This is a genomic window from Pseudanabaena cinerea FACHB-1277 (genome assembly GCF_014696345.1).
GTDB classification, from domain to species: domain Bacteria; phylum Cyanobacteriota; class Cyanobacteriia; order Pseudanabaenales; family Pseudanabaenaceae; genus Pseudanabaena; species Pseudanabaena cinerea.
Genome location: NZ_JACJPY010000013.1, coordinates 1 through 57671 on the forward strand (window position 1 = coordinate 1; position 57671 = coordinate 57671).

Annotated in this window: 50 protein-coding genes and 2 pseudogenes (1 of these 52 running past the window's edge); 25 read left to right on the forward strand and 27 right to left on the reverse strand. The window is 43.6% G+C overall.

Annotated features, from left to right (window positions below):
- Positions 1-232 precede the first annotated feature (232 nt).
- Positions 233-964 carry a PFE-CTERM domain-containing protein gene (locus H6F44_RS06355; RefSeq protein WP_190350122.1) on the reverse strand — a complete coding sequence of 244 codons (732 nt, stop codon included), beginning with the start codon at positions 962-964 and terminating at the stop codon, positions 233-235.
- A gap of 302 nt (positions 965-1266) precedes the next feature.
- Positions 1267-1653, reverse strand: coding sequence for a winged helix-turn-helix transcriptional regulator (locus tag H6F44_RS06360; RefSeq protein WP_190350123.1), 387 nt, complete (start codon positions 1651-1653; stop codon positions 1267-1269).
- 109 nt (positions 1654-1762) lie between these two features.
- Here H6F44_RS06360 and H6F44_RS06365 point away from each other — a divergent pair, with 109 nt between their 5' ends.
- On the forward strand, positions 1763-2035 hold the full coding sequence (locus tag H6F44_RS06365; RefSeq protein ID WP_190350124.1) for a CDGSH iron-sulfur domain-containing protein: 273 nt from the start codon (positions 1763-1765) through the stop codon (positions 2033-2035).
- 25 nt (positions 2036-2060) lie between these two features.
- Complete coding sequence (locus H6F44_RS06370) at positions 2061-2759, forward strand: pirin family protein (protein ID WP_190350125.1); 699 nt, start codon at positions 2061-2063, stop codon at positions 2757-2759.
- A 13-nt stretch (positions 2760-2772) separates the two neighbouring features.
- On the opposite strand, the gene H6F44_RS06375 is transcribed toward H6F44_RS06370, so the two are convergent.
- From H6F44_RS06375 to H6F44_RS06430, 13 genes and pseudogenes are all read right to left on the reverse strand, one after another.
- A complete protein-coding gene (locus H6F44_RS06375; RefSeq protein WP_190350126.1) occupies positions 2773-4479 on the reverse strand; it encodes a B12-binding domain-containing radical SAM protein in 1707 nt (568 codons plus the stop codon).
- Between the two features lie 26 nt (positions 4480-4505).
- Entirely contained in the window at positions 4506-6167 is a 1662-nt protein-coding gene (locus H6F44_RS06380) for a sensor histidine kinase (protein ID WP_190350127.1), read from the reverse strand.
- On the reverse strand, positions 6154-7542 hold the full coding sequence (locus H6F44_RS06385; RefSeq protein ID WP_190350128.1) for a TldD/PmbA family protein: 1389 nt from the start codon (positions 7540-7542) through the stop codon (positions 6154-6156). The genes H6F44_RS06380 and H6F44_RS06385 overlap by 14 nt, the downstream gene beginning before the upstream one ends.
- A gap of 167 nt (positions 7543-7709) precedes the next feature.
- Positions 7710-8210 carry a nucleotide exchange factor GrpE gene (locus H6F44_RS06390; protein WP_190350129.1) on the reverse strand — a complete coding sequence of 167 codons (501 nt, stop codon included), beginning with the start codon at positions 8208-8210 and terminating at the stop codon, positions 7710-7712.
- A gap of 3 nt (positions 8211-8213) precedes the next feature.
- Positions 8214-8582 (reverse strand): molecular chaperone DnaJ, encoded by a 369-nt coding sequence (locus H6F44_RS06395; RefSeq protein WP_190350130.1) that lies wholly within the window; start codon positions 8580-8582, stop codon positions 8214-8216.
- A 21-nt stretch (positions 8583-8603) separates the two neighbouring features.
- Entirely contained in the window at positions 8604-8939 is a 336-nt protein-coding gene (locus tag H6F44_RS06400) for a DUF5615 family PIN-like protein (protein ID WP_190350131.1), read from the reverse strand.
- Positions 8932-9243, reverse strand: coding sequence for a DUF433 domain-containing protein (locus H6F44_RS06405; protein ID WP_190350132.1), 312 nt, complete (start codon positions 9241-9243; stop codon positions 8932-8934). Before H6F44_RS06405 ends, H6F44_RS06400 begins: the two co-directional genes overlap by 8 nt.
- Positions 9244-9295: 52 nt before the next feature.
- A complete protein-coding gene (locus tag H6F44_RS06410) occupies positions 9296-12274 on the reverse strand; it encodes a hypothetical protein (protein WP_190350133.1) in 2979 nt (992 codons plus the stop codon).
- Between the two features lie 6 nt (positions 12275-12280).
- Entirely contained in the window at positions 12281-12826 is a 546-nt protein-coding gene (locus tag H6F44_RS06415; RefSeq protein ID WP_190350134.1) for a LysM peptidoglycan-binding domain-containing protein, read from the reverse strand.
- Positions 12827-12858: 32 nt separating this feature from the next.
- Positions 12859-15078: an Hsp70 family protein gene (locus tag H6F44_RS06420; protein ID WP_190350135.1), complete on the reverse strand. Its 2220-nt coding sequence runs from the start codon at positions 15076-15078 to the stop codon at positions 12859-12861.
- Positions 15079-15158: 80 nt separating this feature from the next.
- A pseudogene (locus H6F44_RS06425) lies at positions 15159-15365 on the reverse strand (PmbA/TldA family metallopeptidase); the annotation flags it as partial.
- A 153-nt stretch (positions 15366-15518) separates the two neighbouring features.
- A pseudogene (locus H6F44_RS23950) lies at positions 15519-15743 on the reverse strand (ParE family toxin-like protein).
- Positions 15744-15745: 2 nt separating this feature from the next.
- Positions 15746-15928 (reverse strand): hypothetical protein, encoded by a 183-nt coding sequence (locus tag H6F44_RS06430; RefSeq protein WP_190350137.1) that lies wholly within the window; start codon positions 15926-15928, stop codon positions 15746-15748.
- 168 nt (positions 15929-16096) lie between these two features.
- Between H6F44_RS06430 and H6F44_RS06435 the strand changes: the two genes are divergently transcribed.
- Positions 16097-16330: a hypothetical protein gene (locus H6F44_RS06435; protein WP_190350138.1), complete on the forward strand. Its 234-nt coding sequence runs from the start codon at positions 16097-16099 to the stop codon at positions 16328-16330.
- Positions 16331-16379: 49 nt separating this feature from the next.
- The gene (locus tag H6F44_RS06440; RefSeq protein WP_199302022.1) at positions 16380-16739 is read left to right on the forward strand and encodes a PIN domain-containing protein; all 360 of its coding nucleotides are present in this window, start codon (positions 16380-16382) and stop codon (positions 16737-16739) included.
- A gap of 26 nt (positions 16740-16765) precedes the next feature.
- Here the strand turns inward: H6F44_RS06440 and H6F44_RS06445 are convergent, their stop codons facing one another.
- Both H6F44_RS06445 and H6F44_RS06450 read right to left on the reverse strand, forming a co-directional pair.
- Positions 16766-17452, reverse strand: a complete 687-nt coding sequence (locus H6F44_RS06445; protein ID WP_190350139.1) for a hypothetical protein — start codon at positions 17450-17452, stop codon at positions 16766-16768.
- Positions 17453-17500: 48 nt separating this feature from the next.
- Positions 17501-19579, reverse strand: coding sequence for an interferon alpha-inducible IFI6/IFI27 family protein (locus H6F44_RS06450; protein ID WP_190350178.1), 2079 nt, complete (start codon positions 19577-19579; stop codon positions 17501-17503).
- Between the two features lie 244 nt (positions 19580-19823).
- Here H6F44_RS06450 and H6F44_RS06455 point away from each other — a divergent pair, with 244 nt between their 5' ends.
- The 3 genes from H6F44_RS06455 to H6F44_RS06465 are packed head-to-tail and all read left to right on the forward strand — an operon-like array spanning position 19824 to position 20484.
- Entirely contained in the window at positions 19824-20009 is a 186-nt protein-coding gene (locus H6F44_RS06455) for a hypothetical protein (RefSeq protein ID WP_190350140.1), read from the forward strand.
- 38 nt (positions 20010-20047) lie between these two features.
- Positions 20048-20242 (forward strand): hypothetical protein, encoded by a 195-nt coding sequence (locus H6F44_RS06460; protein WP_190350141.1) that lies wholly within the window; start codon positions 20048-20050, stop codon positions 20240-20242.
- A complete protein-coding gene (locus tag H6F44_RS06465; protein ID WP_190350142.1) occupies positions 20239-20484 on the forward strand; it encodes a hypothetical protein in 246 nt (81 codons plus the stop codon). The genes H6F44_RS06460 and H6F44_RS06465 overlap by 4 nt, the downstream gene beginning before the upstream one ends.
- A gap of 30 nt (positions 20485-20514) precedes the next feature.
- Here the strand turns inward: H6F44_RS06465 and H6F44_RS06470 are convergent, their stop codons facing one another.
- Positions 20515-20685 carry a hypothetical protein gene (locus H6F44_RS06470; RefSeq protein WP_190350143.1) on the reverse strand — a complete coding sequence of 57 codons (171 nt, stop codon included), beginning with the start codon at positions 20683-20685 and terminating at the stop codon, positions 20515-20517.
- Between the two features lie 167 nt (positions 20686-20852).
- On the opposite strand from H6F44_RS06470, the gene H6F44_RS06475 reads away from it, so the two are divergent.
- The 3 genes from H6F44_RS06475 to H6F44_RS06485 all read left to right on the forward strand — a co-directional run bounded on the left by H6F44_RS06475 (position 20853) and on the right by H6F44_RS06485 (position 21989).
- The gene (locus H6F44_RS06475) at positions 20853-21068 is read left to right on the forward strand and encodes a hypothetical protein (RefSeq protein ID WP_242016466.1); all 216 of its coding nucleotides are present in this window, start codon (positions 20853-20855) and stop codon (positions 21066-21068) included.
- Entirely contained in the window at positions 21058-21402 is a 345-nt protein-coding gene (locus H6F44_RS06480) for a type II toxin-antitoxin system RelE/ParE family toxin (RefSeq protein WP_190350145.1), read from the forward strand. The genes H6F44_RS06475 and H6F44_RS06480 overlap by 11 nt, the downstream gene beginning before the upstream one ends.
- 314 nt (positions 21403-21716) lie before the next feature.
- The gene (locus H6F44_RS06485; protein ID WP_190350146.1) at positions 21717-21989 is read left to right on the forward strand and encodes a DUF2442 domain-containing protein; all 273 of its coding nucleotides are present in this window, start codon (positions 21717-21719) and stop codon (positions 21987-21989) included.
- A gap of 97 nt (positions 21990-22086) precedes the next feature.
- Here the strand turns inward: H6F44_RS06485 and H6F44_RS06490 are convergent, their stop codons facing one another.
- The 4 genes from H6F44_RS06490 to H6F44_RS06505 form a co-directional block, all read right to left on the reverse strand.
- A complete protein-coding gene (locus H6F44_RS06490) occupies positions 22087-22308 on the reverse strand; it encodes a hypothetical protein (protein ID WP_190350147.1) in 222 nt (73 codons plus the stop codon).
- 72 nt (positions 22309-22380) lie between these two features.
- A complete protein-coding gene (gene nrdJ, locus H6F44_RS23100; RefSeq protein WP_190350148.1) occupies positions 22381-25836 on the reverse strand; it encodes a ribonucleoside-triphosphate reductase, adenosylcobalamin-dependent in 3456 nt (1151 codons plus the stop codon).
- Positions 25837-25958: 122 nt separating this feature from the next.
- Complete coding sequence (locus tag H6F44_RS06500) at positions 25959-26498, reverse strand: pyridoxamine 5'-phosphate oxidase family protein (protein WP_190350149.1); 540 nt, start codon at positions 26496-26498, stop codon at positions 25959-25961.
- Between the two features lie 22 nt (positions 26499-26520).
- On the reverse strand, positions 26521-27708 hold the full coding sequence (locus H6F44_RS06505; RefSeq protein WP_190350150.1) for a glycosyltransferase family 4 protein: 1188 nt from the start codon (positions 27706-27708) through the stop codon (positions 26521-26523).
- Between the two features lie 164 nt (positions 27709-27872).
- On the opposite strand from H6F44_RS06505, the gene H6F44_RS06510 reads away from it, so the two are divergent.
- The 4 genes from H6F44_RS06510 to H6F44_RS06525 all read left to right on the forward strand — a co-directional run bounded on the left by H6F44_RS06510 (position 27873) and on the right by H6F44_RS06525 (position 34899).
- Positions 27873-29135: a hypothetical protein gene (locus H6F44_RS06510; protein ID WP_190350151.1), complete on the forward strand. Its 1263-nt coding sequence runs from the start codon at positions 27873-27875 to the stop codon at positions 29133-29135.
- 102 nt (positions 29136-29237) lie between these two features.
- On the forward strand, positions 29238-29552 hold the full coding sequence (locus H6F44_RS06515) for a DUF3288 family protein (RefSeq protein ID WP_190350152.1): 315 nt from the start codon (positions 29238-29240) through the stop codon (positions 29550-29552).
- Positions 29553-30081: 529 nt separating this feature from the next.
- Entirely contained in the window at positions 30082-33915 is a 3834-nt protein-coding gene (locus tag H6F44_RS06520; protein WP_190350153.1) for a response regulator, read from the forward strand.
- Between the two features lie 195 nt (positions 33916-34110).
- Complete coding sequence (locus tag H6F44_RS06525) at positions 34111-34899, forward strand: hypothetical protein (protein ID WP_190350154.1); 789 nt, start codon at positions 34111-34113, stop codon at positions 34897-34899.
- An 81-nt stretch (positions 34900-34980) separates the two neighbouring features.
- On the opposite strand, the gene H6F44_RS06530 is transcribed toward H6F44_RS06525, so the two are convergent.
- Complete coding sequence (locus tag H6F44_RS06530; RefSeq protein ID WP_242016467.1) at positions 34981-36141, reverse strand: NAD(P)/FAD-dependent oxidoreductase; 1161 nt, start codon at positions 36139-36141, stop codon at positions 34981-34983.
- A gap of 92 nt (positions 36142-36233) precedes the next feature.
- Between H6F44_RS06530 and H6F44_RS06535 the strand changes: the two genes are divergently transcribed.
- Together H6F44_RS06535 and H6F44_RS06540 are read left to right on the forward strand one after the other, a co-directional pair.
- A complete protein-coding gene (locus H6F44_RS06535) occupies positions 36234-40130 on the forward strand; it encodes a clostripain-related cysteine peptidase (protein WP_190350155.1) in 3897 nt (1298 codons plus the stop codon).
- 118 nt (positions 40131-40248) lie between these two features.
- Positions 40249-41589, forward strand: coding sequence for an ArsB/NhaD family transporter (locus tag H6F44_RS06540; protein ID WP_190350156.1), 1341 nt, complete (start codon positions 40249-40251; stop codon positions 41587-41589).
- Positions 41590-41629: 40 nt separating this feature from the next.
- Here the strand turns inward: H6F44_RS06540 and H6F44_RS06545 are convergent, their stop codons facing one another.
- A complete protein-coding gene (locus H6F44_RS06545; RefSeq protein WP_190350157.1) occupies positions 41630-42037 on the reverse strand; it encodes a DUF3119 family protein in 408 nt (135 codons plus the stop codon).
- A 182-nt stretch (positions 42038-42219) separates the two neighbouring features.
- Here H6F44_RS06545 and H6F44_RS06550 point away from each other — a divergent pair, with 182 nt between their 5' ends.
- The 3 genes from H6F44_RS06550 to H6F44_RS06560 are packed head-to-tail and all read left to right on the forward strand — an operon-like array spanning position 42220 to position 44062.
- Positions 42220-42474, forward strand: a complete 255-nt coding sequence (locus H6F44_RS06550; protein ID WP_190350158.1) for a hypothetical protein — start codon at positions 42220-42222, stop codon at positions 42472-42474.
- 16 nt (positions 42475-42490) lie between these two features.
- Positions 42491-43150 carry a HEAT repeat domain-containing protein gene (locus H6F44_RS06555; RefSeq protein WP_190350159.1) on the forward strand — a complete coding sequence of 220 codons (660 nt, stop codon included), beginning with the start codon at positions 42491-42493 and terminating at the stop codon, positions 43148-43150.
- Positions 43151-43165: 15 nt separating this feature from the next.
- Positions 43166-44062 carry an Rpn family recombination-promoting nuclease/putative transposase gene (locus H6F44_RS06560; protein WP_190350160.1) on the forward strand — a complete coding sequence of 299 codons (897 nt, stop codon included), beginning with the start codon at positions 43166-43168 and terminating at the stop codon, positions 44060-44062.
- Positions 44063-44084: 22 nt separating this feature from the next.
- Here the strand turns inward: H6F44_RS06560 and H6F44_RS06565 are convergent, their stop codons facing one another.
- The gene (locus H6F44_RS06565; RefSeq protein ID WP_190350161.1) at positions 44085-44510 is read right to left on the reverse strand and encodes a DUF29 domain-containing protein; all 426 of its coding nucleotides are present in this window, start codon (positions 44508-44510) and stop codon (positions 44085-44087) included.
- A gap of 174 nt (positions 44511-44684) precedes the next feature.
- Complete coding sequence (locus H6F44_RS06570; protein ID WP_190350162.1) at positions 44685-46328, reverse strand: iron uptake porin; 1644 nt, start codon at positions 46326-46328, stop codon at positions 44685-44687.
- A 732-nt stretch (positions 46329-47060) separates the two neighbouring features.
- Here H6F44_RS06570 and H6F44_RS06575 point away from each other — a divergent pair.
- The 5 genes from H6F44_RS06575 (at position 47061) to H6F44_RS06595 (ending at position 55507) form a co-directional block, all read left to right on the forward strand.
- The gene (locus H6F44_RS06575) at positions 47061-49433 is read left to right on the forward strand and encodes a ribonuclease R family protein (protein ID WP_190350163.1); all 2373 of its coding nucleotides are present in this window, start codon (positions 47061-47063) and stop codon (positions 49431-49433) included.
- A gap of 42 nt (positions 49434-49475) precedes the next feature.
- Positions 49476-51419, forward strand: coding sequence for a chloride channel protein (locus H6F44_RS06580; protein WP_190350164.1), 1944 nt, complete (start codon positions 49476-49478; stop codon positions 51417-51419).
- A 149-nt stretch (positions 51420-51568) separates the two neighbouring features.
- On the forward strand, positions 51569-52159 hold the full coding sequence (locus H6F44_RS06585) for a GUN4 domain-containing protein (RefSeq protein ID WP_190350165.1): 591 nt from the start codon (positions 51569-51571) through the stop codon (positions 52157-52159).
- 91 nt (positions 52160-52250) lie between these two features.
- Entirely contained in the window at positions 52251-53372 is a 1122-nt protein-coding gene (locus H6F44_RS06590) for an Hpt domain-containing protein (protein WP_190350166.1), read from the forward strand.
- Positions 53373-53485: 113 nt separating this feature from the next.
- Positions 53486-55507, forward strand: coding sequence for a DUF3352 domain-containing protein (locus H6F44_RS06595; RefSeq protein ID WP_190350167.1), 2022 nt, complete (start codon positions 53486-53488; stop codon positions 55505-55507).
- 153 nt (positions 55508-55660) lie between these two features.
- Here H6F44_RS06595 and H6F44_RS06600 read toward each other — a convergent pair whose 3' ends face one another.
- Positions 55661-57505 (reverse strand): M24 family metallopeptidase, encoded by a 1845-nt coding sequence (locus H6F44_RS06600; RefSeq protein ID WP_190350168.1) that lies wholly within the window; start codon positions 57503-57505, stop codon positions 55661-55663.
- Positions 57506-57645: 140 nt separating this feature from the next.
- Between H6F44_RS06600 and H6F44_RS06605 the strand changes: the two genes are divergently transcribed.
- Positions 57646-57671: the beginning of a protein kinase domain-containing protein gene (locus H6F44_RS06605; RefSeq protein ID WP_190350169.1), read on the forward strand. Its footprint extends 1918 nt past the window's final position; 26 of the gene's 1944 nt are visible here — the first part of the coding sequence; the start codon lies at positions 57646-57648; the stop codon falls past the right edge of the window.

A 57671-nucleotide genomic window follows, 5' to 3' on the forward strand; every position in this document is an offset into this window, starting at 1 on the left:
CAGGATTGACAGAAATTTCTGTTGTGCCTTGGTTGCTACTTTCGGTAATATGTCATTAATGCTATTCATTTGGTGCTTTGATTCATTACTTGCACCTTATCCGATGAATAGCTTTTTTGTTCCCCTTTTTTTATGTCCGAAGTATTGTTATTACAGGGCTGTTTGTGTAAGTCCTAGTCAGCAAAAAAAAGAGCCGCGCATTGCGCGGCTCTTTTTGTAATCAAGCGATGCACTAGGCAACGTTGTTGTCTTTTTTGCGAGCTTTCAGCCGCCTAGCTAAAAATAAACCGCCCAAGATCACCAATCCACCCGATGCTTCAAACTCAAATGGTACCTGTGTTACATCAACGTCAAAAGAACCGAAACTTGGTACAGCAGCAGTGAAACCGTCGCCGCCAGCATCGACAGTGTATTTGTAGCCTCCAGCTCCCAGAGATGCGAGACCACCTGTTGGGGCAGTATTCGCGGCATTAGATATCCAATTGAATGTAGTACCTGAATCAAACGCAGCTACAGATAGCCAGTAAGTAGTGTTACGCTCAAAGAAGAATGTACTGCTAGGCGTAAAGGTGATCGTCCGTGGAGTGTTGACAGTAGATGTAGGTGAACTAAAGGTTGTAAATAGATCATCGCCAAAAAAGCTATTTCCGTTGGCATTGTCTGTGATTGACAGCAACACCTTATCAGCGCTAGGTGCGGTAGAGTTTGTTCTGAAATTTGAGACCCTCAATCTAATATTGTTGAGTTGGAACTTGTCGTTAGCGGTAGGTAAGTTTGGCGTTGTAAACTGAACAGTTAAAGTTCTATCTGTATCGATAAGGCTAGCAGTACCATTTGTACCATCAAGATTGCCGATGAGAGATATTGCATTAGCAGAATCAGTTAGGACGCTGATTGAGACAGCAGAGGTACAGAGAGCAGCAATGCATACTTTTGCTGGGATGCTATTTAAGGCTGTTAGCATAATTTTAATTGGAATGTTTAGATGGGCTTAGTTTAGTCGATGTTAGAGAACTGTTGCCTGAGTTTTGAAATTTAGAAGTATTTGAAAGCTTTGTTACAAAGCTTGGACGCACTAACTTACTAACTTTGCCTATGAGGCTACCACAAGACCATCGAAATATCAATGGTCTGTAGATAATATGATAATTTTTGGAAAGTAATGACTGTTTTGGTATACAGAATTACGATCTGAACTAGCGAAAGTCAGAATGCTTACGCCGCAAGGGGCTATAAAGTCGAGGTCGCACCTAATGAAGTTGTATTTCACCCTTGAATTGACGCTTTTTCAGGGAGTCCTAAATAACTCTTGCCCCATAGGTGCATCGCGTCTAGGACTGGTTGCAACGTCTTTCCTAGATGCGTAAGCGAATATTCCACCTTGGGCGGAACCTGTGTATAGACCTCGCGATGGATTAATCCATCCTGTTCCATTTCTCGCAGTTGTTGGGTCAGCATCTTTTGGGTAATGCCATGCAGATTGCGGTGTAGCTCACCAAAGCGCTTAGTACCACCAAATAACTGATGGAGAATTAGCACTTTCCATCTACCCCCGATCGCCTCAAGGGTGGCTTCAACAGGACAGCTAGATTGATGAGTGTTGCGATCTAGCTTTAGGTCGCAAAGGCTAGCATTAACAAAGCTTTCTACCATAGTATCTTTTTAGTATGTACCTTACAAAAAAGTGCATACTTTACTCAATGAATGTGTACAACTATACTATGCTCCATAACTATGCTGCATAACGCATTTGGACAAGCCCATGAGTGAATCAACCAATAATCCTGCCCCTAATTCTCCCAACAATGCCAAAATTGTTGACAAAAAGCCCATAGTTCTGGAACTAGAACCCAAAACCTATTACTGGTGTACCTGTGGCGAGTCTACTAATCAGCCCTACTGCAATGGCGCACATAAGGGGACAGGGTTTGTGCCTCTATCATTTGCAGTCACCGAAACCAAAAAAGTGGCGCTCTGTCTCTGCAAACAGACAGGCAATGCTCCATTTTGTGACGGCGCACATACTAAACTGTAAAAAGCTGTAAAACGGAGTCAAATTTATGCTGACAATTCGGAAGTCGGAAGAAAGAGGTCATGCCAATCACGGCTGGCTCGATAGTTATCATACTTTTTCCTTTGCTAGTTACCATGACCCGCAGCATATGTCTTTTCGGGCTTTGCGGGTGATCAATCAAGATCAGATCGCAGGAGGCAAGGGCTTCGGCACACACCCTCACCGCGACATGGAAATTATTACCTATATGCTTGATGGAGCGCTAGAACATTGCGATAGTATGGGTAATGGCTCGATCATTAAAGTGGGCGATGTGCAGAGAATGAGTGCAGGTACTGGGATTACCCATAGTGAATTTAATCCTTTGGCAACAGAAACCGCGCATTTATTGCAAATTTGGATTCTTCCTAATCAGCAGAATGTCACACCTAGCTATGAGCAGATTTTCTATAGCAGGGAAGAAAAGCTCAATCAATTACGATTGATCGCTTCTCCCGATGGGCGCGATCGCTCTGTCAAAATCCATCAAGATGCCCTTATCTATGCTTCCATTTTGGAAGATGCTCGGAGTGTTGTCTATGTGCCACAGCCCGATCGCTATACTTGGATACAGGTGGCTAAAGGTGAAATGAGTATTGGCTCTCTGAGGTTGCAGGCAGGAGATGCGGTTTCTAGCGATCGCGCTGATAGTTTGGAGATTATCGCTCAGGGCAATGCCGAATTTCTTTTGTTTGACTTGGCATAGTCGGAACTCATGGCTAATTACTGCGGTTTGCGCTTAAATCCAGAAGGTCGTGGTTTTGAATCTCGCTAAATGACATGGCGCGATGTTTGATTAGGGTTGCGAGAGGTAAGGCAATTTGCAAATGCTGCCAAGGTAGAATTTGATCAACTGCCCAATCTTGATGGACATACCATTCTAAGGGTGGTAATTCGCCGCGCAATTCTTTAAAGGCTCTTTTGTAAGAACCATCACTGGGAGATTCGCGATCGCCGTAGGTACAGGCTAGGCGCAGTAATTTGGTGAGGCGGCGATCGCCCCGTGAGATGAGGGCTTGAATGAGGGAATCTTTGTAGCTTTCAGGGCGAAAATCGATACCCTTGGACTGTAGCTGCTTGCGGAAATATTGCAATTTTTTCTCGGCGGTTTTGCTCACCCCTTGCCATTGCCAAGGCGTATGGGATTTCGGCACAAAGGTGCTACAGCCAAAGGTGATTTTTAATTTGGGTGCAGCTTTTTTGAGGGAAATTAACATCTCAATGGTTTGCTCAATATCCCGATCATTTTCCATTGGTACGCCCGCCATGCCATATAGTTTCAGTGCTTTTAATCCGCCCGCTTGAGCATTGATCGCCGCCTGTGTGATTTCATCATTGTGCAGTTTCTTATTAATAATTTGCCGCAACCGTTCCGAACCACTCTCGATCGCTACGGTGACAGAACGGCTATCGCGTTGGGAGAGAATTCGTGCTAGTTTTTCGGTGAGGGTATTGGTACGCACTGAGGCAAGACTGAGGCGCACTTGATCGAATTGGGGTTGGGCAAGATAATCTAATAGACTATCAAATTCGGGATGTTGGGTAATGGATGCACCTAATAGTCCAAGGCGATTGGTGACGGTTAATCCTTCAGCGATCGCAGGGATGAGACTGGACTCAATGCTGGCGCTGCGAAAGGGCAGGGTTAAATAACTGGCTAAGCAGAAGCGACACATTTCGGGACAACTGCGAACCACTTCCACCATAAAAATGCTTTCCCAAGCGGCGCGTTCTGTCACCACCGTTGAAGCTGATAATATATTCCCTTTGTAGGTCTGTTTCTGCACGATCGCAGGAATATCGCTATCAATGGGAGTGATTGCGGCGATCGCACCATCGGGAGCATCATAGGTGACATGGTAAAGTTGCGGGACATAGATGCCTTGAATTTTAGCGAGATGGCGCAATTTTTCCATGCGACCAGCATCACGCACAGTCTGATATGCTTCCAGAAAGTTGCCAATTAGTTCTTCTCCATCCCCCAATAGCACCAGATCGAACCATTCGGCAAAGGGTTCAGGATTGGCAGTGAGAACTGGTCCGCCGCCAAATACTAAGGGATGATGATCTTGGCGATCGCGGCTATCAATGGGAATCTCAAACTGGTTTAGCGCCGCCAAAATATTCACATAATCTAGTTCCCACGAAAAGGAGAAGCCGAGAATTTCGATGTCCCTTGGCAGATTTTCGTGAGCATCGGTAAACCAACGACTGACATTAATATTTGCGCGTCTAGCCAAATTTGCCCAAACTACCTGATAGCCCAAACTGGTGATGCCCACTGTATAGCTATTGGGGAAGGCAAAGACCAAGGCGATCGCGTCATGGTTGGGAGTTGTTGGTTCAAACAACAAATGCTCTGATTGAAAATATGCTTGATTCAAGGTTTTTGTTAATCGCCTAATGTAAATAACGCTTTGCGCCATTTATATTATAAATATTATAAATCCCATTATAAATCCACGGTCAGGTGAAAACTTGTGCCGATCGCCGATGACATTTTCAGATTTGCCCTTAGCTGCTGTGCCAAAATCCTTACCAATCTCAGTCCAAGGGAATTAGTATCCTGCAAGTTAATTTGTGCGGGCATTCCGACCCCATCATCGCAAATGATCAAGTTTAGGCGGCGATCGCCATCGGATTTATAGAGTTTTACCGCGATTAAGCCCTGTTCTTGATGGGGAAAGGCGTGTTTAAAAGCATTGGTTAATAGCTCATTCACAATTAAGCCCATAGAAACTGCCATATCAATATCCAAAACAACGGGGTTCAGTTCGGTTTTTAAATCCACATGATTAATATTGTCACTATTAGAACTGTAGAGATTATTGACTAAACGCTGAAGATATTCGCAGAAGTCAATTTTGCCAAAATCCTGTGATTGATGCAGTTGTTCGTGGATTAATGCCATTGTGTGAATGCGTCTTTGGCTATCGGAAATTGATTTTAGGGCTTCTGCATCCTTGACATATTTTGTTTGCATTGACAGCAAGCTATCAACCACACTTAAATTGTTTTTAACGCGATGGTGTACTTCGCGCAAAAGTACTTCTTTTTCGGCTAAGGATGATTGCAATTTATTCTCAATTTCCTTTAATTTAGTAATATCAGAAGCAGCACCAATCACCTGTTTGACATAGCCATTTTGATCGTATAAAAATATATTTTCTTGACTATAAAACCAGCGCCATTTGCCTTGAATGTCGCGCATTCGATATTCAATTAAAAATAGACCATCGGCATTTTTATCTAATGCTATTGCAGGATTGATATCTTGATTAATTTGAATTTTCCTAATCCGATTGTAATGCTGACTGATTTTATCGAGATCCTCTGGATGCAAAAGCGTTCCTAATAACTGCTCACCCATTACCTGAACTTCTAATTTGGTATAACCAAGGATATGGGTGATCGCTTGATTGCAATAAACATTGCGCCCCTCTTCGATGTCGTAAATATAGAGAATGCTGGGGGTGGTGTCGGCAATGCGTTGAATGAATTGTTGGCTTTCTTTGAGTGCCTGTTCTGCCTGTTTGCGGGTGAGGGCGATCGCAATGTAAGTAACGATAGTTTGTGTAAGCTGCACCTCTTCTTCGGTGAACTGGCGCGGCTCATCGAAACAAGCCACGATGTCACCTAGATGCCTAAGTTCATAATCAAGGGGGAAAATCGCCCAAGCCCCAATTTTTTCTTGATGGAATAGTTCTTGCAATTGGCGATCGCTGGGTAAGGTGGCACTATGGGGGAAGGTTTTAGGCAAATCTGCTGATTGATTTGACTGATTAGGGCGATCGCTGTAGAAATCATCAAAAAATATCTCAATAGATTGACTGTAAGTATTACTCACTCCCATTGATGCCTCATACTTTAGTCCCTGCGCTGATTCCACCATGACGATCGCTTTATTAATTCGTAGGGCGGCACATAGTCCATCAAGGGCAATCTGATAAATTTCATTGAGGGTTTGCGCGGCATTTAACGCTGACACAAAGTCATACATCAGTTTTAAGCGGGTTAGTTGTAGATTTAAGCGATCCTCCGTCAATTGATGTTCGGCGATCGTCTGCACTAACTCCAAATTCATCTCCTTAAGTCTGGGGCTATATTTCGCCATCACAATCTCCTCCCACAATCGCGTTTTTAATTCGCAAGCTCGGCGCACCACAGCCCACCGCTAAGCCACTCTGTCCGCCCTTGCCACAGCCGCCCGACTCATCCCAAGCAAAATCATCGGCGATCGCCTCAATATCTGCCAAGGTTGCAAATACATTCCCTGAAATGGTCACATCCTTCACAGGTTCGGCAATCTTGCCATCACGGATCATCCATGCCTCACCCGCCGTAAAGGTAAACATCTCGCCATTGGTCATGCCGCTTTGCCAGTTTTTAGCATAGATACCCACATCGATATCATCAAAGAGGCTCGATACTGGGGTTTTACCTCTACCAATCCAAGTATTCGTCATCCTGACTAGGGGCGGATAGTGATAGTCCAAACAACGGGCATTGCCTGTGACTGCCTCTCCCAATTTGCCTGCGGTTTCACGGGAATGCAATCTGCCCACCAATACGCCATCATGGATTAATTGCGTGGTGGAGGCGGGTACGCCCTCATCGTCATAGAGATAGCTGCCACGATGCCCTGCGGGAGCCGCGCCATCAAATATTTGCAAATCCTCTGAGCCGAACCGCCGCCCCAAACTCATGGTTTCCAGCATATCAGGGTTTTCATAGAGCATATCCGCTTCCGACAGATGCCCAAAAGCCTCATGGACAAACAATCCTGCCAATATCGGATCGATGACAATCGTATAACTGCCACCCTCAACGGTTGCCAAGTCCAATGCCCTCACCGCCCTCTGGGCTGCCCCCATCACTTGATTTTCTTGATTTAATAAATCAGCATAGCCACGACGGGAGCCGAAGGTTTCACGACCAGTTTGCACATTGTCTCCCTGCCTAGCCGTGGCAGAAGAGCGCATTTCCCAATCCGACCATTCCTGCTCAATGAGCGTCCCTTCAGAATTGGCAAAGAGAATTTGCTGGGTGCAGTCGCCATAACGCACAGCAGTACTAATGATGCGATCGCCGACCGATCGCAAAATATCGGTGTAATGACTGCATAGAGCCTTTTTATCGCTCAAACTGACCTCTGGCTGTGGTGTCACCAATGAGATCTGTGCTTGCACTGGTGCAACTTCAGCAAGTATCGTTTGCTCATCACCCACCCATTTCGCCGCCGCGATCGCCTCAGCAATCCGCATTTCTAAACTCGCCAAATCGTTAAAACTGGCAAATCCCCAGCCGCCGCGATGACATACCCGCACCTGTCCTCCGATGGATATGCCTGTGCTAAGGGTTTCCACCTTGCCACTCCGCAAAAATATATCCGTGCCATGCGATCGCTCTAATCTGATCGCCAAAAAATCCACTTGAGACTTGTAGCGATCGATTAAGCCAACCACCCGATCTTTCAACTGACGCACCATAAACCAAGTCTCTGTAATGTATTTCCTGTCGAATTATATCAAACTAGAACCCCTAGAGGATTTCAGTATAGTGCGAAGCACTATGCTGAAATTCATAATTTATGCTGTGTAGAGTGATCGCGAATCGCGAATGACTGTAATGGAATAAAACTATCGTGGAAAAATTTTCAGTCCGCATCTTTTGGACTTGTAGATTTAGCCACGATAACTTCTGCCGATCGCAGAACTTTGTCACCGTTCATATAACCAGTTTTGAGGATTTTTACAAGCGATCGCTCTGGCAGATCATCACGATTTTCGGACTCAAGGATACGACATAGGTTTACATCGACAGCTTCTTTTTCAGGAATGACAATTGGATAAACATCTTGTTTTTGTAATGTCATCAAAAGTTTTCGTTGAATGGAGCCAATTGCACGAGGTAAACGTTGATGGCTTTCTGGGAGAGCTTCAAGGCTGTTTTCTAAAGATGTTGTCAAATTATCAAGAGTATCAATAACTTCTAGCAATTCCAGAAACAAAGCATCTTTTTCAGCTTCAGTATCATTACTATTATTACGAATATTTTGTTTTAATTCTGCCTTTTCTTTTAGTAAACTACTCATACTTTGGAAAAGGCGATCGCGAAGTTCTGTCTTAATAACCAAGTTCATATTTTGATTACTCATTATCTATTCCTCAAAATCTAAAGTAAGTGAGTCTGCTAAGGTTTGCCCAAACTGAAGGTCAAGTTCAGAAACATCTTTAATAGTGCGAATTGTATCGCCTAGTCCTTCAAATTCGGGCAAAATTTCTAGGGTGGGTAATTCTTCTTGTAAAGCTGATAAATCTGAGCGCTCAAAACGTTGCAGCGTTGGTAAGATCGGACATAAAAAATCGGCAACTAATCGCTCTTCTGGTTTCATCAGAGCTTTTTGAGCTTTAGCGATCGCATCAATGGGATAAGCTTTTTGCTTCATGGCTGTTGCCATAGCTTTCGTGATTTCAGCTTTAGATGATGCTGATGTTAAACCTAAAATATCGTAAGGATTTCGTTCCATGATTACTTTCAACTATTGAGTCTATAAATATTCGATATGGTTAATCATTTCTTCAGGTGTCAGCAGTTCCCAAATTAAGACAATTCCCTGAATAATTTGTCCTATGGATTTTGTTTGCTGTGGGCAGTAGACAATTCCTAAATGATTGACTCCTTGACGATGAATTCTTAAAAAGTCAATGTCTTGAGTGAAAATCGCCCTTTCTTGAGAAACCGCAAATTTAAGCTGTATGTCATCAGGAGCAGCAATGAGTTTCTGCTCTGGAGTCGTTGTTACATCAATTCCACGCATACGCAACCCATTAGCGATCGCGTTGCTTACATTTTCATCTAAATGAAGTTTGATTTCCCTAGCCATAATTGAGTTTTAGCTTTCGTTGAACTAGGGAAGGATGTTGTAACTGTATTTCTTTGGCAAATGCTTCATCATTGGCAATATCTTGTCTAATTTCGGCAACGTGATCATAGTAGTAAGCTAAAGCAGCGTGAACATCGGCTAAGTTAATACTGGGATAGTGATAAACGATTTCATCGGGAGACATCCCCATCCTTTCATAGCAGATGACAATATTTTGCACTGTAATCCGATGTCCAGCGATGCGCGGCTTACCGCTACAAGTTCCTGTGGTGATTTCGATGTGATTGGTGATTGTTGCTGTCATGACAATGCCTACTTAATAAACATAAATTTTACATTATCGAGCTTAGAGATTACTAATTTACCAGATCAGGGACTAACTGAGTAATCCAGCCAACTACTTGTATTCTTTCGCCATAGCTAATTCTGCCTTGTCTATCAGCTTCTTGCAAGATGTTGAATAGAACTTCAGCCAATGCTTGTTTGACTTCACGATTCCCAGAACGCATGGCACGATTAAAAGCATTTTCTGTTTCGCCTCTTTTAAGAAATTTAACAACATCTTCATTTGCAATTACAACTTCAATGCGATTAATGAGATCTCGATAAACAGGATTGTTAGAATCAATGCTATTAGCTTCATTTACAGTAAGATCTCGCAATTTTGATAATCCTTGTGCAGGCGTAATTCTTTCTTTGCCAATTTGCATCCGAATTTCTTCGGTTTTATATTCTGTATAATAGTTTCTAGATGCTTTACTAGAAGTCGTTTCCAGCCATAACTTAGCAAATGTTATTTGATCTTTTTCGTCCAGTTCGCGTACTATTAACTTGCATAGGCGATCTATTTCACTGAGCCATTCAGAATTTTTTTGAATTGACTGTTTGAATTGCTTCGCTAGTTGTAGAGCATTTTGCCATTGATTTTTCTTCAGCAGATGACAACACTCAAAGTAAGAGAGCATTGCGTGGGCATTGTTGAGATGCTCCTTGTGATTCAAATATCCTGAATTATAGTATTTTAGTTGTAAGCCTCGTTCAACATCACCATCAAGACAGGCAGCGATCGCTATTCCTAAAGGAGAATAAAAAAGTGATAGTTGAGAAGATGTCGGCAAGAGTTTATGTTGATATTGATATTGTAGATCCAGCATAAATTTTGTCAAATTATTATTTGACTTCTCAAGTTGTTCTAAAAAATCTATGGCGCTAGGTAAGATGAAAACTAAGCCTAACTTAATGCTTGCTTCAGCCGAACTTGTGAGAATATTCAACGTATATCGATCAAGACGTTGCCAGTCGCGTAATTGCATATAGGAATTGAGATCATGTCCTTTAAAACGATCCAATACGCGATCCCAAAGTTCTTCTAGTTTTTGCTTGAGTTGAGATCGATTTGGGGTTGAATTACCCAACCAAGGTAAGTTACTTAATGACGGATCGTCTGGCAGATTAGCGATCGCAGTTCCCCAACTGGCATTAAATTCCATAATCAAGTCGAGCTTTGGATACTCTGCATTCATCGCGCAATAATAAGCAGCAACAGCCCAATTATGCAAACTTTGTATGTTGGGACGTTCTAACCAAATAGAGCGCGTTTTTTCTAGCAAAGCATTCCAGTTGATTTCAGTCTGTTTCCATGCTTCCGAATCTAGTCGAGGGAGAATATGTGTATCTAAATTTTTGCGAATGACTTCAGCTTGAGGATGGCGTTCTAGGGCTTTGTGGCTGATATTAGCTGCTTTCTCAATCTCACCTTGATCGACAAATTTCTCGATCGCTTGCAAGTCCAAAAGATAAGCTTTTTGCTTGATAATCTTCAACTTTGAGCGTTGAGTATCCAATTCAGACGAGCGAATATTTTGCCATTCTCTTGCATTTTCATCATAATTTTGGTTCTTAGCAAATATAAAACCACGCAAATAACTGGCGCGATCGCCATTCAAACCAACAAGAAAATTTAATGCTTGTTCCCAATTTTCCTGTTTACAAGCAACAATAACCTGTCGAAAGCGACATTCTAAATAGTCTGGCATTAGCTTATAAGCTTTGGTGTAGCAATCTAAAGCTAGATCTAGTTCTCTAGACTGTTCATGGTGCAACCCTTTCTGAAAAATTGTCTTAGATTCGAGAATGCGCTCAAGACTGCGTAAAAACTTTTGTCCATCTTCACGGGGGAAAGAGGCGATCGCCATTCTTGCAGCTTTAAAAGCCTTTGGAAAATCAGCTTGCTGACAGAAAGATTTAGCATTTTTTAATTCTCGGTAATATTGTTTTTCAGCAATTGCGCTTGCCTTGCAAACTGCAATCAGTTCATTTAGTTCATCTGTATTGTAAAATTTTTGTGCTTCTTCATAAATTGGCAATGCTCTTAGAAAATATTTAGCTAAAGCATTTGCCTGTGCATCTTCAAAAAGTTCTAACCAATGTTTACGTTGTTGTAGTTCAGAACTGTAGGATTTTACCTGCTCATTAACTTTGGGATCGAATAGTAGATTTTTAGCTCTTTGTAAGCAATGAAGCGCTTTTTCTAAATTTTCATATTCTTTAGGATCATTAGAAACTAAGGTAAGCAGATTATTTCCTTCTTGAATTAGGCGTTGAGCATTTTGCATCTGCCCACTCCATTTCTTTGAAGATTCTTCTAGCTTAATCAGGAGATCGCTAAGAAACCACTTCCGAAACAATTTCTCCCAAAAATTAGGATTTTGGCTCCATAGGCGTGTTCCACTTTTAGCAAGCTGAATTGCTTCTTTGAGTCGCTTTGCTTTAGCCCGTTCTTCAGATTTGACTAGAAGATTTTTCGTTTGACTAACGCGATCGCGAATATCAAATATTCCCACCCCACAACAAATAATAGTCAGGGAATTAATTGGTTTAGTGAACATAGAGTTGTCAGACCAGAGTCCTGTAGCAAATAGAAATAGAAATAGAGAGAGAAAGATGATAATAATCACTAAAAATACTAATAGAGAGTAGTTCAAAATCTGATTGCCGCTCTTGGCAGAAGTGGCTCTCTCTAAACATACTTGGGGAAAGACTAATGTTTCACCGATTTCTAAATTGTTTTCTCTGCCAATCAGCTTAGGGTTTGCAGTCACAAAATCTTTCCATATTTCACGACTGCCACAGGATTTTTCTGCCAAATAAACCAGAGAATCACCACTTTGCACAGTATAGATAAGTTCTATAGGCTTAGATGTATTTTGGAGATTCTCCTTAGATGGTTGCGTGATCGAGTAAGCCAGCCACCAACCTATCACGCAACCAATAGCAAAAAGCAATAAAAATACTAACCAGAATTTAGTAATCACATTGATTAGTTTAGGAAACATTAATCATTACTCTCCTTTACAATTTTGAGGAATGATCAATTTTTCTCTAACTTCTAAAGCACTTTCTCTCCCAATTAAACTAGGATTTACAACCACAAAATCACGCCATTTTTCGCTATTGCCACATAACTTTTGGGCTAAATCTTCAAGAGAATCACCACTTTGAACAATGTAACTTTTAGTCGATATCGGTTGATTTTTGGGCGTAGCTTTTATCGTTGCTACAATTTCAGGCTTGTTTGCCAATGATGGATTGGGATTGTTGGTAATGCGATCGCCGATGACAGACTGAAACATAGAGTAACCAGTCCAACCACCCATTACAAAACCAATCGCTATACCCAGCAATACTAATAGCCAAATTTTGGGAAGTTTCGATTCCTTGGGTACATTTTGAATATTCTCAATAGGCGTATCACTTGCAGCTTGCAAAATCGGTAACTCTAAAAGCGATCGCAATAACGACACATCTGTATCGCAATTGGGACAGATGCTTTTTTGTAGGTCTTGATAACCACAGACAGGGCAGTTAAGTTTGATAGATTCAGTCATTTGAACTCTTGCAAAAATAGAATTGAATAAAACTAGCGAGACAAACCTGTACTAATTGCTGATGTTGGCATTCGCTTATCAACATAGCGCTCCACCATAGGGAATAGCTCCTCTGCCATTCTGGAGACTTGCATATCTTGATTGTTTTTCATCGCAGAGATCATCCGATCTAACTTACTTGCCATAACTTGACCCTCTGATGGATTGATTTGGCTTGCCTTACGGATTCCCACCACACAAAGCATAATTAGGCTGACGCGATCGGGCAAATTCTGAATTTCCTGTGCGGCGCGTTCAGTAACCACCTGCATTCCAGAAATATTATTTTTATCAATTGCCTCTTGCAATTCGCGTGACAACTTCTGTATTCTTTGCTTCTGCGCTGAAGGTATTAGATCGCCACAGATATTAGTTATCCGCTCAAACTCATTAATGTATGACTCAGCCTCTAGCCTTTCCTTCGACATCATCACCTTGAGAGATTCAAGTTCTTTCTGTGCTGTCTGAAGCATATCAGGGCGAATTTTATCTGTATTATTGTCAACAATCCGATTAGCCGCTTTGATAACAGCAGAGATTTTTTCGGTAGCGGCGGCAACTCCTAACTTAGTTAAGCCAAGTTCATTCAATTCCTGAATTACTTGCTTCGTCTCCTTAAGAACCTCTTCATCAGATTTGCCTCGTGAAAACTGGCAAGATACATTTACGCTAGGGTCATTCTTTAAATGAGCATGAACCTTTAGCGGACTATCTTTTTCATCCAACTCTAAAAAAGTCTGAATCTCTGTTCCCTTTGGATAGTCCTGTTCCAAAGACAGCCAGACTTCTCCAATACTCTCATCGTTGCTTTTGCCATCAAGATCCTTGCTCACTTCATCTGGGCTAAAGAATTGAAAACGAATTAGCCTTTGTCCATCATCAACTAATTTGAAAGTATGCGAAGTTTTGATTGGCAAAACATCGCCACGCCGAATAATGAGATAGCGCGGATCATCAACCAACTTGATGCAATAATCCCGCGACACAGTACCCACTTTATCAATGCGACCCGCCGCAACAATTGCCGCACCTTCGGCGATCGCATACATCGGACGTGGATGAATAACTACTTTCTCATTACCAAATGCAGCCCTCACCTGTGATTGCACATAGGGAATTTGTGATGAACCGCCCACCAAAAGCACTACATCTACTAAATCAGGCGTGTATTCTGATAATTGCAAAGCCTCATGACAAATCTGAATTGTTCGCGCCACCAATGGTTTAATCATCTGCTCAAACTGCGATCGCGAAATCTCCACTTCTACAGGAATCCCGATCCCTAAATCATCTTTGAGAGGCGTAGCAGGGGAAATGATCGTAGATGTAGATTTACTCAACTCCACCTTAGCTTTTTCACAGGCTAACTTGAGATCGGCAATGAACCGTAATTTCTCATAGTGAGGCATTTTGTCAATCAAGCGATCGATATCTCTGATACCCTCTTGCTTAGCAACTTGTTCCTTCACAAATTGAGTCAACTTCAGATCCACATCATCACCACCGAGCCAAAGATCCCCCGCCTTGCCTTGCTCAATAAACTGAGTACCCGCCGCCACAATCAAAGAAGCGTCAAATGTCCCACCACCAAAGTCATAAACCAAAATTGTCTTTACATCATCACTATCAGGCTTAAATCCATAGGAAATCGCCGCCGCCGTTGGTTCTGAGAGCAACTCTAAAGGTGTTAAACCTGCTTTGTAAGCAGCCGATCGCGTGGCATTTTTCTGTTTGTCATTAAAATAAGCAGGAATTGTAATTACCGCCTGATTAATCACTTCATTTTGCTTACCAAGGCGATCGCGGCGATAAACAATAGCATTACTCACAACTTTTTTGAGAATTTCTGCGGAAATATCTTCGGGTGAATATTCCTTACCGCCCATCCAAACGCCAATACTATTTTCAGTGCCATCGCTATGCGCTGTAACCTTGTAAGCACACTTCGATTTATGCTCTTGTACCTTCGGATCAGCAAACCCACGCCCAATTAATCGCTTGATCGAATTAATCGTATTTTCTGGACTATGCCCCAGATTGTTATAGGCAGATTCTCCCACCTTGATTTGATTGTCAATGCAGCTAACTATTGATCTAGTCAGCTTGCGATCAGGAGAAGTATTATCTACTCCTGTAACGATTTCCACCCCGACCTCACTAAATGCTCCAACTGAGTTTGTTGTCCCTAAATCGATGCCTAGCGCTTTGCTCATGGTAATTTACGACTAACTTAATATGGATCTTACCAACAAAGCGAGGTAAATACGCAAAATAGTCTGAATATTTTCTTTCCATTAAAACTGGCAAATCCCCAGCCGCCGCGATGACATACCCGCACCTGTCCTCCGATGGATATGCCTGTGCTAAGGGTTTCCACCTTGCCACTCCGCAAAAATATATCCGTGCCATGCGATCGCTCTAATCTGATCGCCAAAAAATCCACTTGAGACTTGTAGCGATCGATTAAGCCAACCACCCGATCTTTCAACTGACGCACCATAAACCAAGTCTCTGTAATGTATTTCCTGTCGGATTATATCAAATCAAGCTATTCAGCGCGATCGCCCAACCAATCGCCCCTAATCGCACAACATCATTCTTAGTTGGGTCACATTCTTTTAAGCAGTTCATCATATTCATTATGCGTACCAACTCAGTACCAATAAATATGGTCAGATTCCCAAAGCTCTAAAGCGCGATAATTTAGACTGATTCAGACAGAATAGATTGGTTGCCTTTGCCTTACACGTTTAAATTGAAGGCTGTTATGGTATAGATCTGTTTGCCAAAGCGCATAGGCTTTGTCTGCTTGTTCTTGAACTGATTTTGGAAGTTGTTCCAGTTGTTTACGAAAGGAGTTGGTTACGCTAGATTTCATGGCTAAGATGGGAAAACTTCTTTAATGGGAACTGTTTGGCTGTTTGCAATTTCTTGACGTACCATTTCTGCCATGAAATCCCATTGTTCGTTGGTGGTATTTGTAAAGCGGATTTGCCATTCTTGCTCGTCTCGTATTTCATCTAGAAAACGACTGGCGATCGCTTGTTGCAGGAGTGTAGTCATATTTTTCACCGATGATAAATATCGACATATTATACATCTTCGTAATTTCATGCCAATGAAGCGATCGCCGCTAATCCCACAAAATCAGATCGCTTTACCATTATTAGCTAAAATGTTGTAGTGCTACAATTTATTGGCGATCGCTAAAATTAACCAGCGCAGACTATTATGTTACAGACAATCCAAGGAATATATCGAAACGGTAAGATCGAGTTAGCGGAAATCCCCCAAGATATTACGGAGAGCCAAGTTTTTGTGGCTTTCTTTAAGCCTCAGTCAGTTAGTCCTGCTAGTCAGTTTATGTCGTTTGGGATGTTTTCAAGTTCTCAACAATCGACTGAAGCTGATTTTAGAGATGCTGAGTTTAATGGCGATGTTGACGATGCTCTTGGTTGGGTTTAATTCTAGCAATATGAAATATATTCTTGACACCCATGCTTTAATCTAGTTTTTGGAAGGTAATTCTCGTTTAGGGGTGACTGCTAAAGAAATTCTTGCGGATTCAAGTAGTGAATTAATTTTACCTGTGATCGCTTTGGCGGAGTCGGTATGGATTGTGAGTCGTGGCAAGACTTCGATTCCTTCTGTTGATGCTTTGCTAAAGGTAGTGAAGCAAGATAAACGACTCTCTATCTATCCACTTGATGCTAATGTGATTGAGAAAAGTGTCAACCTCACTTCTATCAATGAGATGCACGATCACCAGATTGTATCAACGGCTTTGGTGGTAGAGGAGCAAGGAAATCAGGTGGCTCTTTTGAGTTGTGATCAGAATATTTGTGCTGCGAATTTGGTTAGGATTATTTGGTAGTTTGACTGTTATTGTTTTCTGGAAAGTTATTTCAGGAGAGATTCTAATTCCTGTGACAATAGGGCTTGTTCTTGTCTAATAGACTCTAATCGGCTCAGAATTTCTGTGATGCGCTTTTTGGTGTCAGTGTTTTGAGTTCCATTATTTTGCTTTAGAGATTTAGAAATTGACATCCAAATATTTGCAAGTATCTTAGCAGGATAGCTCAAAACCAATAGCCAAAACTTTTCGGTGAGTTTAGAGAGAGCGCCTAATAATCCCGAAAATAGAATCATGCCTACTAAAAAGATACTCAAACATTGTAGGGGATGATTGATACACCAAACTAGTTGAGGGTGTTGATCAATCCAATTATTCAAAGATGAGTTAATAGAAGCTTGTATCCCATCGGATAAGGTTTGATTGAGGGTATCAATTTTCTCAATAGCAGTGTGTAAGGAGTCTTTTAGGGTGTTAGTGGCATTGGTTATACTGTTAACTAGCTGACCACCTTTCTCGGTAACATTACCTAGGGTATTGTTTGCTGCTTCAGTGAAACTACGTTTTGCGTCTATTGCTGTTTGATTAATAGTTTCAATAGATTGATTAGTAATCTCTGTGACTACAGATTTAACCTGCTGAACATTTTGATTGACGGAATCGACGGCGTTATCAAGCAGGCTTTTGGTGCTTTGTAGTTTCTCGGTAACGCTATCTGGGAGGAGAATTTGCATAGTTTATTTGAGGGAATATCAAGAAAATAGTATGAGGAAGTAGCAAAATTAGTTAGAATTGTATAGACTAACATACTTGCCAACAATTTCTTCAAGCATTAGAGTAAATTTCTGGTGTTCTTGTTGATTAGGTAGCGCATCCGATAATTTAATTAAATCATCTAAATTATGGCGAGAACTCTCTTGAATCAGTAATGTTCCAATTCTCTGATTAAAAGTATCATTTAAATCATCGTAAGATAAGGAATGGCTACTATCAAGTGGACGCTTCCAGATAACTCTTTGATCAGTGAAAATAACTCCCTCTTTGGCATCATTGAAGAAGCTGGTATCTATCAGAGCAACTACTTTTTCACCAGACTCAATTTCAACCCATGATTTCAAAACATTAGACAACTTATCAAGAGGTAAGTCAGGAGCAGTAAAGTGTTTCTCATCAAAATATTTTTTCTGGATGTTTTGAGTGATAAAGCCAGCTAAAGATTCCAATTTAGGTTCTTCGGTTAGGGTATATATTCGTGCTTCTAACTGTTCTAAATAACCTTGATCTCTTTTTTTATTACTTTTCAAGAAAGACCAAATTAAGTATGCCGTACCTGAAGCTATTAAAGCTGTTCCGCCTGTCATCACACTTACCCCTCCTAGCGCAGCCATTGTGGCACTAGCAGCCGCAGCGCCGCTTAGTGTTTCCGCTATGCCAAAGGTACTAGCTGCTGTCCAAGCGACTAGCATAGCAGATGCCCCTGCAATTGTGCCGCCGCCAACTGCAACACCTAAGTTTTTCTGATCTTCTTGATCCATTTGTGAGAATAAAGCTAAGGAAATGATACCTGCTGCACCAACTAAAGCCGATCCTCCCGTCACAACAGTTAAACCACCTAACATTCCAAATCCACCAGAAGCGACTGAACCGCCACCTAACCATGCTAGTGTGGCATTGGTGGCAGCCGCACCAGACAGACTACCAATAGAGATTCCCGTGCCAGCTTTGACACCAATTTCTGATAACAGTTTGGTGGTTTGAGGTAAAAGATTACTTGCATTTTCTTTAGCCGTTTGAGTTACATTTTTAAAATCAGATATTTTGGATTTTAATTGGGAAATTTGCTCAATCAAGTCTTTCCCTTGAACTGAAGCTTGATGGCGAGCTTCTTGATAAATAAGCCTAGCATTTGCAGACAAGTTATCGTCACTTAATATATAAGAATCCAATTGATTGAGAGTGGTTGCATCTGTACTAGGTTTACCATCTCTTACCTCCTGATAAACTTCTAGATACTGCTTTTTCTGCTCAGAACTTAATCTTTTATCATTGCCAATTTTATCGACTATCAAATAATCGACAGTTGAAGCCCCAGAAACAGCACTACCTAGAACGTAACTTTGTTTTATTGAGTCAGAAAGATTTGAACTTAGAACGATTGAATCAAGCTGTGTAAGAATATTAAAATCTGGTATTGGTTGACTAGCTTTGACTAGTTCAAAGGTTGCCATTAATAAGTTCTTTGTCTTCCCAGTAAAGTTTGATGTCGCTAAGGCTGCGTCAATTGCCTGAATTATTCCAACCAGACGAGAGTTATTGCTGGCTAATTGATATCGCTGAGATATATTCTGATCCAGTTTAGAACTTGATACCACATAATCCAGTAGTTCTAAAGCTTCGATGTCCTCAACAAACTTTCCGTCTTCAATGTCTTGATAAACAAGCTTGCACTTTGTTTTACTGGTTGACTCAATAAATTGAGCATTTTCGATTTCTTTGTATATTTGATCAGCAATTCTTGTTTCTGAATCATATAGAGTATGGATTTCAAATTCAAGATCACTTCCCTGTTCACTAGCACCGCGAATCTTGATAGATCTGCCATCTTGAAAATGATTAGTAATGGACAATGAATAAGGCTTTCCAGAATATAAATTGATCACCTGTGTACCGCCTTGTCTTGCAACTGTATAAGGGATAAAAACAAGATGTTTTCCTATTGTTTGTCTGGTTGCAAAACTTTTTTCTTTAAGACTTTCATTCGCATTGGCAGGTGCGGGAAATAGTAAATCTTTGGACAGCAAACTCGTTGTCGCAAATAGAAAATTCATACAAAAGCTGCGGCGGCTGAATTTGCTGTCCATAATCTTGTAAGTATAAGTAAGTAGTGTGTTTGCTAAATTGATTCTAAAATATCATGGTGATGTAATTTTTTCCCTAAATCATCATAAAGCTCCCGAATAGCATCAAAAGCATCGCTCACACTTGTAAAAGGCGTTAATTTCCTGCAAACTAAAACAGCGCCTACACCAAACTTGTCTCAAGAAGCGATCGCTGAAAACTTAATTTCAACTTTTTGATTGAGAGCGCCAGCAATTTTCTGTAACATTGACAGCGATCGCCCATCATAATCAGCATCCTCAAGCAATTCGCGATCGCCGATTGTTTACTACCAACGCGATCATTGGGTTTTGTTTGGGTTTGATGAGAGGCGATCGCCTTGTAGATTTAGAGATCTGGGGTATAAAATATAACTACGATAAAAGGATGATCATCATGGCGATCTCACTATAGGCTGAGTTCACCAACTTTTAAATTGCATACTATAAACAATGACCGACAACAAAAAGTACCGCATTCAATTAGAAGGACAATACAAAGCACTTGAAGAACATTTACAAAAACTGGCAAAAGAAAGAGAAAAGCCCATTGAAAATCAAGATTTAGGGTTAATCGCTCACTGGGAGAAAACCGTAGCAAACTGTCATAACCAAATTGCAAAACTAGAAAGGAGACTCAAAAGATGAACACAACCTACAAACAACCAATCGATCGCCTCAAACGCCACATGGCAGAATACCAACCCCAACTAAAACGCGCCATTGCAGCCATTAACATTCTTGAAACAACTAGTCCAGACTCCGATGAATTCTGTAATGCCCTAGCTGAGCTTCACGTTTGCACCACCATCTTAGAGCCATACTCAGAAGGAATGCTAGAAGCGATCGAGCAGTTTACCGAAGATGACTCTATCTCGACTGATTCCTAACTTCTATTTAATTTGCTAAAAAAACAGTGACTACACCAAACTTGACTCAAGAAGCGATCGCGCTAAACTTAATCTCAACCTTCTGATTGAGAGCGCCAGCAATTTTCTGTAACTTCTATGTAACATTGACAGCGATCGCCCATCATAATCAACATCCTCAAGCAAGAGCGATCGCCGATTGTCTAATGCCAACGCGATCATTGGGTTTTGTTTGGGTTTGATGAGAGGCGATCGCTTGTTTGCCTAACAAGTGACTTGATTAGTGATCGGCATACTCTAAAATATTGATTGTAGAGATATTGATAAATATGAAACGCACACAAGTAAAAGTAAATTTATCTCTTCCTTTTAAAGCTCTCATAGAAATGATGAGTTCCTTAGAACTGCGCGAGAAAATCAAACTGCGAGAACTATTAGATCGAGATATAGCCATAACTCAACAAAAAATTCAAAACTTATCCCCACAAGAAAACTCACAGGAACTCGAACCTGCGGTAGAAAGTTTTCGGCGTGGTTGGGATGACGTGATGAATGGCAGAACTAAGCCAATTTCAGAACTATGGGATGGGATTGATGTCGATTGATCCATTAGTTGAGCTTAAATTCTCAGAAGAGTTTAAAAATAAACTTTGCGATTTATCCAAAAAATATCGTAACATTCGCGCAGACTTACAGCCAGTTCTTGACGACCTCCAAGCAGGAAACTTTCAAGGCGATCAAATTGCTAACGTTGGCTATACAGTTTTCAAATTGCGGATTAAGAATCGAGACAACAAAAAAGGTAAAAGCGCAGGTTACAGAGTCATTTATTACGTCAAAACAGCTACATCGGTGATTCTAGTTACGATTTACTCAAAATCTGAGCAGTCCAATATCCCAGCCGCAGAAGTTCAACGTATTCTGGCTAAATATGAATAAATTTTAAAACAACATCTACACCAAACTCGTCTCAAGGAGCGATCGCGCTAAACTTAATCTCAACCTTCTGATTGAGAGCGCCAGCACTTTCCTGTAACTTCTCTGTAACCATGAAAAGGAAAATCGCGCTTAGTATTGGTAATCGGACAGACAATCGCCAAACCCTTATGCTGATTAAACAGCGTATTACAATGATGGTATAGAGCGATCGCTGATTACCTTACTAAGTTAAAATTTGACATATTGGTGTATCACAACTTCTATAGGTATCTCTCAACGTGAAATCAATGCAGCACTTAAACTCGTAAAAGATAATGAACAAGAAATCCGTATTGCTTGGAACAGACATTTCCCAAGTTGAAGTAACAAACATATCCCCGCATGGTCTTTGGCTACTTTTACACAACGAAGAACTTTTTCTACCATTTTCTGAATTCCCTTGGTTTCGAGATGCAAATATCTCCAAAATATTTAATGTAGAACTTCCATCTCCAAATCATCTTTACTGGTCAGAGTTAGACATTGATATATCTGTTGAATCAATTCGTAATCCAGAATGTTTTCCACTTTTTAGCCAAATTGGATAATTTAGTTAGCGATCGCCCCTCTAATGCATGAAGATGATACGGGACGATCACCATAATTACGGACTTTTCAATCACTAGGTTAACAAATTAATATTTCTCAACGATCTAGCTCCGCTAAAAAGTCATCAACCGAACCACTCTTAAACTTACCTGCCATAAATTCTTGCCTCACTTCTTGCACTTCCTGCACAATCTGATGCCGTTGACGTAGTTTCAAGCGATTATGCAAAACATCCAGCAACGCTAACTGATCATCGAAAGACAAAGACTCGATCGCATTTAATGCTTCTTGAAATCTTGATATTTGTTGAGCGAGCATATAAGTGTTTACTACAAGTTGCGATCGCTATTGTAGCAACACCTATATGCCCTATATGTCATTTGCTGCGATCTATGGCTTCTGTTCAGGGAACATACACTTATCAGAATCGCAACCCGCAGGTCCCGCATCCATCAACTCACCCGAATCATAACGCAACAAACTCGCGTAAAAATCATCGGACTTGCGACATTCTAGCACCTCAGCACTGAGCTTCTCATAAGTAGCCTTATCGATTGGTTCAAAGGGCAACCGAGGGAAAGTTTGCAGGTCATCAAAACGCGCCAATAGCGCCGCCGAGATATAACCCTCATCATCACGAATCGCTTCGTAAATCTTCTTCCCTAAAGGCTCGATTTCATGCTCGCGCAATTCCAAAGTTGCGGAAGTATTATGACGAGTGTAGAATTTCTGCACCTGCATATAGAAATCAAACTGCGCCATCACATCGAACTTGCTGATTTCCACCAGATCCGCGCCGTCAAGGTCAGCCCAAGATACGCTCACAGGGATCTCCACCAGCCATTCCGTGCATCTCGGATCGAAGGGATCATTGAGCAATTGTCCATTCTCATCTTTGTCCGATTGCGAAGGAATGATGCTATAGCCATAGTCCATGCAAGCCCGCGCCACAGGATCTTCCTTACGGAAAGTAATCCGACGGATAAATCGCTGCGCCTTCGGAGGATGCCACCCTGGGGAAGCACCAGTGAGTAGAGACTTGGTGTTGTGAGACTTCAGCGCACCTTGCCAGTACCATGAGTCGTCATCATCAATTCCCGATACCGCAAAGTCATAGCTGTAGTCGGGAGTAGTTTCAAACTCGATGCTAGTGACGCGATAGGGATGGAATGCAAATTGGCGTTTAGGTTCTGGTAATGGACGTAGCTGACATTTCCGACTGTGGGTATTGAGATATGCCAAGGATTCAGGTTGTGACAACATCCGACTGAGGGATAAGCCCCACATATCCTTTTGACCTTGGAAGTTCTCACCTTGAGTATTATGGAAAATGCTAAAGCACAAACCAACAGCTTCACCAACCTGTTGCAGGTTGCGAATAAAGGCTTCGCTCGATGAATCAATAGAAAGATCTCCTTTTACCCGAACGCATCCATCGGTATCAATCAAGCCACAGAAGAAGGCAAGAATTGTCTCACGGGAAGATTTGCGAATTGCAAGGGGAATCCGATCTAGATCCTTACTGCTACCTTTCTGTAATTGGTTCAACTTCAGCCAATCAAACAACTGTCCAGAAGCAAAACTTAATTCGCCTCTTGTACCACCATTGCGAGGATCATGGCTGATTTTGCCTGTGAGTCCAAACTGATTTTGGGCGATCGCTTGCAAACGCTCTACCAAATCTAGCTCTTTCTCATTAAAAGCAAACCTTACCCGATCTTTGCCTTCACTCATTGCGCCATCACCAAACAAGCAACCCAAGAAATAACCCAATTCTGGATTTAATGTAGTTGGTGTCGTGATTTCCGCAGTTAGCACACCACGACCATGCCCTAAAAGTTCTTTACGACCTTCGCGAGTATATTGAGCAGCATTGAGGCTAAGCAATAGAGCATCTTCGGTATGCCGATATTCACCGAGGGAATAGTCAATGTCCATACCAAGTTCTAGGCGATCGGCTCTCACCCATTGATTGGCAATGGAAAGACGATGATTAGGAGTCATCCGCAAAACGCGACCATTTTCAAGGGTGACTCGCACTAGGTTTAGAGGCTGATTGGCGATCGCTGTATCAGTAGCAATCCCATTCCGCACACTCAAATCTAAACCTTTGCTCTCACCACTACCAGCTTCGACAATTTCATCGGCATAGAGCAAGCCTTGATCAAAAATGCGTAAAGCATTGCGATCAAGGCATCCCGCAGGTTGAGTTGTTGTGCAACGATTCGGGCGGCGTAAGCCGTGCGCGTCGCAATATTCCCAAACCGTCTGATGGACGATTTCACGCCAACGATTTAGATAATCAGCTTCCTTCTCTTTGAAGTCTAGCCCCTGCACAGTGTCAGGACGACCCGCCTCAAACCAGCGCAACCATTCCACACCAAAGGCATGAACAAAGAAGTCAAATAGACCTGTGAAGGATACGCCCACAATTGGGTCAACTTCTCGACTAAATTGATAGCGTTCTTCATTGAAGCGATGATTGAGCAAAGCGGCAACCGACAAAGCACCTGCTTTAAAGGCTTCTTCCTGTTCTTTCTCATTACGAGGATTAAGTTGATTCAGGTGAATTTCGGATAAATTACAGTGAAAATCCATCCCCAGAATTTCCCCGCACGGATTCAGACCATAACGTTGTAATCTATGCTCTAGTTCACGTTCAGTAATTTCAGGCTGTTGCGATCGCAACCATTCTTTTCCTTCTCCTTTCACATATGCAGCAAGGAAATCACGCTTGAGTTCGGGAGTTGTAATCAAATCAGCATTAGAACGAGCGATCGCTTCACCCGCCCATTGAATCGCACCTTCACCTGAATAATATTGCTTGCGAACGGCATCAATACATTCTTGTTCAGTGGGTTTACGATGGAATACCCTTGTGTGATTACTCATTCTCAAAGCATCACGTTCAGGATCAATTCTCCAGTTGCCTGCTTCATCCTGCTGCCAAAGATTGTCCTTTGCAACAGAACCTAAAGCATCTTCAGACAAAAATTGCCTCATGCCCGCACTGCGACGGATGTTTCCAGCCACGATACAAACGGCGGCTTCATCAATTAGTAAACAGCACTCAACGGAGGTGAGTTGACGACCGATCGCTTTATTAAGAATATTGGCACAGCGATCGTAAAGCGTAGGCAACTTAACAGGATTTGCCATACCGCCGAAGCCTTTGAGGGGTTCACCACTGGGGCGGACATCGCTAATATCAACGGTGATTTGGACGGGCTTAGATGCATTAAACTTCTCGTTGCTCGATAGTTCTAGCAAAGATTGATAGGACTTGACCCAACCTTGACGGCTATCGCCCACATAGAATTTCACCGCATTGTTGGCATAGTCAAATTCGACATCGGTATTGTGGCGGCGTTTTTCAACTGGAGTATCTCCGATCGCACCGATCACATTTACTTGCAACTGATTACGAATTATGGGCAGTTGGCTGATGTACTGCGGCTCTAATACGCCGCCCGTGCCAGAGCCTTGCATGGCGAGATCCATCATCAAACCAAAGGCACGCCAGTCGATCACATTGGTGCTGGTGCAGTTGTAAGAACCTGAGAAATTTTCGGGGCGATCGACCCATTCAGTGCCACCGACCCACAGCCAACGCCCAGAGGTGAGCGATTTTAGCTGCTTTTGCATCTTGTCGATTAGGTCAGCTTGTTCTGGGGTCAGCTTGCCCAGCTTTTTTAAACCCGTAAGTGTGCGATCGCATACCTCAGCCCAGCTTTCGCGTTTGTTATTATATTTGCGGCTATAAGTCCTGAAAAATACAGGATAAGCGGCAGGAGCGCTATCGGGAAATCTGACTTCTTTGGAGATCAGTTTAAGTTCTTGCACCATAGGAAGGCTTTTGTTTTAACGATGAGTCAGATAATACATTAACTCACATTTAGCGGTAAATGCTCAATAAAAATTATTCATTGCGCTATTAGTAGATTTTCGCTTGATTAAAGTTTGCATTGCTACAGCAGCTTGGTGGGTAAGCCGTCAATGCTATGTTGATTATTCTTTTCCCAATATTCATACACACCTTCCTCACCTTTTTTCTCAGCCCATTCTTTTAAAACTGGGCGATCGCCTGAAAATTCATAAAAGGGAACAGCAAAACCACAGGAAGTTTGCACAGATTCCACCTTGACGCGCACAATTTGGCGAGTACCCGCGATCGCTGGAAACAGCGACAGATATTCTTGCCATTGACCATCCCTAGGGCGAATTGCCACACCTTGACCATAGAGGCGCAAAATTAGCGGCTTCTCCGTAAAACTACAGAGCATAACGGTAATTCGACCATTTTCGAGGAGATGGGCGGCGGTTTCGTTACCACTACCTGTCAGGTCGAGGTAGGCTATTTCTGATTCACTGACTACCCGCAAAGCATCCATTCCTTTTGGTGACAGATTCACCCGCCCATGGTGGGGAGCCGTCGCCACGAAAAAAATATGCTGAGCTGCAATGAAATCTTGTAATTCGGGAGTAAGGCGATCGTAAAACTTAGCCATTTGGAAAACCTTGCCTATGCGACTATGTAAAACATTTCTGAAAAACTGCTTCGGTTTGGGCAGCTAAGCGATCCCATGCAAAACGTTCTTTTAAATCTATTTGAGCATTATCTGCCAAGGACTTTGCATATGCCTGATCCTTAAGTAGTCGGATAATTCCTGCGGCTAAAGAGTCGGCATCATTTACCTTAGTGACAATGCCCGTAACTTGATCGCGTACCACCTCTGGCAGTCCGCCCGTATTAGAGACAACCAAAGGAATTTTGGCAGCAAAACTTTCAAGGGCGACAATACCAAATGGCTCATAGAGGCTGGGAAAAACCGCACAATTTGCTACTTTTTGGAACTTCCAGAATTCGGCATCTGCCATAAACCCTGTAAATAGAACCTTATGATAAATTCCTAAATCCCATGCTTGGCGCTGTAACAGAATTGCATAGGCTTCACCCGTACCAATGATCACTAAGCGCACCTTGTCATTCATGGCGGCAACGATCTTGGGCATTGCATTCAGTAAAATATAAATTCCTTTTTCATAGGTGATACGGCCAACGTAATAAATAATTGATTCATCGGGTTCAGCGTATTTTTGCCGCAGGGCGGTAAAATCGCAGTCCTGTTCGGCAGTAATTTTTTGCCAACGCTCAACACTCAGACCGTTGTAAACCACATCGGTTTTGGTGGGGGGACAGTTTAATGCTCTTTGCAACTCTCCTTGCATATATTCAGAGCAGACGATCACACGCTGGGCAAATTGGGTTAGTTTTAGTTCTCTTTGATGAATATAGCGCTGAGTATCATTGTGAATGCCATTGCATCTACCATATTCAGTGGCGTGGATCGTAGCGACTAGGGGAATATTAAAATCTTGAGATAGGGCGATCGCTGACTCCTCCACCAACCAATCATGGGCATGGATTAGATCCATAGATTGCTCCTGTAAAAGCTGCCGCGCAAAATTGACCATGCAGGCATTCATGCCCACCACCCATTGAAAAAATTCTCCATCTGTACTAACGGTAATGCGATAGACATAGATGCCATCAACAACTTCATTGATCTCTAGTGGCGGCACATCTGATGCCGCTACCGTAATCAGATGGACCTCATGTCCGCGCTTGACAATCTCTGGATATAGCTCTGCCACATGACGAGAAATTCCTCCAATGATGCGCGGTGGAAACTCCCAAGCTAGAGCGAGAATACGCATGATGTTTGATTGATAAATTTATGGTTATTGGCTGTTGCCCTTTGTGAGTTTTTATACTCACACACTAGCCCTATTAACTATACCAACTGGAAGAGCATCATACATAAAGAATTGGCTACAAGGTATGCTAATGTCACTAAATTAAATTATGACAGGAGGCAGTTATGACAGAAAACAAAACTAAAGAAATAGTTGAGCGTGTCTCGCAACAGGTTGGACAGACTTGGACAAAGGTGCAACCACAACTGCAAGCGCTATTGCTCAAACTAGTAAAGAGTTTGCTGCCACTCCTGCATAAACTGCATACGCAGCTAACGGACGCAGCAAAAGTAAGTTTGCCGATCGCCCCGATCGCACAGGTCACGGATGCACCAGAGGAAGAGGTCACGGATGCAACTACAACCGATGCGACTAACGTCAATGCAGCAAAGCCTATAACCAATGATGCAACCGCAACTAATAAGGCTTTGGGCATTGTGAAAGGGTTTTCTGCCCAAGCGATCGCCTTACTAATTTCGGCACTGACTAAGTTGCAATCAGCACTGCAAACTAAAGAAGTGGCGATCGATGAGACTAGCGAACCCATCGGGCTGCTCAATGCGGCTCCTGATTCACCGATGGTTGCCCAAGTTAAACAAGAATTTGGTATTGCTTGGAAATTTGTCCAAGAGCAGGTCAAGCCCAAGATTTTGGCAGGATTGCAATTTGCTGTCGACAAACTTGATCCGATCGCCTCAAATATTTGGGAGAAATTATCTACTAAGGCGGCAGCAACCCCTTCGCTAGTCAAAGCATGGGAAGACCTCCAATCTAAGGATGCTTGGAAAAAGACTGTAACCGCGACTGCCCCTATTTGGCGATCGATGACAGGCATCGCTAAGCAAGTGCCACTGTCTGACGAAGTGCAACAAATCTTTGACAAGCGGGCAGGCACGATCGCTTTAGTTACTTTATTTTCACTTTTGATCATCCTCAAGCCATCCCCCGCCCATAGCCGCAACCTCAAAAAAGTTGCTACTCCCCCCGCGCCAATCGCTCAACCCTCTGGCACAGTTGCCCAAAAACCACCAACCACAGCACCTGCCGTAACAGATGAGCTAATCCAGCCAGAGAAGGGGGATGTGGCTCTGACTCCCGAACAAATTGAAATCGCCAAGATTCAAACTCAAGTAACAGAGGTCGCTAATCAGTATGGCGAAACTTTGCTAGGCTCGGTGCAAACCAGCTTCAAGCGAGGGCGATTGATTGTGGCATTGAGTGATGATTGGTATCAGTTGGCTCCCAATCAGCAAACGCAATTGGTGAACGATCTGCAAACTAGGTCGCGATCGCTAAATTTCAAAAAATTGCTAGTCGCTGATGCTGCAAACCATTTAGTAGCCCGCACACCCGTCACTGGCGAAGGCGTAATTATTTTGCGCCAATAAAAGAAACAAGGAGCGAGTGGTAGGGCATAGCGCTCTGCCACTCGCTTTTTTGATGTCGTTTTTGATGTCATTTTGTAATTTATTTTTTGAGCGAGGTGACTAATGGCTGAAGGTAAAAATCAAAAAGAGCAGAAAGAGCAGAAAGAACAAAGACATCCGCAATACACGAAAGATCGACAGATCCTGAATGAATTACTCGGTCAGTTGCAACCTAATAACCGCAACTATGCTGATTTAGCGAGATTAATGATTCGTTATCAAGGGTTTATTGGCGCAAGGGATATTCAGGCGGATTTACTCAAGGTTTTGCAAAGCTGGCAACTATCTCAGGAAGAGCTTTTTGCGAAAACCAGAGCAATTCATGCGGTGGGCAAGGTCTATATGGCGCAAGATGAAGGTCAAGATGACTGGGCATAAAAGAATAAAGATGTGATGCAATGCGTCATACCTTTATTCTTTTGTGCTTTTCACTCATATGGACGGGCAGTATACTCAGGAAGACCGACTATAATGTTATGTATTAGTTTATGGGGCAAGTCTTGTTTTGGCTCTATTGTGGTTTTATTCTGCGGCTTGAATATTAGGACTTACGCAAATCAGCCAGAACTAGGGGCAATTTATGAATTGATCCTATGCTGCAATAACGGTTTCAAGTATTTGCGTAAGTCCTAAATATCTAATTTAGAAGTAAATCAATAACAGAAATTCCCATTAAGGCTTGAGAAATCAATAAACATTTTTATTCTTAATACATTACAGCCTTACATTACAGCGCTTGCTTAAAACCTAGATAATTTTCTGGATGCGGCGCGATGCGCTCCTCTTAAAAAAATCACCTATACTACATAAAGCCTCAACAGACTGTATTGCTTTTAATATCGCTTTTAATATCTTTTAATATCTTTTAATATCTTTTAATATCTTTTAATATTCTTGTTTTTTAGCAATGTATAAGTCCCTAGAACACCTACTCTTTTATAAAAAAGGTCAATCATCGCAAGTAAATGTTTTGATTGTGGAAGAAAACGCTGAAGAGCGTTTAATTTATCGACATCATATAGAAACCGACCTACGCCTAGATTATCGAGTGTTGGAAACAGGCGATATAGATGAGGCGATCTCCATTTGGCAGTCAAAACCACTCGATCTGATTTTGTTGGCATTGACCGATGATAAGGGTTTAGGGTTTTTAGAAGCGATCAGCAAAAGTGCGATCGCCATCGAACTGCCCGTGATCTTGCTGATGGAAACAGGTGACGAAGATCTAGCCGTCAGCGCCATTACTATGGGAGCCACCGATTACCTCATGAAGGATGAAGTTAGCCCTAATACTTTACGGCGCAGTATTTACCGCACCCTTGATCGGCTCAATCTTTTTCGCCAACTTCAGCGATCGCAGCGCCAAGAAACTTTAATTGCCGAGATTGCCTTAAATGTTCGTCAATCGCTCAATTTGACGCAGATTTATGAGGCGATCGTTACCGATGTCAAGAATTTTCTACAAGCCGATCGCACCATCATTTACAAGTTCAATCCAAATATGAGTGGCACAATTGTTGCCGAAGCCGTCGATTTACCTTGGGATAAAAGCCTCAACCAAAATATTATTGACACTTGCTTTCGGCATAGTACGGGAGGAGCCTATCGCCAAGGTCGAATTTTTGCCGCCAATGATATTCTCAATGCCAACCTGACCCCATGCCATATTCAGCTATTGCAAAGATTTCAGGTCAAGGCAAATCTAGTAGTTCCTATTCTTTTGCGTCAACATGATCCCTATGGGGAAACTCTGCTAGAGCCTGAAATGCCACTGTTAGCAGAAGAGAATGACCATGATAGCTTTCTCTGGGGCTTATTAATTGTGCATCAATGTCGCAGTACTCGTAATTGGGAAGATCTGGATCTGCGCCTGTTGCAACAGTTGTCAGTACAATTGGCGATCGCCATCAGCCAAGCCGAACTTTATCAAAACCTTCAGAGGCTTAACACTTCCTTAGAAGAAAAGGTCAAACAACGCACCATCGAGCTAGAAAATAATCAACTTAAACTACAACAAAGAGAACAACTTCTCAGTATATCCTTTGATAATGCCCCTGTCGGCATGGCAATTTTGAGTTTAGAAGGCAAATTCTTAACGGTTAATCAGAATCTCTGTGATATTTGCGGCTACAAAGCGATCGAGCTTTTACAAATGAGTGCCTTTGACATCATTCATACCGATTTTTTGCAAATTACCAAAGATGGATTTAATAGTCTTATTGATGGCACAAATACTAATATCTGCCTTGATAAAAAATATATTCAATCCAACGGTGCTCTTGTTGATGTGATATGTCGGGTAAGTCTCATTCGATCAAGTAGTAATGAACCCGTCCAATTTGTCATAACTATTGAAGATGTCACAGATAAGAAACAGAATGAGTCTAAACTAGCATCGGCAAGGGCGGCTGAGGCAGCTAATAAAGCTAAAAGTGAATTTTTAGCCGCCATGAGTCATGAATTACGCACACCGATGAATGCGGTAATTGGAATGTCGGGACTATTGAGCAATACGTCTTTAAGCGCCCAGCAACAGCAATATATATCAATTATCCGTCATGGTGGCGAAGCCTTGCTATCAGTAATTAATAAAATTCTTGACTTCTCTCAAATTGAATCAGGTAATTTACTCCTAGATGAACATATTTTCAATCTGCACCAATTAATTGAAGAAGTGCTGAATTTAATGTCCTCGGCTGCTTCCCAGAAGGGCTTAGAATTGTCTGCTCTAATTAATTTAAATGTGCCAACGCAAATCAAGACAGATTCTACCAGCCTTCGCCAGATTTTGGTGAATCTCCTTAATAATGCCATCAAATTTACAGAGCAGGGAGAAGTTGCCCTTGAGGTTAAGTTGGTACAACCAAATCAGCTAGAGTTTACGTTGCGTGATACGGGCATAGGCATTGAGCCTGAAGCGATCGCCCGCCTATTTAGACCCTTTAGCCAAGCCGATGGCTCGATTACACGCCGCTATGGTGGTACTGGGCTAGGTTTGGCAATCTGCCGTCAACTCTGCGAGCTAATGGGGGGAGAAATTACCGTTGAAAGTGAATTAGGTATAGGAACCACCTTTAAGTTTTCTATTAGCTTTCAAGCGGTTAATCCATCATTAAATAACCTCAAGACTATTACAACCCAGCCATTCCAACATGCCGAGAGCTATAGCTCGCAGCAAAGCGATTTGGGTATGCCCCTAGAACAACTCAAAGACAAACGCTTGTTGGTGGTTAATTCTAATGCCTCTGTTTTTAAGGTAATCCAAACCTATACCCAAGACGCATGGGGCATGAAAATAGATAGAGTTAATTCAGCAATTGCTACTCTTCAAAGTCTTTCTAGTCAAGAATTTGATGTGGTTTTGATTGATCTAAATATATCCGTTGATCGCAATTTATCTATAGCTGAAGTTTTAGATTTATCTAAGGATATTCATAGCGTTTTGCCATCTTTGCCCATCATTGCATTAGTCGCTATCACTACTCAAAGCGATTTCAACCTGAGTCATATGCGCGAATGTATCACCAAGCCCATCACCCCTTCAAAGCTTCGTCAAGCATTGTCATCAATATTTATCAATCCTAAGTCCGATTCTGTGGCACATTTGCCAATAAGCTCACTGCCGATAAGCTCACTGCCGATAAGCTCACTGCCAATAAGCACTGAGGAAGTTCAACCATGTTTAACTACTCTTGCTACTGCCAATATTACACCTCATATCTACACTCAGTTGACTGCGCCAAAGATGGCGGAGAGCATTGATAATAATGATTGGAATTGGGATTGGGATTTAGATCGTGAATTTGCGTCTCAACATCCCTTTAGACTCTTAATTGTTGAAGATAACCTTGTCAATCAGCAGATTTTATTGTTGATGTTAGAGCGTTTGGGATACGATGTTTTAGCGGTCAATAATGGAATGGAAGCAGTGGAGTTGCTCAAAGGGCAGTCCTATGATCTCATATTTATGGATATTCAAATGCCCGTTATGGATGGTCTGACTGCCTGTTCGCATATTCGTAAAATCCCTGATCGCCACCCTTGGATTATTGGCTTATCGGCTAATGCTTTTAGTGAATGTCGTGATGATGCGATCGCTGCGGGTATGGATGATTATTTAACCAAGCCATTGCAGATCGAGCAGTTGGCAGAGATTTTACATACATTTTCTAAGCATTGCCGATTGCCACAACAGGCTCAAAATCCAGAATACGCTGTTAATCTTAGCGGTGATCATTCTTCCATGCCTAAGACATCAGGGCGATCGCGCCACAAACTAGAGCCACTATCTGAAAGCTTGCTAAAGCCCCAAAGAGACTCCACTTCTAACATCGATCATTCCATGACCCACTATGGCGTTTATTTTCAGACTGACTTTGCCTTGTCTGGCTTAGATGTTATTGATATGAGTGTCATTCGTCGATTGGAAGAACATTTGGGAAAAGTAGGACTAATGGAAATTCTAGAGTCTTATTTAAGTGAGTCCGAAAAATCAGTTGCCCAAATTCAATCATCTTTTTCAGTCTTGGATTTCAAACAGATCGTCTTTTATATTCACTCCCTCAAAGGTGGCTCAGGGACTGTGGGAGCAAATCGCGTGGCAGCAATTTGTAAAGAGATCAATAGTATCTGCAAATTGCCTGTTCATGGCAGTAAGGTAGAAACTATCGAAATCATGCTCCAGCAATTAGAGGTGGAATTTGCTAAGGTTGCACAATTTATCAGACAGCAACTTCCTTGATTGACTGGCAAATCTCTTCCATCGGTGGCTATCCTGCCCACGCTACAGGGTTTTAATTTTGTTGGTCAGACATTTGGCGCGAAACCCCTTTCAACTATCAATTGCGATCGCGTTTGGCTAAATATCAAATTTGTAGTCAACCGTGACAGATCATGTTATATTCTCGACTAAATTTTTACAGTGGTGTCGTCGCCTATGCAAGCCAACCCAGTTTATAAAACCCAAAGCTCCCCAACGAGCTATCAACCAACCCCAGCGAGCTATCAAGCCTCTGTACCTGTGACAGTATATAAAGAACTGGCGGCGGAATTGCAATCGGCTCAAGCAAAGCTGTCTTTTTTTCAATTGCAAAATGAGCAGCTAACTAGGCAAAATCAAATGCTATTGCAAGAGTTTGAGGCGATCGCCCAATCCACTGATCGCATACAGGCGATCCTCACCCAAGCCAATTTGCCTGAAGCCAAATTGTCAGAGGTTCTCGCAGGGATTCGCGCCTCCTCGCAAGTGGCAACTGCGCCGCCCCGTCCCAGCAGTCAGCCCCAAGGTCGTCCCCCCGCCCAAAAACAGCCCCCCGCTAAGCCCCCTGCCTCACCCCGCAAAACTGCCGCCCAACAAACAACCAATGCTATTCAAGAGGCGATCTCGAGGGCTAGGCAACTAGCAACAGAGGCAGCACCAAATAGCAATAATGAAGCATCGGGCAGCGACACACTATATTATGACAGTGCCTTTGCGACCTTTGATGCACCTGCTCCCGTTACCAAGCCACTACCCAAAATAGAAATCCGCGAACAGGCTGCCGCCCGTCCAGTGCGTAAAGAATTGCGAACAGAGATCAGGCAAGAGACTCGGCAAGAATCGGGAGACGAAGATGTGCAGGAGTCTAGCGGTCTTAGTGGTTGGATGCTTACCCTCACAATTGTGGCGATTATCCTCACCTCCTTTGGTGCTGGCTATCTGCTCATGCGTCCTTTTGTCAAATAATGCCAGTTCTCAAGGTTGTCTTGTGATCGCCACAAACCAATAAGAAAAGCAAGCGCTGCGTCGCAGCGCTTGCTTTTTTACTCAGAACTTACTCTGACCAGCGCCGCCTCTGGTTGCACCAATAATCCAACTGCCCAAAAATGGGAAAGCATGACATATATTCACCCCCAGATGGGCGAGAACTGGCTGGACAAAGCAGTTGTGCATAGCTCTTCCTAGTTGTAATCTTGTCTGAAATTCCCTTTGCCAAGCGATCGCATAGTTTTGTTTAAATTTGTTGATATTATTGACATTCACCTCCCCATTCAAGAATTGAGAAACTAAAGGAACAGCAATTTCCGCAGAGCGCAAAGCCATTGCCATGCCGTCTCCACAGAGAGGTGCGATCATACCTGCGGTATCACCAATCATGCAAATATCATTATAGAAATTCCCTTTGAGGGCAAAGGTGATCTGGCTGAGCCCTTGCAAGTTCACAGATGTTTGTTGCATATTTCTAAAGCGATCGGCAAGTACAGGATTTTGACCAAGGGATTTAGGGATTTTTAATTCTGGATCAAGTTCTTCTTGCATAACCCTCTGATGGGCAATCCAACAGACATTAATTTCCCCCGTTTCTATTTGCGACAGCCCACAATAGCCATTTGGAAAGCTATGTAGCTCGATCACATCTTGAATATCAACACCTGTAAAATGCCCTTTATATGCGATCCAAGGAGATTTTTGCTGGATAAATTGACGAGCTAGACTACGATCTAGCGGCGATCGCTTGCCAAATGCCCCAATCACTAATCGACTAGTGAAATTACCTTTGTTGGTAGAGACGAGAAATCCCTTAGCAAGATCGCCGCTAACCCCTGCCACTTTAGTTAAATCTTGACAATGGACATTAAGACTTTGCGCTCTCTCAAATAACATCAAATCTAGTTGATAACGGCTCAGACCTAGGGCAGTGCTAGGCAGTTGACTACGAAAAGAAGCACCACTTGCGGTGGTCAAGTAAGCACGATGGATCGGTTGTGCGCCCAATGTTCGCACGCGATCGAGAATGCCTAATTTCGCAAATATTTCAATTACCTCTATGGATAGAAATTCACCACAGAGTTTGTGTATGGGATAGTGATTCTGCTCTAGTAAGAGGACTCGATAGCCAAGCTGTCCTAGCTGGATCGCGGCACTGCAACCCGATAGCCCTGCGCCAATAATAATGATGTCATAGTTCATGGTTGTGGAATCCTGCATGATGTTTGCCTTGTTGAAATTTAACATGGGATATAAAGATCACATCTCTATGCTTTAATTGCTCCGAGGACTTACAAGCAACCTAATAATAGATGACTAACATAATCACAAATGATCTTGGGCTATTGAGCGGCAAGATCTCTAGGACAGGTGCGATCGCCGCAGGTCAGCAAGTTCAATATAACTTTGAGATTGGGCGCAAAACGGGGATTGAGCATAGCGCGAGACTGACATTTAAGGATCTTAAAGGACTTGCCGATCTCGATCTGATTCTGTATAGAGATGATGGTCAAGGAGGTGTGCAGATCAACCAAAGCACTACCGCCAAAGCGATCGAGCATATTCAATTGAATGAGCTAGAAGCGGGTAAATACTTTCTTTTAGTCACCAATAATAAGGGGGGAACCCATAATTTTGAACTAGCGATCGCCGCTCCTGATACTACCATTATTGCCGATAGTGCTGGCAATAGTTTTGACAACGCCACAGAGCTTAACCTAACTCAAACTCGCTTCAATGGTTCCATCGGTGTTGCCAATGAAACTGACTATTACAAGTTCAATCTAGCTAGTCAGGGTTTGGCTTCTCATTATCTCAATGTGCAGTACGATGGCTCTGTCGGTGCGGTAAACCTTGTTCTTTATGATGCCAATCAGCAGGCGATCAACATCACCAATCGCCTCACAACTGTAAAAGTGGCAGGCTCCGCCGATAAACTGGTGGGCAATGCCCAAATTAGCCTCGCAGGACTGGCATTGGGTGATTATTTTGTAACCGTCAACGGTGTAACCCCTGTCAACTACAAGCTCACCGTTGATGCGCCACTGCCCACCGCCGATGCTTGGACAGTGATGACCTATATCACCGCCGATGACTTAGAGAAGTTTGCCCCCATCAACATCGAACAAATGGAAGTGGTGCTAGACAACTCCCCCAACTCAGTCAACTTCTCTGTGCTTTGGGATCAAAGTAGCGCTGAGAAAAACGCTAAGGGCGAACCCGCCACCCGTTATCCCACCCCAGGGTTTGATGCTTGGGGAAGCACAGGCGAAGCAATGCTCAGGGCTGGCAAACGGGATAATAAATATTTCTTGAGTACCACCGATGCCGCGCCGCAAAATGCACCACGTATTGTTTCCCCATTCACCCTCAAACCCGAACAGAATGCAGGGGATATCAATAATTTAATCAACTTTGTCAAATCTAGCACTGCCAATGCCCCCGCTCAAAAATATGCCCTCGTGATGTGGAATCATGGCGGCGGTGTGGGTGGACTTAATTTTGACAATTCCGACAATCATCCCAAAGATGAGAATGATCCTAGTAAGAATTCTTTAACCACTGGCAAGATGGTACAGTCGCTAGAGAAGTTGAAAAACGATGGTATCAACCTTAGTTTGTTGGCTTTTGATGAATGCCACATGGGATCTGCCGAAGTCTTTTATGAGCTGCGTAGCTATGCTCCTGTTTTAGTTGGCTCCGAAGAAGTGATCTCTGGTCCTGGTTATGACTATAGCCAAGCCTTTCAAGTGTTAAATACCAATCCTGCTAACGTTGATAGCGCCACCTTAGCCCAATCGATTATCACTGCCTTTGAAAACGTCTATGGCAGACAAAGTGCTAACACCCTCACTGCGGTCACGACTAACAAACTGCCCGATTTGATTGTAGCAATCAAGCAATTTACAACGGCAGCAGAGTCGGCAACTGCTCAAGAATGGACTTTGATTGGTGATGCGCGGAATAGGGCGCGGCAATTTACCAAAGGAGAAGACCGCGATCTGGGCAAGTTTATGGCGGGTATTCAAGCTGAGGGGGCAATTAGTCAGGCGATCCGCGATGCTGCCGCCAATGTGATTGCCAAGTTGCAAGCGGCGGTGATTGCTCAGACCCCATCTTCGCGCCCGACTACGACGGGCTTAACGATCTTTCTGCCCAATAGCCAAACTGACTATGACAATAGCAAAGATAATTACCTTGCTAATCATAGTAATTTTGTTAGGGATACTGGATGGGGACAGTTTATTGAGACGTTATTAAGCCGTGTTACTACCAATGCGACAAACACAGGTGCAGCAACGGGGGCAAGTCGGAGCCGGACCAGTTTTAATGCCGCCAATTTTCAAGCGCCCTTCACTCCTCTTGATCCCCTGACTGAGGATAGTTTATATAACCTGCGGGGCGGGGGCTTTGCTGTCTTGGCAGCCGATCGCTTTTATGATGCGATCGCCTTTGAGGAGAACGATGAGCCAGATGCCTACACCTTCGCGATCGGCGCAACAGGCACAGCCGAAGACATCATCGAATTAATTTCTAGCTCCAGCACTGCCAATATTACATTGCGATTGGTTGATGCCAACGATCAGCCAGTACGGGAACTATTAAGTCAAGCTAATAGCAACCCCAAACTCAGCTTGCAAGGACTCGCCGCAGGTAAATACACTCTCGAAGTTACGGCTGAACAAGATATTTCTAATTATAGTATCTATCTCAAAGCACCTGGGTTCACCCCTAGCCAACGCGCTTTCTTTGGTAATAGTGTATTTGAATTTAATGGTTCTCTCAAAAAAGCGGCAAAGATTGAGGAAGGTACATTCTATGCGGGTAACTATCTAGTTGCCCCCACGGATGAGTTCTACAGCGAACAGGATTGGTACAATTTCCAACTACCTCGCAGTGCAGATCCCGATGATGATCCCCTCAATCCTTCCCAAGGTAAACTGACAATCTATCTAGCACAAGCCAATCGCACTGCCAAAGTGGAACTATACGATGTGGTGGGCAACCTTTTGGCAAGCAACCAAGGCAAGGGCAGAATTTCGGTCGCTTTTGCGAATAATGACGGTGTGGATTATTATTTCAAGGTTTCTCGCTTAGCAGGAGATACTGCACCCTTGGGATATAGCTTTATTGCTTCCTCCTTTGATGAATCGGTGGCAGGGCTATCCCTCAGCAATGCGTCTAGTGGCGGTAAGAGTATTTTGGAATTTGGCGATAATCCTGAAGCGATCGCCCTATCAATTAGCCTGACTAATAAGCCATCCCAAGCATTTCCCACCACCATTGATGAAATTGGTATTATCTTTGTGGATGATGCAGAAGGTACAGTCAATGGTATCAAGGCAGGACAGACGGGTTATGTGGAAGCTGCTTTAAAAAGAGGACGCACCGCTTTCTCGGTGTTGTCCGATGCCTTTGCTCCTAACCCTACCCGTTTAATTGATGGATTTGCAGAAAAATCACGATTCTTCTCCTTCTATTTGATCAAAAATAGTACCCGTGATGCGGTGTTGAATAATCCTAGTGCTTTGCAAAATCAAGTTCTATTTGGGAAAGGCGCAAATGGTGTGGACACAGGTGCAATCAATGCCAGCAGCCTATTGGCAGGTAAACTAGCTGTAGATTTTCGTGATCCTAGTAATCCATCCGCCGCAGTTACTTCCATTTCCGTTGGCATCAGCGATGACTTTCGCCCCATCGGTGCAGACTTACAGGATAATCGCGAACTCATTGACTTGCGTTTTCTAACAGGTCAAACCGTAGCGATTAACTTCCCTGTTGTCGAAAGCTCCGCCGCTTTCAATAATACGGTGGGCTTCTATCGCCTCGAAAATCAAGATGGAGCCGTGCGCGACCCAATTACTGGCAATGTGATTAATCCAGATCAATCTGGCTATGCCCTTGCTGCCATCCGCAATGGTCAGCAGTTTGGCGTTAGTCTTGGGCGCAATGACAGGGGCTTTAGCGGTAATCTTGCAGGGGGCTTTTTGTATGCTCCTTACATTATTGCCAATGGCACTGTGAATAGTGTGATCAGCACTGGTGCATCTGCCAGCAATGTATATTTCGCCTATCTAGGGGCAAATACAGGCAAGGCCGATCATGTTAGGCTATTGGGTGATAACACTTGGGGCTTTGAAGATTTACCAAATCTTGGTGATGCCGACTACAACGACATTGTGATCAAGGCTAGTTTAAGAGCGCTGTAACACTTCAGAATAAAACTTAATCCCGATTTCCAAAAACAAAATGGCATAGCCATTTTGTTTTTTGGTATAAATGGCACAGCCATAGCTGTCATCACTAACTCACGGCAAATAGGAATTAATGGGAACCCTACAACAAGCGATCGCGCTGATTACCTTTTCGAGCGTCATTTTTTTGCTGATTACGGAGTGGATACATTTCACGATCGCTGCATTCTTAGGTGCTTTGATCCTAATTGTGGCTAATGTAATGACCATGCCCGAAGCCCTGAGCTACATCGGCAAAAGTCATGGCACATTGGGGCTGTTTTTTGGTGTAATGGTGATGGTCAGAGCCTTTGAACCCACCAAGGTCTTTGAATACCTCGCCACGCAAATGGTGATTATGGCTAAGGGTAGAGGCGATCGCTTACTGTTGGGGCTAGTTGCCCTAACTACACCCATCTGTGCAATTTTGCCTAATGCCACCACCGTCATGCTCTTGGCTCCCCTAATTCCGCCGATCGCTCAAGAAATTGGCGTAGACTTTATTCCATTGCTAATCCTGATTACCTTTGTTGCGAATAGTTCTGGACTGCTCACCCTAGTTGGCGATCCTGTCACCTTTATCGTTGGTGATGCCATTAACATCAGCTTTATCGATTATTTATGGCAACTCAGCTTAGGTGGTGCATTAGCAGTAGTGGCAATCATCGCTTGTTTACCATTTCTATTTCGCAAAATCTGGAACAAAAAATTAACCAACCTCGAACGCTTGCCACACCCCAAAATCAATCATCCCCGTACCCTCATCGTTGGCACAATCATCACCGCCTTTGTCCTCACATTTTTTGTGATTGGTGACTCCTTACCAATTCCCGTATCCCCTGCCACCGTAGCCCTTTTAGGTGCAGCCCTTGCTCTCATGCTATCCCATCATAGTCGCATTGATTCAGTCCAGCATATTCTACGAGATGTGGATTGGAGTACATTAATCTTCTTTATGTGTTTCTTCGTGCTGATTGGTGGGTTAGAAAAAACTGGTGTAATCAGCAATATGTCTGGCATTCTCGCCCTAGTCTTGGGTAAAAATGTGGCTTTCGCCACAATTATCCTTGTTTTCTTTATCGGTCTCATTTCTAGCGTGGTTCCCAACATTCCCCTTGTGGTGGCGATGGTTCCATTACTCAAAGAATATGTGGTGAATGTGGGACTAGCCGATCCCGCAATCATATCACCTGATTTTGCAGGGCAGTTACCTGCCAATGTATTGCCTCTCTTTTATGCAATGATGTATGGTGCGACCCTTGGTGGCAATGGTACTCTAGTGGGTGCTTCGGCAAATATTGTTGCCGCAGGTGTTGCCGAACAACATGGGCGGCGCATCTCTTTTCGATACTTCTTGCGTTACGGCATTCCTGTGATGCTAGTGCAGTTAGCGATCGCTGCTATATATATAACTTTGCGATTCCTGATTTGGTGAACTTTCTTGACAAACAGGACTCTGCCCTGTTTGCAAAAGCTTAGTTCAATGGCTGAGAAATGTATTTTTCGAGACAGACTTTGAGCATTTTGACATCAAATAGAATCGGTAGGAAGTGAATGCTTTTAATTTCTTTGAAATAAAATAAAATTGGAAACCTAACCCAAAACACCTGCCAAGTTTGCCACTCTTGATAAGGAAAAGTACGGAACTTTTCTTGGGATCGATATACCTCTAAAGCCTGTTGTGTAAATATTAAGCGAATAGTGCCAGCTTGATAAAAGAGGAACAAACCGAAAAGCGCGATCGCCCCAGCTACAAATGTTTGAACGAAAAAGATAGGCAATGATGCCAATATAAAAGCGATCGGAATTGCATAACTTGGATTTAATTCTGTAGTCTGTGATGCAATATTTGGTTCGATTGGGGGATTAGAAGTATTAATCATGATTGGTATTATTTATTTCTATCTGCAGATATACATTTAATTGTAAACCCTGCGGTTTTTTGATGAAATGTTAGTATAAATGTGGTTAAGTTAATCATAGTTCTAATTTAGATATATCTTAAATTTAGACAACTAGTTAGCATATCCACAACTCAATCCTTACACAAGCTCAGGGAACGTCTATGAACCTATCCTCCACAGCAAATAACACCAATGATCCCCAAGTTTGGAGCAACCTCAAACAGGCGATCGCCACTAGCTCTGGGTTTGACAAGTGGCAACATTCTCGTGAAGTTGCCCCCAAGTTAGGTCCTAAAGCTAATGACCACAATGATCTCAAGCTTGAGTCTTGCAATCTGCCGCCTGCTCAAGAAAGCAAACTAGATGATCTTGTGCGGAGCTACTTGCGTGAGACACTAGAGACGCTAGCTTATTAAAACAAGAGATTTTACTGTGAGTGAAACGTTTTCTACCTTGAGAGAGCAACTAGCGACCGCAGAAACTGGTCTACGGATGAAAGCCGTTCATGCTAGTCGCTCTCTTGAACTAACTCAAAGATTTGAATTAATGGCGATCGCCTCAATTGACCCCTATGCCCGCATCCGTTACGATGCCATCAGTCAACTAGGGACGATCGGCAATGTCGATTTAGAGACATCCCTTGAAATATTATCTAAATGTTTATTTACCGATCCTGAACTGGATGTTAGAGCCGCCGCCGCCGCGTCCTTAGGTTCTCTTCACCTCACCCAAGCCTTTGATCAACTTAAAACCGCCTATCAATCCACTAACGACTGGATGTTTCAGTTTAGTATCATTGCGGCAATCGGCGAGCTAGGCGCTCCTGAAGGATTTGAATTCCTGATTGAAGCATTGCAAAGCTCTAATGAACTCGTCAAAATTGCGGCGATCGGCTCCCTTGGCGATCTCGGCAACCCTGCTGCCGTTGATTTACTCATCCCCCTAGCCGCCGATCCTGATTGGCAAATCAGACATCGTGTTGCCCAATCTCTAGCTCAACTAGGCGGCGATGCCGTAAAAGCCACCCTTGAGCAGTTAGCCAACGATCCAATGCCCCAAGTTGCCGAAGCCACGCGATCGCTGCTTAGTTAAGCCTGACTAAATTCCATGAGCAGCTATGACAACACCTGTAAGTTCTTAGCCGAAACATTTCCCGCAGATTTTGCCAGTTGGCTACTTGGCAAACCTATAGCCCTAACCAAACTCGAACCATCGGAGCTATCAGCCGAGCCAATTAGGGCAGATTCAGTCATATTTCTAGAATCATCCGAAGTCGTTTTACATCTGGAATTTCAGACGAGAACCGATGAAACGATGGCATATAGGATGGCAAATTATTGGCTAAGACTTTATGGTAAATATCCCGATCGCGAAATTCACCAAACCGTAATTTATTTAAAACCAACCCACTCACCTTTAGTTTATGAAGCAAAGTTCAGTTCGCAGAAATTAAATCATGAATTTAATGTAATTAGGCTGTGGGAGCAACCCACTGAAGTTTTTCAAGCATATTTAGGTTTGTTGCCTTTATCAGTTTTGAGTAAATCGAGCGATCGCGTAGAAACACTGAGGCAGACAGCCAAGCTAATTGACAATATTGAGGATGGACAAGTAAAAAATAATGTCAGTGCAGCAACCGCGATTATTTCTGGGTTAGCATTAGATAAGCTGGTAATTCAACAATTATTGAAAAGTAATATCATGAGAGAATCAGTAATTTATCAAGATATTTTGGCTGAGGGCAAGGCTAAGGGTATTGCTGAGGGCAAGGCTAAGGGTATTGCTGAGGGCAAGGCTAAGGGTATTGCTGAGGGCAAGGCTAGGGGTATTGCTGAAGAAAAGAATCAGATTGCGATGAATATGTTGCGATCGCATCTGAATATTGATCTCATTGCTCAGATTACGGGGTTAAGCGTTAGGCAAATTGAGAAATTGCAAAAAGCTGTAGCCGCTCCTGCTAAAAATACTAAAACCTCTACGCCTAAGCGATCGCACAATCAGTAGTAATTTAGCGCTCAAAATATGCTCAGACTAAATTAACCGTGCTTTCTAAAACATCTTTGATCGAGTAAGGGCAATCAGCAGGAAATTCTAAGTCTGTTTCTTTCTGAGCATTTAATCGAGCTAACACATAAGTTTCGGCTAACCACTCATCGGTTAGATACCGCTTTAAGCTGGGGCTGTCTTTCAAATAGCGCGTTATATGAAGACGTTCGCGTTGAATAGTTATTTGCCAACTTCTCGATCTAAGGTGTGCTTGATAATCCCACTTGAGTAAATGATGCAAAATCAATCGCATACTACTCAATAAGCGATCGCGCTCTCGCTTAGACAAATCGCGTACCTCTTCTACTAAATTTTCGATATCTAACTCTGCGAAACGACCTTCTGATAACAGATCAGCCATTTGTTCAGCCCAGAGTCCATAATCCTGTTCGTATAGTATAGTCATCGCTAAACCTCTAACCAAGGCTAATCGCTTTTACTATAGCAATCCTAACTGATTTGTGTTTTCACAAATTCAATTTCCAAAATTCAATAAAAAAGAGAGGCTAGTTTTAGCCTCTCTAAGTTTGTCTAGTTTATAAAGATTGCGATTACTGGCTAACCAGTAACTTTGCTCAATTTAGAAGGAGAAAGTGGTACGAATTACACCAACAGTTGCAGTGCCATTAGCGCTACTGCTGTTTTGATTGAATACAAAGAATACACCAGGAGTAATGGTGATATTCCGAGAAACACGGAAGCGATAGAGAGCTTCGAGGTGATAAGGAGTAGAAGTACCTGCTACAGCTCCATTGCTGGCGCTACTACGGAACAAAGGCTGCCCAAACAGTACAGCAGCCAAATCGCCTTCACTGAACAAGTCCTTAGCAGACAATGCTGCCAGCCAACTGGTAAAGGTTGTAGAGCCAGTAGCTGCACCAGCAGCACTGATACCGTCAGCAAATGTCCAAGCACCCCAAGTGTTAAATGTCAGCTTCTTGGTGATATCCCAAACTAGGCTACCTGCAACAGTATTAGACTTGATACCAGCAGTAGCAGCAGTACTGATGGAGTCTTGATTCAAACCAGCAGCAAGACTATTAGATGCGGTGTAAGCATTAGCATAACCAATACCAAGCGTTAGTACATCAGAAGGCTTATAAACCAATTGAGCAGCAATCTTGGTATCTCCACCAAATAAACCTCCACCAGATGTGACGTTAGGAGCTGTACCAGCAGGATTTTCTGGTGAAGCTGCATTGGATGCACTGTAGACTAATTCTAAATTAGCTTGATTGTTAAACTTAAAGTTTAAACCAGCTACAGCTAGACCTGTTGTACGACCACTAGAGGCAATACGAATCAAAGGATTGAAACGACCGAAGCGAGAGATTGTACCTTGGCTATCACTTTCGAGTGGGTTTAAAGGGCTGATGACATCTTCAGGAGCGCCGATTGGTGCAATGTAAGCAGTGATGCTTTCACCAATGGGGAAGCGGTAGAACAAACGGTTAATTTCAAAAGTATTGTTAGGAGTGCCGCTTTCAAATGACAAACGGTTACCATTCCAATTTGGACCACCGCTTAAAGCTGTAGCAAGATTTGGTGTGTTGCTGGCTTGTAAGCGAGTTCTCAACAAATCCTTGCCAGTAAAGCTGGTATCTAGATTCAGACGAGCGCGGTAGCTAAAGATTGTGTTGGTTCTGTCGGCGGGAGCGCCAACGCCATCAGAAGCAGCAGCTAGACCCATTACAGCTTCGCCGCGTAGCTTGGTGGTGGTGGAGAATTGTTGAGCTTCGAGCTTAGCGGTCTTAGCATCGAGGGCATCAACGCGACCACGAAGGGTGGCGAGTTCAGCAGCGAACTCTTCTTGAAGCTTTTGCAAGGTGGCGAGGTCTTCTTTGGATACCTTGTCAGCCAAACCTGCGGAGATGATTTCGTTGATCTTGTCTAAGCAAGCATTCAAACCAGCAGCAAATTCATAACGGCTGGTGGCTTGGTTGCCACGGAAGGTGCGATCGGGGTAACCAGCGATGCAACCGTAACGCTCTACAAGGGATTGCAATGCGGTGAATGCCCAATCGGTAGGACGGACATCGCTGAGTTGAGATACAGAGGTGACGTTTTGAGCAACGGCGCTAGGACGAACTAGGCTATCAGTGCTTACGGAGCGGATAACTGCGGAGTCTTGAGAAGCTTGAGCGTTAGCAGCACCACTGATCAGAGCAGAGGCGGCAACAGCAGCAGAAATAACTACGCTGTACTTTTTCTTAGAAGTAGACATTTAACTTAATATTCCTCACAATGCAATTAGCATACATCTAGATTAATCATCTAGCCTAATGAATTGTATCAGAGATAGCAGTATAAAGTTAAGTGTTGTGGAACACATTTATAGATTACATTTAGCTCAGTTGGCTGGGCATAGAAAATGCGACTAGACATTAACGCCCTAGGTTTAACGTGGGCGAGCTAGATTTTGGATTATTTGCCCTAGCAATTTAGGTTAAGCGGCAGCAATTAGGCTAAAATAACCTTAGTTAGGGGAACATTGTGTGAACTGACTTCTGCAAATTAGTAAGCTGCTCAACCCGCACAAGCACTCCTGCACCTCAAAAACAGAGCATTAATCAAAAGAGGGTATTATTCAGCGTGTTGATAGCGCGTTGACCCAATAAACGAAAACACAAGCAAAAACATAAGCAAAAACATAAGCAAAAACACAGATGTGAAAGCAAATTTTATAGGTGGGTTTGTTAAGGTATCCGTAGCCATCAAAAGTCTTAAGTTTGATGATCGGCAATATGGCTTACGCCCCGATATTGCTTCTACTTGTAATTGAGTTTGTGTTTAGTTTATCCCTCCAAATTGTAAACTGTTGTGCTGTTGAGTCTTGCTTATTGAGTTTTGCAATGTTTTCCTTTCCCTGCCATATTTTCTGCCGTAATTATTTTTATGTGTAGATTGTGTGGGAATTTTACTTGCTCACCTTAGCCAATCGTTTTACCTTCGCCTCATGGAATTTTCGATTACTCAACTGTTAGAAAACTTTTCGGATGATAAGCTGGTCACACCCAAAGCGATCGAGAAAAAGCTGGGTATCAGTGACGACAATAGAAGTGTCCGCCGTCTTCAAGTCGCCCTAGATGCCCTCGAAAAGATTGGCATTCTTGAAAAGGATAAGGGGCGCTATCGCCGTATTCAGGAAGAGGGCTTGATTGAGGGGCGGTTGCGCTGCTCTAGTAAGGGCTTTTGCTTTGCGATCCAAGATGTGGAGGGCGCTGAGGATATTTACGTGCGCGAGAGTCGCCTGAGCAACGCTTGGAATGGCGATCGCGTATTGGTGCGTGTAACCAAAGATGGGGTAAGGCGGCGATCGCCTGAGGGTGAGGTCAGACTAATCTTAGAGCGATCGAACCCTACTTTGTTATCGACGGTGAAGATGGTTGAGGATAGCTATCGGGCTGTACCACTAGATGACCGCCTGCTGTTTGAGGTGGAGCTAGTTGCTGATGAGGAAACCCCTGATTTGAGTCTTGCCGATGGCAAACTCGTCCATTTAGAAATGGTGCGTTTTTCTCTGGGGCATCATTTACCGATGGGGCGGATTTTGCAAATCTTGGGCAGTGATGCTGAGTCAACCAATGATATTGATTTAGTTTGTTGCAAACATAATTTGCCGCGTCGATTTAGTGCGAAAGCGCTGACGGCGGCGGCTAGTTTGCCGAGGGGGGTGCGTAAGGCGGATCTCAAACATCGTTTGGATCTACGCAAAACCCTAACTGTGAGGATTGGCAATGGGGCGGCGATATCGGCGGCTCCCATTGAGACAGGTTGGGAGTTGGGGGTACATATTCCCGATGTGGCGACCTATGTGCCTTCGGGTTCACCATTGGATTTGGAGGCAAGGAAGCGGTTACGCTCATTTTTCTTGGGGGATACGGTGTTGCCCATGTTGCCTGAGATGAATGTATTCAATCAACCTGAATATTTAACCGTATCAGTATTGATGAAGCTGGATCACGAAGGGAATATGACTTCTTTTGAGATTCAACCTTCGGCAATTTTGGTACGGGCAAATTTGAGTTGTCAAAGGGCGCAGCAAATTCTTGATGGTGAGGTGACGGTGGATGAGGATGCGCCGAGCCAAGAAATTGACACAGAAATGGAAGAGTTGGTCAGCCTAGTTGCTAAGGTGGGAGCCTTGTTGCAAGCAAAATCTCCGTCTGTGCGTTTGGTGCTGCCGCAGATGCCTTCACAGGAGGCGGATGAGGGTGTGCGTGGTTTGACGGTCATCCCTGCGACTTTGCCGATTTTGGGGATTGTTACTGAAGTAATGATCTTGGCAAATAAGGCGATCGCCTCCCATTTACAGTCTTTGGCGATTCCGAGTATTTATTTGCGGCAAATTCCGCCTGATCAGGGTAAGGTTGATGATTGGCTAAAACTATTGGAGAGCTTGGGGATCAATGCGCGTTTGAGCGATCCTGAGCAAATCCAAGTGACAGATTTGCAAAATATTCTTCAGCAGGTCAATGGCATTGACAAAGAAACTACCCGCGACATCCTTAAATATTTGCTGTTGTCAATGTTTAAAACTAATGAGTTTGTGTTGGCTCCTGCTGTGCATTTTGGCTTGGGCTTGACAGATCATCCCTATGTGCATGGTGTGTTTACCCAACATCACTATGCTGACCTGTTGGTACAAAGAATTTTGCATACTGTCTTTGAGGAGGGGCGCGATCGCCGCAGCATTAGGATCAAGGATGGTGTCAATTTGCGTAGTTCTAGCGCCCATGGGCAGGTGAACTGGAGTGTGCTGCCCCCTGAAACTGAGCGACAACTGATTGAGGATTTAGAGGCGATCGTGCCTAAGCTCAATCAAGCTGATGCGCTGTATGATCGCTCGATTTCGGATCTAGATGGACTAAGGAAAGCCGAGTTTATGCGATCGCATACGGGGGATAATTTCTTCGGGATCATTACCAGTGTGCAGTCCTATGGCTTTTTTGTCGAAATTGAATCTTTGCTGGTGGAAGGGTTGGTTCATGTTAGCTCCCTCAAGGATGACTGGTATGAATTTCCGTTGATCAATGGCAAGGGGCGTGCTAGAGCTTCAACTTTGCTAGTTGGTCGTCGCAGTGGTCGCCAATATTGCTTGGGTGATCGCGTAGAAGTACAGGTCAAGGGCGTTGACTATTATCGTCAGCAAATTGATCTCGTTGCTGTTAGCTCAGGCGATCGAGAGCATGAGGCAGTTAATAAATTTACAGCCATTGCTCAAGCTGCAAATGCTAACTTAGATGATGGCAATGATCTTGTTGAAGATGAACCTGACACAGACTCTGATACAGGGGTTAATGCAGACATCTCTGAGTTTAATGATTGATACCTTACAGTTTTCAACCTAATTTCGCCGTGAGTTTCCACCATGTCGCTCTCCCGCTTACTGGTGACAGTCCTCAATCGTCTTCAGCCATCGGCGGAGACGGTCATGCTCATATCGGCGATCGCGGTCGGGTTGATTAGCGGCACTGCTGTCACCCTGTTTCGCAAGCTGATTTTATTTACCGAAGAGTTTTACTGGCATGAAATTGCCGTATTTTTTAGCGCCAAAGGGCATTGGATTGTGCTGTTTATCCCGATGATGGGGGCGTTGGTGGTTAGCCTACTGCGCTTGCAGTTGGATAAATATGAATTGGCAATTTCGCCCAAAGCCCAGCCCGTAACTGGGGATGCGGGAATGCCCTATTTTCAAATTCCTCTTAAGACAGTGGCGGCAGCGCTATCTTTAGGATCGGGCGCTTCCCTTGGTCCTGAAGGACCTAGTGTGGAACTGGGCAGTAATATTGGCTCACAGTTAGGGCGGATGATGCAGTTTTCAAGCGAGAGGATTCGCTTGCTAATTGGTGCAGGCGGGGCGGCAGGTTTAGCGGCAGGATTTAATGCACCGATCGCTGGTGTGTTCTTTGCCCTTGAGGTATTGCTGCGCGACTCCTATCGCACTAACAAATCCAGCCCCAACTCCGATGTTAGCGTGGTAGTTATTGCCTCGGTGATTTCTGCCTTGGTATCCCAAATTAGCCTCGGTGAGCGCCCTGCCTTTAGCTTGCCTGTCTATGAGGTCAAAAGTTATTGGGAACTGCCGCTTTATTTGGGCTTAGGCATTCTTGCCAGTGCTGTTGCCCTAATTTTTACCCGTGCGATTAAACAGGCTAAAAGTTTTTTTGCGGGGGAATGGGCGATCGCCAAATTTATGCAAAATGTGCCGATGCCGATCAAGCTCCAGATGGGTGGTTTGTGTGTGGGTATAGCTGCTTTTACTTTCCCCGAAGCCATCAGCATTGGTTACGAAACCGTAGAATCAATTCTGCAAGATACGCCTTTCACGATTCCCCTATTAGCAATTTTGTTGGTGGTGAAGCTGGGGTTAACGGCAATTAGTGCGGCTAGTGGGTTTGTGGGAGGGATTTTTGCCCCTGCCATTTTTTTGGGCGCAGTACTTGGCAGTCTATATGGTCAGGCGATCGCTGCATTTTTTGCATCCTCCATTGCTATTGCCAACTCACCCGCCTATGCCCTTGTGGGCATGGCGGCGGTTTTAGCAGGCACTGTTCGCGCCCCTTTGACCTCGGTGCTGTTGCTATTTGAGATGACCCGCGACTATCGGATCGTCTTGCCTCTGATGGCGGCGGTGGGACTTTGTGCATGGGTGCTAGATCAGATCGATACGGTTAAAGGCGATCGCTTGACGATTCAATGGGCAGGTTTACCCGCCGATATTGCTGTGCTGGAGAAAATTAAAATTGCGGAGGTAATGACCCTTAATCCTGCCTCGATTAAATATTCGATGCCCCTAATGCAGGCGGCACAGTTTATCACCAGTGGCTATCACCACAGCGCCCTCGTATTCGATGACATCAATCATTTACAAGGCATCCTTACCACCCAAGACCTCAACCGCTCGCTATCAATGCCATCGGGAGATCGCCCTCTCGAAGAGCTTACTGTGCAGAATATTTGCACCAAGGATGTGATCTGCACCTTTGCCGATGAGTCCCTTGCCGAAGCTCTCAAGCGTATGTCCACTAGGGATTTGCGCCAAATGCCCGTGGTAGATCGCAATCAACCTAAGCGGGTGATTGGCATGGTTGATCGCCTCGCCATCACCACCGCTTACAACACCGCCCTCACCAAACAGGCGATCGCCGCCCGCATCACCAATAAGCCAGCGATCCCTATCAACTCCGTAGTTATAATTAGTGAGAAAAATGGCGAGAAAAATGGTGAAAAAGATAATAATCTAAAAGACAATGGAAAGGATAGCCCCGTCGAGCTAAAACTAGACGTTCAGAGTACTGAGGTGATTTTTTAAAGAAATAATTTGATTCAGGGGCTTCGTTAACCATCAAATGAAATTGATTGCATAGGGAAATTAACCAATCTAAGATCATTTACTGTTTGAGTAATCATTATTGCTGCTATATATTGTCTGAATCTAACTAATTAGCTTAAAGAGATGTCATGGATAGCGAAGAAATATTAATTGAATTTGTGGCAAAAAATGGCGATCGCTCTGCCAGCGAATCGATCCAAGCGGTTAATGCCAATCAGCTAAAAAATAATATTCAGAAGCTTGTGAGCTTAGTTCAGCAAATTGCTGCGGACACACCTAAAAGTAATGAATTAAGCCTTGATGAGGTGGAGGTTTCGCTCAAAATTACCGATAAGGGGGAGGTGGTCTTGTTAGGGGATGGTCAAGGCAATGGGGCAGTAAAACTCCGCTTTCGGCGATCGCCTCATCAAGGCAGCATTGCAGTCAATCAGGTTTCTACAGCCGCAGCGAATGTACTCACCTCTAGTACGGGTATTGACTACAGCAAGCTCCAGACCCTATTAGCAAGCTCTCAATGGCAGGAAGCAAACCAAGAGACATGGAACTTGATGTGTCAAGCCGCCCATAAAAAAGTTGGCTCAGTGCTTTCCACCGAGGAAATCAAGCAAATTTCCTGTCATGACCTAAAAATGATTGATCAGTTATGGCAGCAGTATAGTCAGGGACGCTATGGATTCAGCGCTCAAAATCAAGTTTATATGTCTTCGATTTTGGGCTAAGGGCTGATGACACGGCACTGGGCATTGGGAAAAGAATCACATCAGAACTACAGTAAAACAGCAATCTATCTAAACTGAGGATGTCAACATCATGGATCAGGACAAACAGAAGCAAATTACGGGCTACTTCATCGAAGAAGCTAAGGAGCATTTACAAACCATTGAGTCGGGATTACTCAATTTGCAAACAATGATGGGGGACTCGGAAGCGATCAATGAAATATTTCGGGCAGCGCACTCGATCAAAGGCGGTGCGGCAATGTTGGGCTTTAGTAGCATTCAGCACGTTGCCCATAATTTTGAAGACTATTTCAAAGTAATTCGAGAAAATACTAACTTTAAGGTCGACCAACATCTCCAAACCTTATTTTTGCAAGCCTTTGATAAGTTGCAAGAATTGGTGGAACATCTGCAAAGTCCCTATGGATTGACCAAAGACGCTGTAGATACAGTGATGGCAGGTTCCGATCAAATTTTTGCCAACCTCAAAACTCATCTTCAAGAATTGACCACTGGCAAACCTGCGCCTGTCGTAACTACTACAGCCGCTAATGCCAATAAGGTCGAGCCTCAAAATGATACTAGGGCAATGTTGACCATGTTTCAGTCGGAAGTACCTGTCAAGCTGCGCGGTATGTTAGAGCTTTTCAAGCAGCCCGATAGTCCTCGTAGTCGCCAAAATCTGGGTACAATCTGTGCGGATTTGCTGGGTATGGGTGAACGATTTGGTTTGGAAAACTGGGCTGTGATGATCAAGTCGGTCAGTGCGGCAGTCGCCAATCCCAACAATCAATTTCGGGTATTAGCACCAATTTTGATCAAGGAGATTAAACAGGCACAGGAGCAGGTATTGGCACAGAAAGCTAACAATATTAAAGTTTCTCCCCAGCTATTGCAGTTAGTCCCTGAAGTGGCGGCGATCGCCAGTACGGGCAATACTTCAGCAGATGAGGTCAGCAAGATCTTTGGGGCGGTAATCGAAGAAGATAAGGCGATGAAGGGTTGGCAAGTGTTTAGCGATCAGGTGGGTTGGCGGCAAAGCGGCAGTTGGATTGCCAGTAATGCGACTATAAACAATGCGCCTGTGGGGCATTTCCCGACACCGCTATGGCTATCGAGTTGGCATCAGTCAAAAGATACAAAAGCGAAGGAGTTTCAATCTCAATATGCTGCGTTTTTGGCGAAGATGTCTAGCTGTAACTTAAATCAGTAGCACAAGGCGTTAAACTAATTATTAAACTAATGCACAGAAGAACATTTGCTAGTGCGGTTGATGTGCGCTTGCAAACAAACAAACTTAAGTGAGGCTTTACTGAAGTGAGGAAAGTGAGGAGTTTATTTGCTTCGATTCTAGCAATTAGTACTAGTGCGATCGCCAATCCTGCGATCGCCCCAGCTACTAATCCAACTAGTGTCTCGGCGGTGGAGATATCCCCAAAAACGGCTACCCCCCCATCAGCTCCGCCGTTTTTGCTGGCTGAAAATACAAATACAACCGTTCATAGCTTGAGAGAGCGGTCATTAAATATTGCTAAGCGGATTCCTGCAAATGCGATTGGTTTGGCTGTACTCAATTTGCAGCCACAGTCATGGCGGGAGTCGCCGCTAGTTTCACCTTCATCGATTAGCCCCTTAGTGGCTTTAGATAATCTTTTTAAGGTTTTGGGGTTTGGAAATTCGTCAGCAATATCGATCGCCGATGATGTGCAGCCTTGGATTGGTAATGAAGTGGCGATCGCGGTGCTAGGGCTAGCCGAAAATCAGCAGGATCTGTTATTGGCAGCCTTAGCTCCTGTGGTTAACGATTCGCAATTCGCGCAATTTGTGGAGAAGGTTGGCAAGGTGAATGGATCGCCTGCAACCGAAACTACTTACAAAAGGATTGTTATCCGTGAATGGGAATTGGTAAAACCCAAACCAGATGCTGAAGCTGAAAATGGAACTAGCGACCCTGACGAGGGTAAGCAATTGCGCGTCAAGCAGGATGTTACTAATTCTGCCACTCCTAAACAGCCTGAAGTAAATGAAGATGATACTGAAGCTTTGGAAGAGACTGAGAATACGGAATCATCTGAGAATCAGGTTGAGGTGGCTCCCCCAATATTGGAGTTTCCCTTCAAACGGGTGGCGATCGCCAAACTGCCCAATGGCATGGCTGTAGTGGCATCGGATGCTGCCGCCGTCAAGCAAATCATCGATGTGGTCAGGCTAGGCAATCGGGCTAATTCTTTAGATAAAGAACCACTATTTTTGCGATCGCTGAATAATCCATTGTGGAATCGTTCTTTATTGGCAGGTTATGGCAGCTTTGAGGGCTTAGGCAAGATTTCAGAATTGCTCGCTGCCGATTTGCCAGAGGAAGCGATTATTCCTGGTTTTGGGCGCAGTGAATATCTCAAGGGATTGGCGCAAACAATATCGGAATATAGTAGTTTTGATCTATTTACATGGGTAACGCCCACAGGTATTCGCAGTCAAAGCAGTAGTTACTTTACTAAAGTCCGTCCACCCATTGCCAGAGACTTTACCCCTCGCGATCGCCTGTTAAATTTACTGCCTGCCAATGTCTATGGCTCTATCAGCAGTCGCAATCTTAATCAGCAATGGCAATGGCTCGTCAAGGAAACTGAGGTGCAGCCCACTTACAGGATCCTTGTGGAAGGCTTGAGAATGTTAGTGCCGATGCTTGCTGGATCAGGCTTTGATCTGGATATTGAGAAGGATATTATCGCTTGGATGGATGGCGAGTATGCCATTTCCGTATTCCCTAGCGATCGTTCGCCCATGCAAGCCATTGGCGTGGATGCAGCTTTGGGTATCTTGGTGCGTACCTCAAAACCCGATGCGGCTAATGCCTTTATCGCCAAGCTAACAGGATTTATTGAGAAGATTGGTGCAGGCTCAGTTGCGATCAAGAAGCGTCAAGTTGGAGCCGTTTTGCTAACTAGTATTGAGGCTCCCGATGACAAGGAAGAAGGGAAAACCATAAGTATTTTCTCCTATGGTTGGCGCGATCCTCAAACCCTAATCCTCACCCTTGGGGCAGATGTGGCTAAGGATTTGATTCCATCGCCATCGCCGTCCCTTGCTGATTCTGAAATGTTTAAGGAAGCGATCGCCGATATGCCACAGCCAAATATGGGATATTTCTATCTCAATGCTAAGGAAATAACGAAAATTGCTGTTTTAGGCTTTTTACAAACCTTTGGCTCTCCATTGGGTGAAAAGCAATTGGGCGAACTGCCTCCAGAGTTTCAAAGTGCAATTGATCGGCTGGGTGGTTTATCAGTTGTCTATTCCGAAACAAGCGATCGCTTCCAAGCTGATTTATTTTTAGGCATGAAATAGTTTGCGTAAGTTCTATAGCAATCATTGATCAAGCTAACCACAATGAAAACCTTGAAAGCTTCGCTTTGTGATACTTTCAGGGTTTTTATTAGTCTGAGGGTTTGTGAAAACAGGAAAGAGCCAAGAAAGAGCAGAGAAATTTCCCTGTTGAGGTTAAAACTTACAGGCTTGGTGTAACCATGCGATCTCTTCTCCATTGAGCATGGGCGACAACTTAGCGATCACTTGAATATAGTAATTTTCAAGCCATAGGATTTGTTGTGGATTGAGGCGATCGCGGTCAATGAGTTTCTTGTCAAAGGGAATATAGGTTAGAGACTCAAATTCGTACCAAGGAGTTTGAGAGGAATTTTGAGAAGATATTGGCTTGTCAATTTCCTTGACGAAATAGAGATTTTCCAAGCGGATGCCGCCCCATTGGGGTTGATAATAGCCAGGCTCGATGCTGTTAATCGTGCCAACATCAAGGGTTTGACTGACGCGCTTACTGATGCCATTTGGTCCTTCATGAACATTCAGAAACACGCCCACGCCATGCCCCGTGCCATGTCCATAGTCTAGCTGCTGCTGCCATAGAGAAGAACGGGCAATGCCATCAATTTGACTGCCTGTAGTTCCTTTGGGAAATTTCTGCATCGCACAATTGATATGGGATTTGAGAACTTCGGTATAGCGATCGCGTTGTTCTATTGTGGGCTGTCCAATCCCCAACGAACGGGTGTCATCGGTTGTGCCACCATAAAATTGTGAACCAGAATCTAACAATAGCAGATCGCCATCTTTTAGTTTACATTCTGAACTAGGATTGCTGTAATGCACAATGGAACCATTCGCCCCTGCCCCCGCAATCGTGGGAAAGCTAAGATCATAAAAACCTTCCTGTTGTTTATATAGTCCTTCAATTTTATCGGCAACATCTCTTTCACTAATAGATTTACCCGTTGCCACTTCTTCTTCTAACCACTTGATGGTTAAAGTCTTCGCCCAACTAGCCTTAAGATTTGCTTGCTGCATTTGGGCAATTTCCACAGCATTTTTATGGGATTTGTAATTTTCAATAGGGTTTTCCGACTCCACAATTTTTGCATTGCCCTCTTTGAGTTGCAGATATGTGCCGAAGGTGGTTTGACCGATCGCCACCATCACGCCATTGCCCCCATCAATCAGCGATCGCAGGACGGGAATATACTGCTCATAGGTCAAAATCTGCACTTGCTGGGCGATCGCTGCCTTTACTGCATCATCAATACGGGCTGTATTGGTAAATAAGTAAGCATCGGTATCGGTGACGATCGCATAGCTAATGAATACAGGGTTACATTCCACATCCCGTCCTCGCAAGTTATAGAGCCAGGCGATTTGATCCAACTTTGTCACAGGCAAGACTGTAGCCTTCTGCTTTGCCATTGCCTCACGCACACGCTGCAATTTTTGATCAATTCCCTCACCCGTGAGTGTTTCGGGCAGAGCAATGATGGGTTGATCGCCAAAGATCGGGATAGTTTCATGGTCTGCCCAAGGGCTTTGCGATCGCACATTATCCACCAGATTCTCAGTAATTGGCACAATTTTAGTACCACTTACTGAAAGGCGATCGCTAAGCTGGCGATATTGCGCGATCGTAATCGTAAAAGGATCGATTCCCAAGCGCAAAGCTTGATTTTGCTTAAGTGCCTTTTCACCGAGTTCGGCAATGATCTCTTCCATGGTCTGATGACCTTCCAAACCAACCTTACAGACCTTTTGCAAATTACTATCCACCTGCATATCCGCTTGCTCGTAGTAACGCGAATCTACAAATAACCAAGCCGATTCCATACCGATCAAAAAATCCCCCGCCGATCCTGTAAATCCGCTAATCCATTGACGGCGCTGCTTTGCTGCGGGCAGGTATTCATTTAAATGCTCATCAGCCGAAGGCACGAAGTAGATATCTATTTGTTGTTGTTGCATCAGCGATCGCAGAGCGGTAAATTTCTGGTGCGTATTATTACTCATATTATTGTGATTTATAAGCGTACAGCCTAAGTATAGCCAATATAGCCTCAAGTGATGAAATTACAGTGCTTGGCGCTCAAAACCAAATCCAGAGAAATTTTAAAAGCTTGGCTTTTAGATCTAGCGGGATCTAGCAAGATTTGGTTACAACCATCGGCGCTCAACA

What these genes read in the sequence shown, in the direction of transcription:
- H6F44_RS06405 (WP_190350132.1), bottom strand. Translation starts at nt 9,243, where the DNA reads ATGACAGCAACAATCACCAATCACATCGAAATCACCACAGGAACTTGT.
- H6F44_RS06420 (WP_190350135.1), bottom strand. Translation starts at nt 15,078, where the DNA reads ATGAGCAAAGCGCTAGGCATCGATTTAGGGACAACAAACTCAGTTGGA.
- H6F44_RS06430 (WP_190350137.1), bottom strand. Translation starts at nt 15,928, where the DNA reads ATGACTACACTCCTGCAACAAGCGATCGCCAGTCGTTTTCTAGATGAA.
- H6F44_RS06485 (WP_190350146.1), top strand. Translation starts at nt 21,717, where the DNA reads ATGAACAAGAAATCCGTATTGCTTGGAACAGACATTTCCCAAGTTGAA.
- H6F44_RS06560 (WP_190350160.1), top strand. Translation starts at nt 43,166, where the DNA reads ATGAGCAGCTATGACAACACCTGTAAGTTCTTAGCCGAAACATTTCCC.
- H6F44_RS06445 (WP_190350139.1), bottom strand. Translation starts at nt 17,452, where the DNA reads ATGCAAATTCTCCTCCCAGATAGCGTTACCGAGAAACTACAAAGCACC.
- H6F44_RS06520 (WP_190350153.1), top strand. Translation starts at nt 30,082, where the DNA reads ATGTATAAGTCCCTAGAACACCTACTCTTTTATAAAAAAGGTCAATCA.
- H6F44_RS06470 (WP_190350143.1), bottom strand. Translation starts at nt 20,685, where the DNA reads ATGATCGCGTTGGCATTAGACAATCGGCGATCGCTCTTGCTTGAGGAT.
- H6F44_RS06370 (WP_190350125.1), top strand. Translation starts at nt 2,061, where the DNA reads ATGCTGACAATTCGGAAGTCGGAAGAAAGAGGTCATGCCAATCACGGC.
- H6F44_RS06540 (WP_190350156.1), top strand. Translation starts at nt 40,249, where the DNA reads ATGGGAACCCTACAACAAGCGATCGCGCTGATTACCTTTTCGAGCGTC.
- H6F44_RS06600 (WP_190350168.1), bottom strand. Translation starts at nt 57,505, where the DNA reads ATGAGTAATAATACGCACCAGAAATTTACCGCTCTGCGATCGCTGATG.
- H6F44_RS06375 (WP_190350126.1), bottom strand. Translation starts at nt 4,479, where the DNA reads ATGGCGCAAAGCGTTATTTACATTAGGCGATTAACAAAAACCTTGAAT.
- H6F44_RS06590 (WP_190350166.1), top strand. Translation starts at nt 52,251, where the DNA reads ATGGATCAGGACAAACAGAAGCAAATTACGGGCTACTTCATCGAAGAA.
- H6F44_RS06505 (WP_190350150.1), bottom strand. Translation starts at nt 27,708, where the DNA reads ATGCGTATTCTCGCTCTAGCTTGGGAGTTTCCACCGCGCATCATTGGA.
- H6F44_RS06390 (WP_190350129.1), bottom strand. Translation starts at nt 8,210, where the DNA reads ATGAGTAATCAAAATATGAACTTGGTTATTAAGACAGAACTTCGCGAT.
- H6F44_RS06355 (WP_190350122.1), bottom strand. Translation starts at nt 964, where the DNA reads ATGCTAACAGCCTTAAATAGCATCCCAGCAAAAGTATGCATTGCTGCT.
- H6F44_RS06460 (WP_190350141.1), top strand. Translation starts at nt 20,048, where the DNA reads ATGACCGACAACAAAAAGTACCGCATTCAATTAGAAGGACAATACAAA.
- H6F44_RS06510 (WP_190350151.1), top strand. Translation starts at nt 27,873, where the DNA reads ATGACAGAAAACAAAACTAAAGAAATAGTTGAGCGTGTCTCGCAACAG.
- H6F44_RS06365 (WP_190350124.1), top strand. Translation starts at nt 1,763, where the DNA reads ATGAGTGAATCAACCAATAATCCTGCCCCTAATTCTCCCAACAATGCC.
- H6F44_RS06550 (WP_190350158.1), top strand. Translation starts at nt 42,220, where the DNA reads ATGAACCTATCCTCCACAGCAAATAACACCAATGATCCCCAAGTTTGG.
- H6F44_RS06465 (WP_190350142.1), top strand. Translation starts at nt 20,239, where the DNA reads ATGAACACAACCTACAAACAACCAATCGATCGCCTCAAACGCCACATG.
- H6F44_RS06490 (WP_190350147.1), bottom strand. Translation starts at nt 22,308, where the DNA reads ATGCTCGCTCAACAAATATCAAGATTTCAAGAAGCATTAAATGCGATC.
- H6F44_RS06515 (WP_190350152.1), top strand. Translation starts at nt 29,238, where the DNA reads ATGGCTGAAGGTAAAAATCAAAAAGAGCAGAAAGAGCAGAAAGAACAA.
- H6F44_RS06400 (WP_190350131.1), bottom strand. Translation starts at nt 8,939, where the DNA reads ATGGCTAGGGAAATCAAACTTCATTTAGATGAAAATGTAAGCAACGCG.
- H6F44_RS06380 (WP_190350127.1), bottom strand. Translation starts at nt 6,167, where the DNA reads ATGGCGAAATATAGCCCCAGACTTAAGGAGATGAATTTGGAGTTAGTG.
- H6F44_RS06525 (WP_190350154.1), top strand. Translation starts at nt 34,111, where the DNA reads ATGCAAGCCAACCCAGTTTATAAAACCCAAAGCTCCCCAACGAGCTAT.
- nrdJ (WP_190350148.1), bottom strand. Translation starts at nt 25,836, where the DNA reads ATGGTGCAAGAACTTAAACTGATCTCCAAAGAAGTCAGATTTCCCGAT.
- H6F44_RS06450 (WP_190350178.1), bottom strand. Translation starts at nt 19,579, where the DNA reads ATGGACAGCAAATTCAGCCGCCGCAGCTTTTGTATGAATTTTCTATTT.
- H6F44_RS06570 (WP_190350162.1), bottom strand. Translation starts at nt 46,328, where the DNA reads ATGTCTACTTCTAAGAAAAAGTACAGCGTAGTTATTTCTGCTGCTGTT.
- H6F44_RS06535 (WP_190350155.1), top strand. Translation starts at nt 36,234, where the DNA reads ATGACTAACATAATCACAAATGATCTTGGGCTATTGAGCGGCAAGATC.
- H6F44_RS06480 (WP_190350145.1), top strand. Translation starts at nt 21,058, where the DNA reads ATGTCGATTGATCCATTAGTTGAGCTTAAATTCTCAGAAGAGTTTAAA.
- H6F44_RS06415 (WP_190350134.1), bottom strand. Translation starts at nt 12,826, where the DNA reads ATGACTGAATCTATCAAACTTAACTGCCCTGTCTGTGGTTATCAAGAC.
- H6F44_RS06580 (WP_190350164.1), top strand. Translation starts at nt 49,476, where the DNA reads ATGTCGCTCTCCCGCTTACTGGTGACAGTCCTCAATCGTCTTCAGCCA.
- H6F44_RS06585 (WP_190350165.1), top strand. Translation starts at nt 51,569, where the DNA reads ATGGATAGCGAAGAAATATTAATTGAATTTGTGGCAAAAAATGGCGAT.
- H6F44_RS06385 (WP_190350128.1), bottom strand. Translation starts at nt 7,542, where the DNA reads ATGGTGCGTCAGTTGAAAGATCGGGTGGTTGGCTTAATCGATCGCTAC.
- H6F44_RS06545 (WP_190350157.1), bottom strand. Translation starts at nt 42,037, where the DNA reads ATGATTAATACTTCTAATCCCCCAATCGAACCAAATATTGCATCACAG.
- H6F44_RS06360 (WP_190350123.1), bottom strand. Translation starts at nt 1,653, where the DNA reads ATGGTAGAAAGCTTTGTTAATGCTAGCCTTTGCGACCTAAAGCTAGAT.
- H6F44_RS06410 (WP_190350133.1), bottom strand. Translation starts at nt 12,274, where the DNA reads ATGTTTCCTAAACTAATCAATGTGATTACTAAATTCTGGTTAGTATTT.
- H6F44_RS06575 (WP_190350163.1), top strand. Translation starts at nt 47,061, where the DNA reads ATGGAATTTTCGATTACTCAACTGTTAGAAAACTTTTCGGATGATAAG.
- H6F44_RS06500 (WP_190350149.1), bottom strand. Translation starts at nt 26,498, where the DNA reads ATGGCTAAGTTTTACGATCGCCTTACTCCCGAATTACAAGATTTCATT.
- H6F44_RS06395 (WP_190350130.1), bottom strand. Translation starts at nt 8,582, where the DNA reads ATGGAACGAAATCCTTACGATATTTTAGGTTTAACATCAGCATCATCT.
- H6F44_RS06530 (WP_242016467.1), bottom strand. Translation starts at nt 36,141, where the DNA reads ATGCAGGATTCCACAACCATGAACTATGACATCATTATTATTGGCGCA.
- H6F44_RS06565 (WP_190350161.1), bottom strand. Translation starts at nt 44,510, where the DNA reads ATGACTATACTATACGAACAGGATTATGGACTCTGGGCTGAACAAATG.
- H6F44_RS06435 (WP_190350138.1), top strand. Translation starts at nt 16,097, where the DNA reads ATGTTACAGACAATCCAAGGAATATATCGAAACGGTAAGATCGAGTTA.
- H6F44_RS06475 (WP_242016466.1), top strand. Translation starts at nt 20,853, where the DNA reads ATGAGTTCCTTAGAACTGCGCGAGAAAATCAAACTGCGAGAACTATTA.